This is a genomic window from Flavobacterium akiainvivens (assembly GCF_001278115.1).
GTDB classification, from domain to species: Bacteria; Bacteroidota; Bacteroidia; order Flavobacteriales; family Flavobacteriaceae; genus Flavobacterium; species Flavobacterium akiainvivens.
Genome location: NZ_LIYD01000005.1, coordinates 1,867,950 through 1,910,806, shown reverse-complemented (window position 1 = coordinate 1,910,806; position 42,857 = coordinate 1,867,950). Strand labels below are relative to the sequence as shown.

Sequence of the window (42,857 nt, the reverse complement as noted above, 5' to 3'; positions counted from 1 at the left end):
CTTTTGGCAGCCGTTTTTTTTATCTCCAGTCGTTGTCAGAACCGTGTTTGCCCAGATAAAGCGTCAGGCCAATAGAGGCGTTAAGTATGCCTCCGGTAAAGAAATTGGATCTGTCTACCATATCATGTGGATAGCCATCCATCCTGTAATGTTGCTTAATATTAAGCGTATAAGAAAGATCTGTATGTAGTGTAAGGTTTTTTATTATATAAATTTGGGGGGTAATGCCAATGGTAACATTCCCTATATTATCGTCATTAGGAAATATGTTAGATTTTGCATAGGTATAGCCTAATCCTGCATGTGCCAGCACGTTTACAAAACCACCTGTATAGCGGGGCAGGGATAGTGCACGGCCTACATTATAAACCGCCTGGGCAGATATTATTTTATAATCAACACCGGTTGCAGGAGTAGCATCTGTGCGGAATTTATCCTGTGAATAAAAGGCTTTTATACCCCAAAATTCATTAAACATATAGCGGCCGCCAATATTAAAATACTTGGTATCAGTAAGGTTAGGGGTAGAGGCAATGCTCAGTCCATAAGAGCCTTCTAATGAAAACTGGCCGTGGCTTTCCTGAGAAAAAGTTGATAATGAGATGATTAGCATTAAAAACGCTAAGATTGATTTTTTCATAAGTTGATTTTTTAAAAGGTTGGCAAAATTAGCTGTTTTGATTATTAAATTTACAATTTCATAATGTAAATATGTGAGCATATTGATGATTTAACAATTATATCGATGTATTGCAACTGGTTACAATTGTCAGATTTATTTACATAATAGAATGTTATATATTTTTAGATTAGTAGGTTTAGCTATATTTTTGCACCTTAATTCCTGCTTAAATGCTTGCTGTAAAGAACATATCGTTCGGGTATACCGAAAACACCATACTGCACAACATTTCGTTTAATGCCAAAACAGGCCGTAACATTGCCGTAATAGGCGAAAGCGGCTGTGGAAAGAGCACGTTGCTTAAGGTTATCTATGGCCTGTATGACGTTAATGCCGGGGAGATTACCTTTAAGGGTGAGCCTGTTACCGGCCCTAAGCACAACCTGATACCGGGTATGCCCTACATGAAGTACCTGGCGCAGGATTTTGACCTTATGCCTTATACTACAGCTGCCGAGAATGTTGGGGCTTACCTGAGTAATTTTTACCCCGAGGAGAAGCGCAAGCGTACTATGGAGCTGCTGGAAATTGTTGAAATGCAACAGTTTGCCGATGTTAAGGCACAATACCTTAGCGGCGGCCAGCAACAGCGCATTGCCCTTGCTAAGGTGCTTGCCCTTGAGCCTGAAGTGCTTTTACTTGACGAACCCTTTAGCCATATTGATAACTTCCGTAAAAATGCGCTGCGCCGTAATCTCTTTGCCTACCTGAAAGCCAAGGGAATAACCGTTATTGTGGCCACGCACGACAGTACAGATGCCCTTTCGTTTGCCGATGAAACTATAGTGCTGAGGGGTGGAAAAATAATTGATATGGCTGCCAGTAAGGATATTTACTACAACCCGGCCGATAAGTACACGGCATCGTTATTTGGCGAGGTAAATGAGATAAAACTGGAGTTGCTAACCCTTACACAAAACCCTGAAGAAAAGGTGCTTATATACCCCCACCAGCTTATTGTAGCCGAAGGTGGACCACTAAGGGTGGTGGTAAAACAATGCTATTTTAAAGGAAACCGCTACCTTGTGAAAGCAGCGCTCGATAAGCAGGTTATTTTCTTCGAAAGCCAAAAAAAACTACCTGTAAATCTTGAGGTTAGCCTTGCGGTAGACCGAAACGCCTTTGGTTAATCCTTAAAACCGGTTATGATTATTGGGTATAGGTAGCCTGTTCTTGTGGCCTCGTTGCCTTTAGAACCCGGTATCCAGGCAGGGCATTTTTCAAGCACATCTATAATCCTTTTATCGGTTTCTTCGTTTACGCTGTCAACTATCTGTATGTTAGATAGTTTTCCGTTTGTTTCTACCACAAATTTTACAAAAATCTTACAGTTTTTTGTAAACTTCAGGTTGCTTTCCACATACTTTGTAAACGCCGTCATACCACCCGGAAACTGTGGCGAAACCGACCATGTTTCCGCTTCCTGCGTTGCAACTGTTTTGTTTTCAGTAGTTTGGGCAGTTGCTAAAACCGATACTGAAAACAGCGCTATAAGTGTGGGTATCAACCTGGGCATACTACTTTTTTTGCCAAATATAACAACTTAATCAGCAGTTTTATTGCCCAATATCCCAAAAATTGACTATATTTAAGCTTATAATTTGCAGATTGACTAATTTTGCCCTCTAAAATTCTCTAAAACAGCAACTATGTACCATTCCAGGATATCAGGATTAGGCCATTACGTGCCCGATAATATTGTTACTAATGATGACCTTTCCAAGCTTATGGATACCAACGATGCCTGGATTCAGGAGCGTACCGGTATACAGGAGCGCCGCCATGTGGTTAAGGGTCAGGATACTACAACCACAATGGGCGTTAAGGCAGCACAGGTAGCTATTGATCGTGCCGGTATCAGTAAGGATGATATAGACTTCATTGTCTTTGCTACCCTTAGCCCTGATTACTATTTTCCGGGGCCGGGTGTGCTGGTACAGAGGGATTTAGGCCTGAGCCGAACCATTGGCGCCCTTGATGTGCGCAATCAGTGCTCAGGGTTTATTTATGCCCTTTCGGTGGCCGACCAGTTTATCAAAACCGGTATGTATAAAAATATCTTAGTTATTGGTAGTGAGGTGCATAGCACAGGGTTAGACATGACTACCCGTGGCCGTTCCGTATCGGTTATCTTTGGTGATGGAGCAGGGGCAGCCGTGCTTACCCGCGAGGAAGATACAACCAAAGGCATACTTTCTACACACCTGCATAGCGAAGGTCAACATGCTGAGGAACTGAGTCTTATAGCGCCGGGTATGGGTAAAAGGTGGGTAACCGACATCATTGCCGATGCCGACCCTAACGACGAAAGCTACTACCCCTACATGAATGGCCAGTTTGTGTTTAAAAATGCAGTGCAACGTTTCAGTGAAGTAATAGTTGAAGGTTTGAAAGCCAATGACTTACAGGTGTCTGACATTGATATGCTCATTCCCCACCAGGCCAACCTGCGCATCAGCCAGTTTATACAACAAAAGTTTCAGTTGTCTGATAACCAGGTTTATAACAACATCATGAAGTACGGCAATACCACTGCTGCATCGGTGCCAATTGCCCTGACCGAAGCCTGGGAACAAGGTAAAATCAAGGAGGGTGATACTGTCGTTTTGGCAGCTTTTGGTAGCGGGTTTACCTGGGGAAGTGCCATCATAAAGTGGTAACTCGATAAAGTAATTTCTTACATTTTAACAAGAAATTAACGCTAATATTTCACTTTCGGAATTCATTTTCCATCAAATAGCCCAGCAAATACGTTGGGCTATTTTTTTGCTCCTGATTTTTGATTTTACACCTAAAACCGGATTAAAAATTTTCACGCTTTTTCAGAATGAAAATTCAGGTTTACCAAATGGCAAAAAAATTATCTTTACAGGTATGAAACCTAAAACCGTAATATCGCTCATTAGCCTTGCCGCCATAGGCGCCATTACGGCCTATTATTTTTATCCCGGCAAAAAGCTGCCTGCCGGTACGGTTATAGACCGTCTTGTGGTGTATAAGTCTAAACGGACCATGGAGGCCTGGGCTAATGGCCGCCTTATAAAAACCTATACCATAGCCCTGGGTGGCAATCCCACCGGCCACAAAGAGTATGAGGGCGATATGCGTACCCCCGAAGGCACCTATACCATCAACGCCCGTAACCCCAACAGCGCCTACCACAAAAACCTGGGCGTGTCCTACCCTAATAGTGCCGACCGTGCCCATGCAGCCTCAAGAGGTAAATCACCCGGCGGCGACATCAAAATACATGGCCTGCGCAACGGCCGTGGCTACATAGGCAAATTTCACCGCTTTAAAGACTGGACCCACGGCTGCATTGCCGTTACCAATCCTGAGATTGATGAGCTCTACGCCGCCGTTAAAGATGGTGCGGTGATTGAAATCTTACCTTAGTTGGGGGTTGCGGGTTGGGAGTTGTTTTAAAGTTCAGGATAAACTTAGTAGCCAGATATCAAGGGAATAGCAGTTTTCATGTTCCGTAATGCTTGGTCTTACGAAGCATGAGCTTATAAAACGCCTGTTAAGCAATCCGACCCTGTAAGGGTCAGATCTTCCATAGCCCCGGGCATCGCCCGGGGGATTCTTTGTTACCCTGAACTTTAAAACCAACCCTCAACTCCCAACCCCTAACCAAAAAAGCAAGCCCCGCACATTGCTGTAGCGGGGCTTACCAACCTAAACCTATTTTCCCTGTTGGGAGTTGCGGGTTTTGAGTTGTTTTACGGTTGTTTATCCAACTGTACACTTTGTGGTACTGAACTTTAAAGCCAACTCTAAACCCTCAACTCCCAACCCTAAAAGCCTGCGGCTTTTAGAACATTCCGCCTTGTTGCGAAGTATTGTCATCACGCTGTTTGCGCTGCATAGCCCTGTTTTTGCCTGAACCAAACATATAGTTTAGGCCAAAGTATACCGTGCGGCTCTCCCACCTGAACTCACCGCTTTGCGGGAACGGGTTAAGCCCGCTAAAGCCGTAGCGCATGGTTTTAAACATATCGCTAAAGCGAAGGCTCAGCGTCATTTTATTGTCCAGAAGGGTGTAGCGTGCACCGCTGTCTATCTTATACATTTCTTTGCTGTCACCCTGCACACCGCTTACCGGCCCACGGTAAAAGCCAAACAGGTTAAGGCTAAGCCTTTTGTTTACTTTAAAGTTGCTGTTTAGCCTGGCATTAAAGGCGTTAACGTCTACCTTGCGGTTAACAAACTCATATTCGGTATCGCTGCCCGGCTCCAGTACGCTTACCATACCCTGCTGGCTGATGCTGCTAAAGTCTACCGCCGGCTGTATATCCCACCACTTGTTTATTTTGTAGTTGGCCGAAACCTCAAAACCATACGATTTGTTGTTGTTAAAGTTATCAAAGCTCATAATCTGGTCCTGGGTGTTGTCAGTAGTTTCATCCGGGTAGAAAATGCGGTTGATTTCGTTATCTATAAGCCTGTAAAAAATACCACCGGTAATGCTTGAGCCCTGGCCAAACATACGGGTATAGTTAAACTCAACCGAGTTAGTAAACTGCGGCTCAAGCTCAGGGTTACCTAATGATGTAAGCTGTGGCGTGCTAAATTCGCGTATAGGCTTGGTCTGGTCAAGGCTTGGCCTGTCTACACGGCGGCTGTAGCTCATCTGGAACATATCTTTTTCGCTTGCAGTATACGTTAGGTATGCCGAAGGATATACGGTAAAATAGTCGTCTTCAAAAGTGCTTTCGCCACGGTTAAAGTTGGCCTTGGCCTTGTAGCTCTCAAAGCGTGCACCCAGCTGGTAGCTCCATTTATCAAAACGCTGTCCCCATGTGGCATAGGCGCTGTAAATGTACATATCGTAGGTATAAACCGAGTTTTGCAGTGCCGGGTTGGGCAGCGGGCGTGTAGTGTTGTAGCTGTTATCGCTGCCTATAAGCCTTGCTTCGGCGCCAAGCTCCATTGTGCTTTTGTCATCTATAGGGTTAACATAGTCAAGGTTGGCCGTAAAGTTTTCGCGTTTGTCTACCACATCATCCGTATAATAAGTAGGGGCGGCGCTGCCGGTTGTAGTATCATAATCTACAAACTGGGTTTCCTTGCTGTCGTTATAGTTCGATTCAAAATCAAGCGTATGGCCTTCTTTCTCAAACTTATGCTTAAAGGCAAGGTTGTAGCTGTTGTTGTGGTTATCGCTGTCTAACGAGCTGTTTTGGAAAATGTTTTCAAGTGGGCTGCCTTCGGGGTAGGTAATACCGTTGCCTATGGTTGCCGTGCCCTTGCCGTAGTTTTGGTTGGTATAAACCGATAGCGTGTTGAAATCGTTAATGTAGTAGTCCATACCTATTTTACCCAGTATGCCCTGGTTGTCGTTAACCACATCAATATCGTTGCGCGAGTTTACGTCATGGCGGCTTACCACACCACCGTTAAAGTATTCGCCAAAGTTACTGCCCACATTGGCAAAAAAGTTAACCTTGCCGGTGCGGTAGTTCATATCGAGCGAGTTGTTGAATTTAGGCGTTTCACCAAAGGTAATACCCGCATTAAAGCTGCCGTTAAAACCGTCGTTAGCGTTTTTGTGCAGTACAATGTTAATAATACCGCTCATACCCTCGGGGTTGTACTTGGCGCTGGGGTTGGTAATAAGCTCAATTTTTTTGATGGATGTGCTGGGGATTTGCTTTAGCAATGTAGCCGCATCAATATTGGTAGGGCGGCCGTCTACAAGCACACGCACGTTAGCGTTACCGCGAAGCGATATATTACCGTCCTGGTCTACGTTAACCGATGGAATGTTGTTCATGATTTCGCTGGCAGTAGCGCCTGCGGTGGTAAGGTCACGCCCCACATTAATAACCTTACGGTCTATTTTTTGCTCTATGGTGGTAAGCTCTTTTACAATTTCAACCTCCTCAAGCTGTGTGGCCGATTCGCCCAGGGCAATAACGCCCAGTGCAGCCGATTTAGAGGCATCAGTCAGTGTTGCGCTCATTACTTTAGTTTCATAACCCATGTAGGTTACTTCTACGGTATAGCTTTTAAGCGGAAGGTTTTTTATGGTAAAATCGCCCGTTTCGGTACTTACGTCACTTGCGGCAACGGTAGCGCCGTCTTTAACCACAATGCTTACATAAGGCAGGGGTTCTTTGGTAGTGCCATCGGTAATTTTACCTGATATGCTACCTGGATTTTGGGCAAAAAGAGTTGTGATGCTGCCAATAAGCAGCACAAACAGCATGTGTAACTTCATTGTTCGTTAATTAATTGTTAGCCTTAAAAAAGCGGCGGGTGGTTAGCCCGCCGCCGGGCCTGATTGATGATATGCTCATAAGACTAACGACGAAATATTTTGTTACACGATTTTGTTACAATTTTATTATTTAGAATCTTTTTAAGATGTAAGTTATTTTAATTTAGGGAATTATGGGTGTTTGATTTTGTTTTAAGAAATTAATTTTTTGTAGTGAAGAATGCTTTTCAGATATCTTACTGCCTGTAAAAATCGTTAAACGGTAGTATGCGGGGCTGTTTCCCGTAGGGAAAAAATTTCGGTAGCAACGGTTTGAATGGGTTGGCTTTTTGCCGTAGGCAATCCATTTCGGTAAATAAAAATCCCCTGTAGTATTCTATGCTATAGGGGATTAAAGGTTTAAACACAAAGACACAAAGAGCACAAAGTAAAATTTCAAGTTGCTTATTTTCAAAACTTTGTGATCTTAGTGTCTTTGTGTTTGATAAAAATAAACATATCTTCAACAATTATGTTTTTTTAACCACAACGAACACAAAGGTTTGCACAAAGGCCACAAAGAAGTTGCTTCAAACTTTTATATTTTCCTTTGTGATCTTAGTGTCTTTGTGTTTGATAAAAATAAACACATCTTCAACAATGATGTTTTTTAACCACAACGAACACAAAGATTTACACAAAGGTCACAAATCAGACTATCTTTATAAAGACCATAAAGCTTTGTGGTCTTTAAGAGTAAAAAACCTGGTGTTCTTGGTGTAAATCTTTGTGGCCTTTGTGTCAAAAAAATTAGACTTTACTTGTGTCTACGAGATAGTTGTGGGAGGGGAATAGCTTCACTCACACCCGCTTACTCCTATGTCAACTGCAAACTGCAAACTGCCACCTGCTATCTGATTATGGCATAACCGCCTCAAGTATCCCCGGATACAGCACCTCGCCCGTATTGCGGTTAAAGAGCGCCATGGTATGGTTGCCTATAAAGCCGTTATCCCAATACACAGGCACAAGGCCGTGGCTGCGCGCCGATGTGCTTACATAGTTAATATAATGCTCGCGGTAGGTTTCGCTGCCTGCCACATCAGTGCGCACAATGGCGCCAAACTCGCCCAGTATAACACCCACGCCCTGGTCTATAAAGTTGGTTTTCATACTTTGGAACTGTGCATCAACATAGCTTTCATTAGCCCAGGTTTCGGTAAGGGCAGGGTCGGTGGCAATGCTGCCCCATTGTGTAATGGTACTGTTTTCGTTAAGCGTAAAGTTATACGGGTCGTAATAATGCACCTCCATAAGCAGGCGGTTAGGGGTAACATCCTCCGGAATTTCGGCAAACGCCACCGTGTGGTTTATGTTGGTATTAAAGCCCTGTACAGTAAGGTAGCGGTAGGCATTGCGCCCTCCGGTTGCGCGTACCGCCGTAACAAACGTTTGGTTAAAGCTGTTCTGTACCGTATAGTATTCGGTAGTAGGGGTGTTGTAATTATCGGTTACCATAATTTCGTTGGTGCCCGCAAAAATCAGGTGGTAGTCATAATCACGAAAGTGTGTTGCAATCTGTTTCCACATAGCAGCCAGGCGGTTGTTTACATACTCCTGTTGTGCATAAGTAGGCTGCTGCCAGCCGCCATCCCAGTGTTCGTTCATAATTACATACATATTGTTGCTCAGGGCATAGTTAACCACCTCTTCCACACGGGCCAGCCAGGTAGGGTTTATGGTATAATCGGTTTGGTTGCTAAATACGCTCCATGACACCGGAATGCGTATGGTGGTAAACCCGGCGGCCTTTACGGCATCAATAAGCGACTGCGTGGTGGCGAGGTTGCCCCAGGCCGTTTCGCCGCCTATGGCTTCCAGAGAGTTGCCCAGGTTCCATCCGGTACCCATTTGTGCGGCGAGCTCCACACTGGTAAGCGTACCCATATTACTGGGGTCGGGTTCAATATCGTATGTAAAAACAGGTTCAGGTTCGCTGCCTGCCTGTGTAATAGCCACCTGGCGTGTTTCGCCGTCAGAGGTTACAGCAATGGTGGTTTGGCGTGCTTCGGTGCTTTCATTGGCGGCCACGGCCATGCTAATGTGGCTTATGCCGTTGCCCGAATTACGCTCTACCGTAATCCAATCTGCGGTGTTGCTTAGCGTCCAGTCCTTTGCGCTGTCAAGGTGGATGTTAATAATACTGTTACCGCCGTTTGCCGGAAAGGCAATGGTTTCGGGTGTAATGCTAAAAGCCAGCGGGTCTTTTGCGGTTGAACCCTCGTCATCACTGCACGATGTGGCTATGGCCACACACCACAGGGCAAGCATCATTTTTACTAAAGTTGTTCTCATAAATCTGGAGTTTGGTTATGGCGGCAATTTACGAAAACGATTTAATTGATGGTATTTGTGACCATAAGATGTGTTAACGCATTTTGTCAAAACACAATACGATTTTGTCATACAGGCTGTAAAACAGCGGGTTGTTTTAACAAATTATTTAGTGGCCGCAGTTTCTGTAACTTGGCAAAATAGTATTATCTTTGCACGCTTTAAAAAACGAGTAACTAATGGCATTATCGCAAATCATTACCACCCACATTCAGGCGGCTGTACAGGCCCTTTTCAACATAGAGTTAGACAAGGCAGAACTACAGGCCACCAGGCGCGATTTTGAGGGCGATATTACGCTGGTTATCTTTCCGTTGCTAAAAGTTATTAAGGGCAGCAACCCGGTAGAACTGGGCAACAAAATAGGCGCCTACCTTGTAGAAAATACTAATGTTGTAGACCGTTTCAACGTAGTGGCGGGCTTCCTTAACATTGTAATCTCAGATGCCTATTACATCAATTACTTTAACGAAATTAAAGGTGACGATGCATTTGGTACCCGCCAGCCCGATGCCGATGGCAAAGCCGTAATGGTAGAGTATGCATCGCCCAATACCAACAAGCCCCTGCACCTGGGCCACGTGCGCAACGTGCTTTTGGGCTATTCTGTAGCACAAATTTTACAGGCGGCAGGCAAAAAGGTGTATAAAACACAGGTGGTTAACGACCGCGGTATACACATTTGCAAAAGCATGATTGCGTGGGAGAGGTTCGGCAATGGCGAAACCCCCGAAACCAGTGGCCTTAAAGGCGATAAACTGGTAGGCAAGTATTATGTGGAATTTGACAAGGCGTATAAGAACGAAATTAACGGACTTGTAGCCGCAGGTTCAACCGAAGATGAGGCTAAAAAACAGGCCCCGATTATGCTGGAAGCCCAGGAAATGCTCCGCAAGTGGGAAGCCGGCGATGCAGCCGTTGTAGCCCTTTGGGAAAAAATGAACGGCTGGGTATACAAAGGTTTCGATGCTACGTTTGAAGCCATAGGCGTTGATTTTGATAAAAACTATTACGAAAGCAATACCTACCTTTTAGGTAAGGATGTTGTAGAAGAAGGCCTTGCCAAGGGCGTGTTTGAAAAAGATCCTGATGGCTCAGTTTGGATAGACCTTACGCCGGACGGCCTTGACCGTAAAATCGTACTGCGTTCAGACGGTACTTCGGTATACATAACGCAGGATATAGGTACTGCCATACAGCGTGTTAAAGATTTTCCTGATGTGGGCGGCATGGTGTATACCGTGGGCAACGAGCAGGATTATCACTTTAAGGTGCTGTTCCTTATCCTTAAAAAACTGGGGTATGACTGGGCAGAACACCTGTACCACCTGTCTTACGGCATGGTAGACCTGCCAAGCGGTAAAATGAAAAGCCGCGAAGGCACCGTGGTAGATGCTGACGACCTTATGGACGAAATGACCGCCACCGCGCAGTCTATATCGGAAGAATTAGGCAAGCTCGATGGCTATACCGATGAAGAAAAAGCACGTTTATATAACATTATAGGCCTGGGTGCGTTAAAATACTACATCCTAAAGGTTGACCCTAAAAAACGCATATTGTTCGACCCGAAAGAGTCGGTTGATTTTGCAGGAAACACAGGCCCGTTCATTCAATACACTTACGCACGCATACAAAGCCTGCTGCGTCGTGCTGATTTTAACAGGTCGGTTACGCTGCCGGTTGCTGAGGTACAGCTTCACGAAAAGGAAAAAGCGCTTATAAAGAGCATAGCCCAGTTTCCTGATGTGGTGCAAAGCGCGGCAAACAGCTACAGCCCGGCCCTTGTGGCAAACTATACCTATGATTTGGTTAAGGAGTACAACTCGTTCTACCAAAGCGTACCGGTATTAGGCGCTGAGCAGGAAACCGAAAAAGTATTCCGCACACAGCTGAGTGAAAAAGTGGGCGAAACCATTAAGGCTGCTTTTGCGCTGCTGGGCATTAACGTGCCGGAGCGTATGTAATTCTCCCTAAAACTATTAAGACACCGTGAGCCAGGACAAATCATATTTTTCCCAGTCATATATTATAGTGGTGCTTGCCGTGGCTGCCTTCCTGGGCTTTCAGGAGGTGCTGCCCGAAAAGATATTTACCGAAACCACCGGCAATACCAAAAACGTGGTGGTAGACAGCCTTATGCTTGAGGCGGTTAACGATACTATAGATGATTCTGCCGGAGATACCCTTGCCAAATCATCGCCCATTCACCTTGCGGCGGTAAACGGCATTAAATTCCCCACCGAGGATTTTGAAAACTACAAGGGCAACCAAAACCTGGTGGAGTTTTATGAAAAGCTGTTGCAGCTTGAAACCACAGGCCAGGGCAATGTGCGCATAGCCTATTTTGGCGACTCAATGACCGATGGCGACCTGATTGTAAAAGACCTGCGCGAAGAGCTTCAAAGCCGTTTTGGCGGAGAGGGCGTGGGCTTTGTAAACATTACATCAGAAAGCGCACCATCGCGCAGTACGCTAACCCACCAGTATTCTAACAACTGGAAAACCGTAAGCTACCTTAAGGTAAAGAACCCTCCGAAGCCGTTTGGCATTACCGGCCACGTGTTTTTTGCAAAGCACGATACCGTTAACCCGGTGTGGATTAAATTTAAGGCGGTTAACAAGCCACATATCAGTTCGCTTAACAACCCTACGCTGTTTTACGGGCGCAGCGGTAATACTAAGGCCAGCCTTAATGTGATTATAGGCAACGATACCCTTACCAAGAAGCTAAACCCAACCGGCCTGCTCAACACCATGAGGCTTGCTGATAACGTAAAAGGTTTTAAAGCCGACTTTATAAAGGCTGATACCATACCTGTTTACGGCTTTAATTTTGACGATGGCAAGGGCGTACACGTAGATAACTTTGGCACACGAGGCAACTCTGGCCTGCCAAACGGCACGCTTAACACCGCCCTTATGAAGTCGTTTAACGATAAGCTGGGGTATGACCTGGTAATACTGCATTACGGTACAAACGTGCTTAACTACGGCAAACTTAACTACAGCTGGTATGAAAAACGCATGGCTACCGTGGTAAATCACCTGCGCGAATGCTTCCCTGGTGTAACTATACTCGTGGTTTCAACTGCCGATAAGTCAACCAAGTACGATACCGAGATGAAAACCGACTCGGCCGTGGTGCCGCTTGCCCTGGCGCAAAAGCGCTATGCGGTGCAAACGCAGTCGGCTTACGTAAACCTGTACACCCTTATGGGCGGCGATGGCTCTATGGTTAAATGGGTAGAGCAGGAAGTTCCGGCCCTTGCCAATAAAGACTATACGCACTTTAATATGCGCGGTGCCAAAAAGGTATCGGGGCTTATTTACAGCCAGATAAACGACGGTTATGAAACCTACAAGCGCCTGCGCGGAAAAAAAGGCCCGGAGAAGCCCAAACCTGCACCGCAGCCTGATTCAGTTAAGCCGGAAACCAAAACGCCTGTACAGCCCGTGCAGCCGGTACAACACCCCAAGCCGGTAAGAACGGCGCCAAGGCCGGATTCTGTAACCCGAAGGATAGACACTACCACTACAAATGCTGAATAAACTGCTGTACATACTATGCCTGTTGTGTACCTGTACCGTTATGGCACAGGTAGACTCGCTTGAGGTAGAAACAGACAGCATTGCCATTGCCGATGTAGATGAGGTGGCTATGGACAGCCTTGTTACCACGCTTATAGACAGCATAGAGGTGGCTGGCCCCAACAATATTACCAATACATCATCGCTTAGCCTGTTTTTTGAAAAGCTGTACTACATGCAGGAGCAGGGCAAAGGGCATGTAAACATTGTGCACATTGGCGACAGCCACATACAGGCCGATTTGTTTACCAACTGTATACGCAAAGGCCTGCAGGAGCAGTATGGCAACGGTGGGGCCGGGTTTAGCTTTCCGCACCAGCTTGCAAAAACTAACGGCACCTACAATACCCGCTACAAAAGCAACGCCTCATGGAACAGCCGCCGCGTGATTTATGCCGCCGAACCTGATATGGAGGTGGGTCTTAGCGGTATAGCCCTTGAAACCCATGAAAATTTTGCCGTAGAGCTTAACGTTAAAGATAGCGCTTATAACTTCAACACCATAAAGGTTATTACCCCGGGCAATGAGGAGGCGTTTGACATGGCTACCAGCAGCAAAACCATTATTATGGAAAGCACGGTGCCCAAGGTAATCCACCACAAAATAAAAAGCGGCGAGGTGCTGGGTAGCATAGCCCGAAAGTATGGCGTTACCATAACCGAGCTAAAACGTGCCAACGGGCTTAAAAACAACAACATCCGTGCAGGTAAAACGCTTAAGATACCCACCAGCCAAAAAGAAAAGAAAGAAATAAAGCGCTCAGAATTTATACCGCTGGCGCTACAGGCCGATTCGCTTTCGCACTATTACCATAGTGATGCTGCCATAGATAAAATATACCTGCTGCCCCACGGCGAGCGTAAAGAATACAGCCTTAGCGGCCTGGTGCTGGAAAATGATGCCCCGGGCATTGTATACCACACCATAGGTGTAAACGGTGCCAAGGCCAGCGATTACAACCGTTTCCCTCTGTTTTTTGAGCAGCTGCCGGCCCTGAAGCCTGATTTGGTGGTTATTTCGCTGGGCACTAACGAGTCGTTCGACAAAATGGGCGCCGATGCCTTTTTACAGCAGCTTAACCAGTTTGTGGCTAATGTAAGGGCGCAGTGCCCGGATGCCGCCATACTAATAACCACACCGCCGCCATCGCTCTTTAAACGCAAATACCCCAATACATTTGCTGCGGCCTATGCCAAGGGTATAGCCATGCAGGAAGCAGAGAAAAACCTTGCAACCTGGGATATGTACAGCGAAATGGGTGGCCTGTACAGTGTGCCCCGCAATGCCAAAAAAGGGTTTATCAGTACCGATAGGGTGCACTATACCAAAGATGGCTACGAAAAGCAGGGCAAACTATTTATTGAAGCATTTATTAAAGCATACGACAATTTTAAAACAAACAGGAAGTAATGTGGCTTGATCATTTATTGCAGAAATTCACATGGGATAAGGTGGTGCAGTGGTTTGTGTATGACCCTGATAAACCTATGCTTTTCAGCACCGATAAGTTTTTGGCGCTGTTCCTGCTGTTTTATGCGGTATATATTGCCGTGCACAATACTTTTAAGCTGCGGCTGATAATCACTGCGGCGTTCTCGCTGTATTTTTACTACCTGTGCAGCGAGTGGTATTTCCTGTTGTTGGTAATGTCATCGGTGGTAGATTACACCCTCAGTTTTTTCCTTTACAGGGAAGAACGCCCCGTGCAGCGCAGGCTCTACCTGTGGTTTAGCGTAATAGTTAACCTTACGTTCCTGGGCTACTTTAAGTATACCAATTTTATATTAGAGAGCAGCAGTGCCCTTATGGGATGGAATTACACGTTCCATAAAATCATACTGCCGGTGGGTATCTCGTTCTACACCTTCCAGAGTATATCATACATTATAGAGGTGTACCGAAAGGAAATCACCCCGGCAAAAGACTATATAGACTACCTGTTTTTTGTGTCGTTCTTCCCGCAGCTGGTGGCAGGGCCCATTGTTCGTGCAAAGGACTTTATCCCGCAGATATACGCCAAACTACAGCTTACCAAAGACGACGTTAACCGTGCGCTGTTCCTCATCATTGGCGGCCTTATCAAGAAAACGGTAATATCTGATTATATCTCCATAAACTTTGTAGACCGCGTGTTTGACCTGCCCAGCGCCTACACCCCGTTTGAAAACCTTATGGCGGCCTACGGCTATACCATACAGATATACTGCGACTTTAGCGGCTATAGCGATATGGCTATAGGTATAGCGCTGCTTTTGGGCTTTAAGTTGCCTACCAACTTCCGTACGCCATACAAATCAGCCAGCATAACCGAATTTTGGCGCAGGTGGCACATATCGCTATCTACCTGGCTAAAAGATTTTCTTTACATATCAGTAGGGGGCAACCGACACGGCAGCTTTGGGGGCTTTTTATTTCCGGCGTTGTTTTTCTTCGGGCTTATAGTGTTTGGCATTAATTTTTCGCGCACCAGCAACATACCGCTTATATTAGGTGTTTCAGCTCTTGCAGTATTTACACTAACCTTCGTGCTGAGCAAAACCCGCGAAAAAACCATGTTTACCAATGTAAACCTGCTTACCACCATGCTGCTTGGCGGCTTGTGGCACGGTGCCAGCCTGCGTTTTATTATATGGGGTGCGCTGCACGGCATAGCCCTTGCTGTACACAAAATATGGGCAGAGTTTTTCCCTTCAAAAAGCGATAAGAAAACCTTTGGCGGCAGTATCTGGAACTTTTTCAGCGTGTTGCTCACGTTCCACTTTGTGGCATTCTGCTGGATATTCTTCCGCGCCAAAGACTTCACCAATGCCCTGGAGCTTATCCATAACATAGGCGATATTACGTTTGCTCCTGAACAGTGGGAAACCATAATACTGGGATACAAAAACGTATTTATACTTATGGCTATTGGTTATGCCTGGCATTTCCTGCCGGAGGGCATTACACGTGCCATGCGCACCGCTTTCGACAAAACGCCACTTGTTGCTAAAGCCGTGCTTTTGGGGCTTACCTGCTGGCTGGTGTATGCCGCGGCATCGGCAGGGCCGCAACCGTTTATTTATTTCCAGTTTTAAATATAACATTTATAGCTCAATTCGTGTTTTAGTGTGTTAAAATGAAGCATTTGCCGGGATAATGTGAAGATTTTATTAAAAAATACTTAAATTGCCCCCTTAAACTTACTAACTCGAATGAAAAAAACATTACTCGCACTTTCTTTTGCGGCGTTTTTTGGTTTTGGGGCTAATGCCCAGGAATCTACTTCGCTGCAGGTTTTTGATAACGCTGTATTTTATAATATGTATGGCGGACTTGTTGAAAATGAACCCGTACCTGAGGGTGCCATACGCCTACGCAATACAACTGTTGCAAAACCGCTTACTGACGAGCAGATAGCTGCTTTTGGCAACACACTTACGCTAAACGTTACCGCTGCATCTTTGTGTGATAACTATGACAGGATAGGTAACGTAAACCTTGCATTTGTTCCGGCAGGCCAAACAACTTACGAGTTCGGCGCAGTTACCGAAAGGATTGAGCTTGGCCGTTTTATTACCCCGTTTATGGTGCCAGATGGCGATGTAGAAGTGCCTTACACCTGGGATATTAGCCATGTGCTTAATATTTTACACCATCCGGTTCTTGCAGAACAGTATGATTTTTGGATAGAATTTGAAATCGCGGGTTACCAGGGTGGCCCCGGCCAGGGTGGTGCAGCTGTAGAATATCCTACAATATGCGCTAACAGGCAGGATGTATACCGTGGCTCTCTTGAGCTGGTTTCAAGTGGAACCTATGAAGAACAGCTTGTGGTGTTTGATGCGCTTTCGCACAAATTTGAACTTAAAAACTATACCCTTGACGGTACAGATGTTTTAGGCCAAACCGAGAAAACATTTACATTTTACTTAAACCAGCCGGTAGAAAACGCTAAGTTTTACTTTATCAATTCTAACCACGGTTCTAACTCTGGCGGTGAGGAATATGTCAGGAGGTGGCATTATGTTTATCTTGATAATGCTCAGAAACTGTCTTACAGGCCGGGCGGTTTGTCTTGCGTGCCTTTCTTTGATTACAACACCCAGTCAAACTGTATTTATTACCTGTGCGACGGTACTAACAACACAAGGCCAGATACTAACTCAGCCTGGAGCTGGAACAACTGGTGCCCGGGCGATAAAGTACCTACAAGGGTTGTAGAACTTGGTAACCTTGAGGCTGGTGAGCACAGTTTTAAAATGAGGGTTCCTGCCGCACAGTTTACAGGTGCTCAGGGATATTTCCCGCTGTCGGCTTACTTTACAGGTGAGGTAGATGTATTAAATACCGAAACTTTTGCAGCAGCTGCATTTACCATATCTCCAAACCCTGTTAATGATGTAGCCACTATTACAGCAAACGGCCAGGAAATTAAAGCCGTTTCGGTTACCAATACACTGGGCCAGGTAGTGCTTACAGGTGCTACAGACAGGCTTGACCTTTCTGCACTTCAAAATGGTATTTATGTAGTAAGGGTAGATTTTGCCAACGGTACTACAGGCGTACAAAAAATTGTTAAGAATTAATTGTTTCGTTCATCTTTATAAGTGGTCCGCCCTGCTGTAGCAGGGCGGATTTTTTTTATATTAGAAGTATGAAAAAGTGTTTGATAATAGTGATTGTTTTTGCAATAGGCTGCAGCACGGTAAAAATTCCTGTGGGAGAACAAACCGTTATTGTAAAATCTCACATACCCGAAAAGCATAGGCTGGTTCCGGATAAACCCATAACTTTTATGGAATCGCCTGGAGCACAATCAACACAGGAATTCTGGCCGGATATAGTGTTTACTGAACCCGGGCTTAAAAATGCAGGTTTTGATTTTAATGTTGAAACTACCAATATTAACTGGGCCATTTCCGATCCCGGATTAGGGGCTTATGATAAAATTGAAGCTATCGATAGTATAAACACATCAGCATATAGTGCTATGGTATGGAAGGTTGGATCTTCGCATCCGGCATTTGCAGAATATGAGCATGAATTTAAATTTATTTCGGTTCGGCTAAAGCAGGGTGATTTTTATATTACTGCCGAAAATATATCTAACTTTAAAGACAGTATAACCCCGCAGTTTGTTGCCCAAAAGCTTAGCGAACTGGAGTTTACTGTAAAACCTAAAAACTAATTTTTATCATGGCATTTGGGGTGCGTTGCAAGGCATAGGTATTAACCATTTCTATACCGCCGTTGGTGTTGTTAATACGGTAGTAGCGGTTAATAATATTACGCCTGTCAAGCACATTTATAAGCGATAGGCCCACCTGCATATGCGCTTTTTCAGATAGCTGAAGTGTGTATAGCGCCGAAAAATCGACCTCAAGAAAGTTACCCAGGTTTTCAGAATTAGGGTAGTCATAAGCAATAACAGGCTGCCCGTTATTATCGGTGGTAGGTATGCTCAGCAGGGGTGGGGTGTAAGGCCTGCCGGTAAACCACTTGCCGCCCAGCGACAGTTTAAGGTTGTTAAACTCATAAGATACCGCACCCTTTACCAAATGGCTTATTTCAAAACTGCTGGGGAAATGCTTTGGCTCTACACCCTTAAAACGATAATTGTTGTTGGTAAAGGTATAGCTAAGCCATGTGTTGAAACCGTAAAACTGTTTCTGGACTAAAAACTCACTGCCTATAACCGTATAATTGCCTGTGGCCTGCACCTGCTCCAGCTGGTCCTGGAATGCCTGCCCAAGGGTGGTAATGCCGCGCACACGTTTATAAAAATTATCAAGGGTAAACAGCCATCCGTGCTGCTTAAAAGTAATGCCGGCACTTAGCTGGTTGCTGCGCTGTAGTGGAATATCATTATCGTTAGCTAATATCCAGCGGCGTTTTTCAATACCTAAAAAGTCGCCCTGAAGCTCTACCACCTGGCTGGCGCTCTGGCTTTTTTGTTCGCCCATAACCTCAAGTTTCCATCCCGGGGCAAAGGCATACCCCACCTGAAAGCGCGGTTCGGCATACAGCCTGCCCAGCTGTTCAATATAATTGCCACGAATGCCCGCACGCCCATACAGAAGGCTGTTTTCGGGCTTGTATTCGGCTTCGGCTATCAGGGCATGGCTGCGCAGTACTTCCTTAACCTCGCGGCTGTACTGCGGCTGGTTTACCCTGTCGGTATTCTCTATACCTATCTCGTTAAACTGGTAGCCGCCGTGCAGGGTTAGCTCAGGCATAAAATTATAATGGTGCGATAGCTTAACACCGGCATCAAGTATGTTGTTTTCCTGTTCGGTAACCTGCTCATATTCTATAGAAGCATTGCGGCCGTCTACTTTATAATATGAGCCGTACACATTTACATCGCTGCTGTGCCTGTCATTCCACACCGTGCGCCATGATATGCTGCCGCCCAGCGTGTGCTGGTCAAGGTTGCTGTTTTGTGTAACCACGTTGCTTGATGTAATGGTACCCTGGGTAAAATCGAGCGAATTGTTAATGCCTATCACATCGGCATACAGGTCGTGGCGTTTGCCAATTTTCTGGTGATAGCCTACGGTAAAATCATAAAAATAAAACTCCTTATCACTTTTATAATTTACATCGCCATTGCCTTCAAGGGCGGTAACCACCGTGTTCTGGAAAATACGTTTAGAATAGTTGGTATAGGTAGGAAAATCAAGCACATCAGTAAACGAACGCCGGGCCGTAACTTCAAACCCGGCTTTTTCATTGATTTTAAACTTGGCATAAGCATCGGCACCAATCATGTTAGATGATACACTGCCGCTGTTTTCGCCTATATCATTAAGCCTGCTGGAAATATCTATAGCGCTCGAAACGCTTTCGCCATAAAAGGCCGGTGTACCGTTTTTTACAATGCGTATATTATGAGCCAGGTTGGGGTTTAAGGCAGATATAAGCCCAAAGAAATGCCCCGTCTGGAACAGGCGTATGCCATTCCACATAAACAGGTTCTGGTCGTGTGTGCCGCCGCGCACGTTTATGTTGCTCACCGTTTCGTCTACGCTGGTAATGCCCGGCAGCTGCTGCATGGCCTGTAGTACATCAGGCTCAATAAGCCCGGGCAGTATGCCAAATTTTTTAGGTTGTATAGTATAGCTGCCGTCAGCCTTTTTAGAAATACCTGTGGCAATAAAACGCTCAGTTACCAGCTCTTCCATTTGCACGGGTTCCAGCACAAGGGTAATCTTCTGGCAGTCGCCATCGGGGTTTTGGGCGGCCACAAAAGTTTGTATGTAACCATCATGGGCCACATAAATATCCTTGTAATTATCAGGAGGGAGCTCAAAATAACCGTCGGCGCCGGTGGCCAGTTTTTTGCCGTTATACTGCACAATGGCGTTGTTTATGGGCATGCCCATTTCATCAGTCACATAGCCGCACAGGGGTGCTATAACCGGCTTTTGGGGCCTGTACACCACTATATACTTCTTTATACGCATAAAGCCCAGTAGCGTGCGGTTTTGTATGTAAACCAGCTTAGCGCTAAGGGGCATATTTTCGGGCGGGGGGAAAATGTGGTGTGCAGAAATTTCGCCTTCGTTATAGCTAAAGCGCACATGGTGCTGCTTTTCTAAATTTTGAAGTATAACCTTTAGCTCAACACTATTCTGTTCGATCTGCCCGTAGCTGCGGGCGCCGAAAAAAAAAACAAATAGTATGCTAAAGTGCCTTATGGCGGCGGTCATTATTTTGCCGATAATGTGATGTTATTGCCTGCATTTGCAGCATTAAGTGTCCAGTGGGCTTTTATAATGCCCAGGGCAGTTTCAATATCGTTAGTAGGCAGTGCACCGGTATAAGGCCTTGCCGTTTGGGCATCAACCTTAATTTTAATGTTATACTGGCGTTCTATTTCGGCGGCTACCTGCTCAAGGCTTTCGTTTTCAAAAGCTACCTCATTGCCGCCTATCCACACCGGTTTCTGGTGCTTGTCGTTAGCTATATCCAGGTTTTTACCGTTGGCATAAGCTACGCTTTTGCCGGGTGTAAGCAGTATTTCCTGCCCGTTGCTTACTACTTTTACCTTACCCTCATAGCAGGTAACATCAAGGCGGCCGTTTCGGGCTTTAACGTTAAACTGAGTACCTACTACGGTAACGGTGCCTTCGGGGGTAACCACATCAAACTTCTGGCCTTTGGCTACTTTAAAGTAAGCCTCGCCTTTAAGCTCTATGTGGCGGTTGTTGCTCCAGTCCCATTCCTTAAACTCAGCCGCAGAGCCTGCGTTAAGCACTACCTCAGAGTTATCGGGCAGTAAAAAGGTATCCCTTTTACCGTTATCGGCAAGGTGGTTGCTGGTTTGGCCGGTATATAAAAAGTATCCGGCGCCAAAGGCAAGCAGCAGTATGGCAGCCACGCGGGGCAGCCATGCAGTAAGCCTGCGCACTTTGGGTTCATTATTACGTGTCCTGTGTTTGTTTTGCTGGATTTTGTTGTAAAGAGAATCCATATCCATCTGCGGCGCTGTTAGCTGCGCCGAGAATTCCTTTATCTTGCTGTAAGTGGCATATTCCGGCGTTTGCATAAACTCCTCCAGCTCCTTCCCGCTCATCTCTCCGCTTAGCCACTTTGCTAACTTAACATCTTCTTCCATCTTGAATGCCATTGTTTTATAGCTCTATAACAGGCAGGTATTAAAAAACCCTACCTAAAGTTATCAATTTCTTTTCTAAGTTCCAAAAGTGCACCGCTTATGCGCTTTTCTACCGCCTTGGTGCTTATACCCAGTTCTTCGGCAATTTCGTGGTATTTTTTGCCGTCTATGCGGTTCATTAAAAAGGCCGTACGCTGGGCCTCGCTCAGTTTGTTTATGGCGCGCTGCAATTTGGTTTTAAACTGCTCTTCTTCCAGTATATAGTCAGGTGCCTGGTTGTCTGTGCTTCTGTCTGGTGCTTTTTTTGCATACTCAAGCACCACCTTTTGGTGGGCAATCTGGTTTAGCGTGGTGTTATTGGCCACGGTATAAATAAATGATTTTGCTTTTTCGGGCGGCACATTGGCACAGTTTTCCCAAAGCTTAATAAAAGCTTCCTGGGTAACGTCTTCGGCCTGCTCTTCGTTGCCAAATTTGTAGTACAGGTAATTGCGCAGCGCTTTTGCCTGGCTCTTAAAGAAGGCGGCAAAGGTGAGTTCTTCGCAAATGCCCGGTTGGTTTTCCTTTTTCATAGCGCTAAAAATGGGCTGTTAAATTAGAAAAAAAATAACACTACAGGTGGTGGGTGCAAATTTTTATTTTAGGCTTCGCTAAAGGTTTATAACTAATTATGGTGGTATCTTTTGCTAATTCAGTAACTTAGCGTGTATGAAAAAACTTCTCATTTTCCTTTCAATTGCTGTTGCCGGGTGCGCTTCGGTTGAAACCGATACCATAACCGTTACCGGGGTGGTAGGCAATAGCAAGGCCGGGCACGTTATAAATAATGAAAACGGCGAATACATACTTGAAGGTGTTAACCTCGATAGTAGTTACCTTAATAAAAAAATAACCGTTACCGGCAGGCTTGCCTATATTCCAAACCCCGAGCCTGAAGATAAATCCATTTTAGTACAACGCAGGTCCGGTACCGGAGATTACCGCGTGATTAAAAATACCAAAGTAATTTTGGTTGAAACCCCATAACTGTTTTCGTTTTCTAAATCGTCTGCTGCAAATCCTAAACCATGAACTGTAAATACCTGTTTTGTAACAATTTCATTTGCTAATAGCTGTTACTTTGTGGTAGATAAAACACAATTAACACTATGAAACGCAACATTTTTTTACTGGCAGGCATTGCGCTGGTTTCGCTTGCCTCATGTTCTGATGACGGCAGCACCCCTGCAAACAACAACGCCGGCAACGTGGCCGATGTGGTAAACACCGTAAGCCAGGGTACATGGCACATTACCTCTTACATTGACAGTGGTAATAATGAAACCAACCACTTTGCCGGCTACAACTTTACTTTTGGCAATAGTAATGTGTTAACGGCTGCAAACGGAACCAACACCTACACCGGTACCTGGAGTGTTACTAACAGCAGCAACAGTAATGATGATGACAGCCCGGGCAATGATATAGATTTTAATATTGGCTTTTCGGCGCCGGCCGCATTTGTAAACTTTACAGATGACTGGGATATACAGGAACGCACCGCAAATAAAATCAGCTTAATTGATGTGAGTGGTGGCAATGGCGGCACTGATATATTAGTTTTCGAAAAAAATTAAATTTTCAGGTAGGGTATTTCAGCTTAAGGCTGTTTACTATGCTACTACTATGAAAAAGAAAAAAATCGCGTCTTAATTTTTTCCTTAATAACCGGCTTTGCATAAGGGCCGGTTATTTTTTTGCCAATTGAGATTGCCAATCGGTTAAATCTTAAGACTTTTGCAGTAAATTTCTGATTACAAACATGAATTATACGTTTAGGAAGGCAGCCCTGCATGAGTTGCCGCAAATATGGGATATACTGCAACAGGCCATTGCCCGCCGAAAAAAAGACGGCAGCAACCAGTGGCAGGACGGTTACCCAAACCCGGATGTTATTACAAATGATATTGAAAAAGGCGCAGGCTATGTGCTGTTAGATGGCGAGGAAATACTGGGCTATGCCGCGCTTTTAATTAATGATGAGCCCGCTTATGCCGGTATTGATGGCAAATGGCTTAGTAATGGCGATTTTGTGGTGTTTCACCGTGTAGCTATTGCTGAAGGGTACTTAGGTAAAGGCCTGGCAGCAGAAATGTTCAGGCAGATAGAGCAGTTTGCGCTAAGCAATGGCATTAACAGTGTAAAGGCCGATACCAATTTTGATAACCCGGCCATGCTGTACCTGTTTGAAAAAATGGGGTATACATATTGCGGCGAAGTGTTCTTTCGCGGAAGCGCCCGGAAGGCGTTTGAAAAAATAATTAATAACTAAATAAAAAATATTCTATTTAGCAGGTAGGGTATTGTGTAACATAATTGTTTATACCAAAACCAATAGGGATAAATGAAGGTGACAGTAAAATGGTTTTTAGCATTAATTGTGGCTACTGTTATGGTAAGCTGCCAGGAAGAGTTGTCTTTTGAAGATAACTCAGAGGCGCTTAGCCCAACAAGCGAGGTTACTACCCTGCTTGATGTAGCAGCAAACCAGCCTGCCGGTTGTATGGCAATAAATTTTCCGGTAACGGTATATGCTTACAACAGTAGTTTTCAGGTTCAAAATACTTATGCTATAGCCAGCAACCAAAGCCTTAAGGGGTTTTTGCAGGGGCTGGGGCCTAACGAATATTATGCCATGGGCTACCCAATGTCTTTAACGGCTAACGGGCAACAGTTAACGGCAAATACTAACCTTGAGCTTAAAGGCGCATTATACACCGCTTTTGATGCCTGTAATGTAAATGTGCCTGGCGGGTGTAACAACCCAGGCATATTGCTGGACGACCTTATACTGTATATGACGTTTAGCAACAGCATAGAAGATTTGGCCGGCAGTACGGTAACATCAACTGGTAACCCGGCTTATGTGGCAGACAGGAGTGGCAATGCGCAATGTGCAATATCATTTACGGGCAGCCAGCAGCTACAGGTAGCTACAAGCCAGCAAAACGCCCTTATACAGGGTAATGTGTTTAGTATAAGCCTGTGGTTCAGGATGCAGAATACAAACCCGTCTGACTATGAGCACCTGTTCCGTAAGGGGCAGCAGGGAGGGTTTAACCTTTCGGTTTATGATGGTAACACGCCGCTTTTTGGAACGCCATCTGCCCAGGTATGGGATAACAATTGGAATGCTGACCAAACCCTTTGGCAGGATACCGAAAACTGGCACCACCTGGTTATAACTTTTGATGTAAACAATACCGCAAGGCTGTATCGCGACGGGGTGTTGCAAAACAGTGAAACATTTAGTGCCGATATAGGCATCAGCGCCCTGGACTATTATATAGGGCAAAATTATACAGGCTTTTTAGACGACCTGAGGGTCTACAAAAAAGTGCTTACGCAAGCTGAGGTGCAAACCCTTTTTGAGCTTGAAGGCGACTGTAATACATGTATGGAATAGTTGTGTTTTTTTAAATATTCAAGTTTTTTTCCAACTCAAAAACCGGTCATTTCCCAGACCGGTTTTTTTATTGTCATAATTGTTAAAATGCCTTATTTTACTTAGGGTTTAGGCTTGTTTACCTGTTGTATGTGTAAATAAAAACCTATAATATATTATGAAAAAGAAAATCAGATTTGTAGTGCTTAGTGCCGCGTTTGCCGGTGCTGTTTTTGTGTCGTGTAGCGATGATGATTCGGCTCCCGTTCAGCAGTCTTCATGTATCCCTACGGCGCTTCAGGATGGCCTTGTAACGGCCTATACTTTTGGTAGTGGAAACCTTTTAGATGCCGCCGGTTCGGCTAACCTTACCCTTGCCGGGGGTGTACAGCCCGGTGCCGACAGGGATGGTAACCCCCAGTGTGCCTTTGTGTTTGATGGTACCGATACGTCTTTCCTTTCCACGCAAAGTGTAGCGGCATTAGATGGCCTTACCGAGTTATCGGTTTCACTTTGGTACAAGCCTGATGCTGTATCGGGTGGTGCATACCAGTCACTTATAGCTACAAATGGAGGTATAGGCTATCCGTATCAGTCGGGGTTTTGGTCGGTTAATACCTATGATTGTCTAAGAGCTACATTTTCTACGGGCAATAACGGTGCGTGGGACGAGATGCAGTCAGAAAACTTTGACTGTGATGCAGAAGTGCAGGCGCGTGCCGGTGTATGGCATTATTTAACCGCTACGTACAGTCAGGCTGATGGCGAAATTGCTATTTATAGAAATGGTGTACTACAGGAAACAAGCAATTTAGGCACAGTTGCACCAGCCGCAGTAACATCATTATTTATAGGTAAAGGTTTTAAAGGCACTATAGATGATGTAGCTATTTACAATAAAGTACTTACACAGGCCGAAATTACTGGGCTTTTTGAACTTGATGCCTGCTGTGAGTAAAAAAAATAAAAATATTTTTTAAACCAAACGCAACCTTTTTAAAACCGTAAAGACTATAGAATATAAACAGCGCACAAGTTGTTTACCTTATTTAGATATAGTTGTGTTTTTTTTAAATATTCAAGTTTTTTCCGAAAAAAGACCGGTCTGCCAACCGGTTTTTTTCATTTATAAAGTTTTCGTTTTTAGCTGATAAAATATAAAAACAGAATAATAAATCACAACCCGTTAATGCTCGGCAGGAGCCTGCAAATACTAAATGATGTGTTACTGCTAATTACAGGCTCAGTATATTTATTTCAGTATTGGAGGCATACCTCTAAATATGTTAAATATAACAATCTTATAAAAATAAAAGCTTGCATAATAAGGTGTAAAATAGTGTGTTTTTTAAGCTTTTATTACAATACCGGCCCTACAAAGCCGGTATTTTTATTTTATGGTTATTTTTATAAAACCTTATGTTAAAATGTTATGATAATAGGGGGGTAAATACTAAATTGCCTGTTATATTTATAGGTGGGGGTCATTTCAATACTTTGGTATTTAAACTCCCCATTTCATAGTATATATTTAGGTAGGGAAAATCAGCCGTAAAAGGCTGATTTTTTTGTCAAAGGCATACTGTACCTTCAAAATCAAATTCTTAAATTTGCACCTTCTGTAAACTATTCTAAAAAGATGTTTGATAATTTAAGCGATAAATTAGACAAAGCGTTTCATATACTGAAAGGCCACGGCAAGATTACTGATGTTAACGTGGCTGATACCCTTAAAGAGGTGCGCCGTGCGTTACTTGATGCCGACGTTAACTTTAAGATTGCCAAAGACTTTACCACCCGTGTGCGCGATAAGGCTATAGGTGAAAACGTACTTACAACCCTGCAGCCGGGCCAGCTTATGGTTAAGCTTGTTAAAGACGAACTTACCGAGCTTATGGGAGGCGATGCTACAGGTGTAAACCTTAGCGGCAACCCAAGCGTTATATTGATGAGCGGCCTTCAGGGTAGTGGTAAAACTACCTTCTCAGGCAAGCTTGCTAACTTCCTTAAAACAAAAAAGAACAAAAAGCCGCTACTTGTAGCGTGTGATATATACCGCCCTGCGGCCATTAACCAGCTGCACGTGGTGGGTGAGCAGATAGGCGTTGAAGTATACAGCGAAGAAGGCAACCGCAACCCTGTGGAAATTGCCCAAAACGCTATTAAGCACGCCAAAGCAAACGGTTTTAATGTGGTAATTGTAGATACCGCCGGCCGCCTTGCGGTTGACGAAGAAATGATGGACGAGATTGCACGCGTGCACCAGGCCATACAGCCACAGGAAACGCTGTTTGTAGTAGATGCTATGACCGGCCAGGATGCTGTTAATACCGCTAAGGCGTTTAACGACAGGCTAAACTTTGACGGTGTTATCCTTACCAAACTTGATGGCGATACCCGCGGTGGTGCGGCTATTTCTATCAAGTCGGTTGTAGATAAGCCAATTAAGTTTATTGGTACGGGCGAAAAGATGGAAGCGATAGATGTATTTTATCCGTCTCGTATGGCTGAGCGTATTCTTGGTATGGGCGACGTGGTATCGCTTGTTGAGCGTGCCCAGGAGCAGTATGATGAAGAAGAGGCACGTAAGCTACAAAAGAAAATTGCCAAGAACGAATTTGGTTTTGACGATTTCCTTGCGCAGATACAGCAGGTTAAAAAAATGGGTAACATGAAAGACCTTATAGGCATGATACCCGGAGCTGGCAAAGCCCTTAAAGATGTAGAAATTGAAGATGATGCCTTTAAGCACATCGAAGCCATAATATTCAGCATGACACCGGTAGAGCGCAGCAAGCCTTCGCTTATTGACGTTAAACGCAAAAACAGGATTGCAAAAGGTAGCGGAACCAGCATACAGCAGGTAAACCAACTGCTTAAGCAATTTGACCAGATGAGCAAAATGATGAAGATGATGCAGGGTGGCGGAGCCAAGAACATGATGCGTATGATGGGCGGCATGAAGGGGATGAAACCATAGCAGCGAAGCTGATAAATTTGTTTCAGGTTTCAAGTTTCAGGTTTCAAGTTGCTTACTCGAACCGATACTGACTGAAGCATATAAAAAACAACAATACTTAACTACATTAGTTTTAGGATAAGAGTGGCAAAACTTGAAACCTGAAACTTGAAACTTGAAACAAACAACAATGCAACTATTAGATGGTAAAAAAGTCTCTGAAGACATTAAAGTTGAAATAGCCGAGGCCGTGGCTAAAATGAAGGCCAATGGCGAAAAGGTGCCGCACCTGGCTGCTGTACTTGTAGGTAACGACGGCGCAAGCCTTACCTATGTGGGCAGCAAGGTAAAATCGTGCGAAAAGGTGGGCTTTGAAAGCACCCTTATAAAACTGCCTGCTACTATTAGCGAACTGGAGCTGCTTCAAAAAATTGAAGAGCTAAACCAGGATGATAATATAGACGGTTTTATCGTGCAGCTTCCGCTACCGAAACAGATAGACGACCAAAAGGTGCTTATGGCCATAGACCCAAGCAAGGACGTTGACGGTTTCCACCCGGAGAACTTTGGTAAAATGGCGCTTGATATGACTACGTTTATTCCGGCAACGCCGTTTGGTATACTTGAGCTTTTGGAGCGTTATAATGTAGAAACCGCAGGTAAGCATACCGTGGTTATAGGCCGCAGCCACATTGTGGGCCGCCCCATGAGCATACTTATGGGCCGTAAGGGCTGGCCGGGTAACAGTACAGTTACCCTTACGCACAGCCATACTAAAAACATTGCACAGATAACCACACAGGCCGATATTATCATTACCGCGCTGGGTGTACCTAACTATCTTAAAGCCGAAATGGTAAAAGACGATGCCGTGATTGTAGACGTGGGCATTACCCGTGTTCCGGATGAGGCCAACGAAAAAGGTTATGTAATCCGTGGGGATGTTGATTTTGAAAACGTGAGCAAAAAAGCCAGCTTTATAACCCCGGTTCCGGGTGGTGTAGGGCCCATGACCATTGCCATGCTGCTTAAAAACACACTCCTTGCAAGGGAACTTAAAAGACAGAAATAATATATGAACCCCGGTTTAGGCCGGGGTTTTGTTTTTTTATGGAACGCGGATTAAACGGATTTACGCGGATTCTTATGCGGTCCTTTTTTCAGGTTCTGTCATTCTGAGCGAAGCGCAGCGGAGTCGAAGAATCTCTAAATTTGAGATTTCTCCACTACGCTGCGCTTCGGTCGAAATGACAAACCGCAACGTTAACGCAGTAGCGAAAACACTAAAAACAGTATAATAACCCCAAGCAGTATAATGCCCCGTACTGTAAACGCCCTGCCGTTTCGGTTGGTAGCCCACAAACGCCTGCGGCTATCAAGTATAGAAATAACAAGGGTAACGAATACCAGTATAAGGAATATTTGTAAGAGTTTAAAGGGCATTTTTATTTAAGGTTCTGCTGCGCCAAATTTACGGGCCTTTTTTGTTTTGATGCAATAAAAGCATAAAAAAGGGGACTTATAAATGGCAGCAGTAGTAAGCAAATAAGCCACATCCATTTATTGTGGTTTTCAATGAATTCGCTTTTAAGCAAGTCAAACAGGCTTACAAACCACAGTACAACAGTTACATAAAACAGCAATATTGAAAAAGCTACACATATAGTACCGCCTATAACTCCAAGATAATATTGATTGTAATCTGTTTCATAATAAGAAGAACCGGTGCTAATGGTGCCAAATTTTTCCATTATCAGGTCTTTAAAAACACTGGCCTGCTCATAGCTTTTAAATTCGTGTGCATACCTTTTACCGGAATCGAGGTCCATTACAAAAGTGTTGTCGTATTCTGCAAAGCTTGATATGTGGTTTTCAATCGCTTTATCTATAAATTCTTTTTCAGTAAGTTGTGTGGGCTTGTCGTTTAAAAATAGCAGCACTATGCAGCCAATTACTATTGCCACCCCGGCAGTAATGGGCAGTATTTTGAATAATTTAAAGAGGATTTTTTTATAAAGTTCCATGAGGATTGGTTTGTTACTAAGGTAAATGTAGGGAATATTTTATGAATTTTAGTATCGTGCTTGCATACGTTATACTACTATCCCGACAAAAAAGTAAGGCTTAGGTTTACTGCCTGCAAGCAGCACATTCATGGTGTTCGTTAAGGTAGGCAATAGTAATTTTGCAGATTTTTTCGAGCACATCAATATTAATATCCGACAGCTTTTTAACGTAAATGCACGCCTTGCCCATCTTGAATTTACCCAGGCTGTCTAACAGTTGCTCGCTACCGGCAACCGGCGAATATACATAGAGTGAAAACTCAGCCTTGCGTGGCGAAAACCCAAGCATAGGTGCATCGCCCTCATGGCCGCTGGCATATTTGTAGTGGTAGCTGCCAAAGCCAATAATGGTTGGCCCCCACATTTTAGGTTCAAATCCTGTCCAACTTTGCATCAACTCAATGAGTTTAAAGCTGTCGGCCTTTTTAAGGTCGTTGTCAACGTATGAGTTAATGAAGTCGGTAACGTTTATTTCGGTTTCGGTGGTTTTGTTTTTTGCCATGGGGTGGGGTGTTAGTCATAACAAAAATACAGGAAATTACGAATAATACTTGGTTTGGTATCCCTTGTATTATTAGTTGATTTTAAACAACCGATGAGATTATTTGCGAAACATTGAAATAGTCTTTGATTTAGAGTTCTAACTTTTTTCCTTTTCTTGTAAGTCTGTAGAATTCTTTACCATACCATCTCGTAGGATTAACAACATTATTCTCAATGAATGATTGAATTATAGGCTTAATTTTTTCTTCAGAAAGTTTGGTGCCTCTGATTAATCCATTGATACTTCTATCTTTAAATTTTGAATCCTGCATATTTTTCAAAACTTTTTTCAAGTCGGCTTCATCGATATTATTGTGGCCATTTATCAATGGAGTAGAATTTTTTATAGTCTCAAGTGTTATTTGTTCTTTCTGGTCGTCGTCGTCGTCGTCGGCTTCTTCTGCTAGTTCAAGTTCGATAAAATTAGCAACTTGTGTAGAAGCTTCTTGTGCTTGTGTAGATGCTTCTTTTGCAGCCACTGATACCTCTTTCGCCTGTTCAGCAGATTTTTTGACTTCTTCTACCTCCTGTTTAGTTTTATTTATTTTATCATATAAATCGTCTAAAAAACGTTTTGAGTATACGGCTGCTATGATGCAAAATCCTGCTAAAATGAAATAGTTTTTTATAGGGTATTTTTGATTTGTACCTGTTGTAATTTCCTCAGTAGGAATGTCTAATAAATTATTGGATAATACTTGAAGAAATAATGGAACTGCGCATGAGGCGCAAATTCCTAGCAATATAGACTTAATTAAATTTCTTTGAGATTCTTTTTTAGACTTAAATTCATTAATAGTGTAGAAATTTGTGAGTCCACCCAAAATTCCCGAAAGTGAGATTATAAGTATTATTATAACTGAAGGAGACATAATGTTTTTTTTGTTAAAATTATATAAGAATTACTTTTGTGTAAATCCCTATTATTAGGTATTTTAACAAAACAAAAACGCCCCCATTCCTAGAGGCGTCTTTCATCTATTATCTTTCGTCTTAAAGTCGAACTGTCGAATAATCGAACAATCTAAAAATTCAACTATCGGTTCTCAATCCACTTACGAGCATTTACAAACGCTTCGTGCCAAGGCGTAACTTCGTCGGTACGGTCTTCAGGGTAGTAAGCCCAGTTCCACTGGAACATAGAGCGCTCAATGTGCGGCATCATAACCAGGTGGCGGCCGTCGTTGCTGCTCATCATGGCAATGTCAAAGTGAGAGCCGTTAGGGTTAGCCGGGTAGCCGTTGTAAGCATACTTGGCCACAACGCTGTATTTATCTTCGGTGTACGGAAGCTCAAACTTACCCTCGCCGTGGCTAATCCATACACCCAGGATGCTGCCCGCAAGCGTATTTAGCATAACCGAGTTGTTTTCCTGCACGGTAACCGATGTAAAGGCACTCTCGTGCTTGTGGCTGTCGTTGTGCAGCATACGCGGCTTCACTTCGTGGTCAGGGTTTATAAGGCCAAGTTCTATAAAAAGCTGGCAGCCGTTACAAATACCTACCGATAGCGTATCCTCGCGCTTAAAGAAGTTCTCAAGCGCCGTTTTAGCCTTTTCGTTGTAAAGGAACGCACCCGCCCATCCTTTGGCAGAACCCAGTACATCTGAGTTTGAGAAACCACCCACAGCCCCAATAAACTGAATGTCTTCAAGGGTTTCACGGCCACTGATAAGGTCGGTCATGTGTACGTCCTTAACATCAAAACCGGCAAGGAACATGGCGTTTGCCATTTCGCGTTCCGAGTTAGACCCTTTCTCACGTATGATGGCGGCTTTTGGCCTTGGCTTGCTGCTGTCAATAACGACTTTCTTACCATCAAAATGGGTAGGGAAGCTGTATACCAGCGGCTGTGATTTATAGTTTACATAACGCTCTTTAGCTTTCTGCTCGCCGCTTTGTTTGCGATCAAGCAGGTAAGAGGTTTTGTACCATGTGTCGCGTGTTTCGGCAACATCAAAAGTTAACTCAGTAGCGCCGTTTTTAACGGTTATTACGCCGCCTTCCTTAGGTTGGCCTATTTTGGTAAAGTTTACACCGTTAGCGGCAAGCTGAGCCTCTACAGATGCATCGGCCTGTATAACAAGGGCAATGTTTTCTGCGAAAAGCGCCTTAACCGTATCGGCCTCGTTAAGGTTGGTCAGGTCATACTCAGCGCCCAGGTTAACCTCGGCAAAGCTCATTTCAAGCAGGGTGGTAATAAGGCCACCGCTGCCTATATCGTGACCGGCTGCAATTTTGCCGTCTTTTATAAGGTCTTGTATTGTGTTGAACGCCGACTTAAAGTTGGCTGCATCGGTAATATCAGGAACATCGTTACCTACTTTGTTCAATACCTGTGCAAAGCTTGAACCACCCAACTTAAAGCTGTCGTTGCTCAGGTTAATGTAGTAAATGTTACCGCCGTTGCGTTTCAGTACCGGCTCTACCACTTTGGTAATGTCGTTACAGTTACCGGCAGCAGAAATGATTACCGTACCAGGGGCAATTACATCGCCGGTAGGGTATTTTTGCTTCATACTAAGCGAGTCTTTACCCGTTGGGATGTTGATGCCCAGTTCGATTGCAAAGTCTGAACACGCTTCAACCGCTTCATAAAGCCTTGCGTCTTCACCTTCGTTTTTACAAGCCCACATCCAGTTGGCTGAAAGCGATACGCTCTTCAAACCATCCTTAAGAGGGGCGAAAACAATGTTTGACAACGATTCGGCAATGGCAGTACGGCTACCGGCAGCAGGGTTAACCAGCGCAGCAACAGGCGAGTGGCCTATGGTGGTGGCAATACCTTCCTTACCGGCAAAATCAAGCGCCATAACGCCAACGTTGTTCAGCGGAAGCTGTATAGGGCCTGCACATTGCTGCTTTGCAACGCGGCCGCCCACACAACGGTCTACTTTATTGGTAAGCCAGTCTTTACAGGCAACAGCTTCAAGCTGTAGCACCTGATTCAGGTAGCTGTGTATGTTTTCCTGAGAATACGCAACATCGCTGTAATTAGCCGCAACCGTTTTATCGGTCATTACCGTTTTAGGCGATGAACCAAACATATCTTCAAGCGCAAAATCCATAGGTTTTGCACCTGTAGTGGCACTTTCAAACGTAAAGCGGTGGTTGTTGGTAACCTCGCCCACTGTGTACATTGGCGAGCGCTCACGGTCGGCAATGCGTTGCAGGGTATCAATATCTTTCTGGCCAATAACAAGGCCCATACGCTCCTGGCTTTCGTTGCCAATGATTTCCTTGGCCGAAAGGGTAGGGTCGCCCACAGGCAGTTTGTCAAGGTCTATAAGCCCGCCGGTTTCTTCTACAAGTTCGCTAAGGCAGTTTAAGTGCCCGCCCGCACCGTGGTCGTGAATAGAAACTATAGGGTTGTTGTCGCTCTCTACCAGGCCACGAACGGCGTTGGCAGCGCGTTTTTGCATTTCTGGGTTACTACGCTGTACGGCGTTAAGCTCAATACCCGAGGCAAACTCGCCCGTATCAGCACTTGATACGGCAGCGCCGCCCATACCAATGCGGTAGTTTTCGCCACCCAATATCACTACTTTATCGCCTTCCTGCGGTTTTTGTTTTTTGCTCTGGCTTTCTTTACCATAGCCAATACCACCGGCAAGCATAATTACTTTATCAAAGCCCAGTTTACGTGGGTTTTGTTCTCCCCCTTGGGGGGAGTTAGAGGGGGCCTCTTCATGTTCGAAAGTCAGTACCGAACCTGAAATTAGCGGTTGCCCGAATTTGTTACCAAAGTCAGATGCACCGTTAGATGCTTTTATCAGGATGTCCATTGGGGTTTGGTACAGCCACTTGCGCTCGTCCATACCGTTTTCCCATGGGCGGTTTTCTTCAAGGCGCGAGTAAGCCGTCATATAAACAGCCGTACCTGCCAACGGAAGCGAACCCTGGCCACCTGCAAGCCTGTCGCGGATTTCGCCGCCACTGCCCGTTGCAGCACCGTTAAACGGCTCTACCGTGGTAGGGAAATTGTGGGTTTCGGCCTTTACCGAGATAACCGAGTCAAACTCTTTTACTTCATAAAAGTCAGGCTTATCGGCGCTTTTAGGTGCAAACTGCTGTACGCGTGGGCCTTTAATAAACGCCACGTTGTCTTTATAGGCAGAAACAATATCGTTAGGGTTTTCCTGAGATGTTTTTTTGATAAGCTTAAACAGCGATGACGGTTTTTCTTCGCCATCAATAACAAACGTACCGTTGAAAATCTTGTGGCGGCAGTGTTCTGAGTTTACCTGGCTAAAGCCGAAAACCTCGCTATCGGTTAATTTCCTGCCCAGTTTTTTGGCAAGGTTGTTAAGGTATTCCACTTCGTCTGCACTAAGCGAAAGGCCTTCTTTTTCGTTATAAGCCGCAATGTCGTCTATCTCAAGGATAGGCTCCGGCTGTATGTTTATGGTGTAAATGTCCTGGCCCAACCCGTTGTATTTTTGCGAAAGCATGGGGTCAAATTTGGCGTCGGCCTCGTCAACCTTAAAGAACTCCTCAATGCGCAGAATGCCTTCTATTCCCATGTTCTGGGTAATTTCTACGGCATTGGTGCTCCAAGGTGTAATCATGGTGGCGCGCGGCCCAACAAAAAAATCCGCAAGGGCGGATTTCTCTATCTTATGTGCGTTGCCAAAAAGCCAGTTTAGTTTTGAAATATCCTCTGCCGAAAGTTCGTTTTGCGCCTGTACCGCAAAAACCGTATTGGTCTGGTTTCCGAAGAAATGGATCATTGTTTTGTGCTGTTGTGTTTAAGGCGCAAAATTAATGATTTATTTGTGATTATGAAAGGTTTTTTAATGGAACGCGGATGACACGGATTGAGCGGATTTGCACGGATTTTTTTTGAGTATGGGTGTAGCTGTTCCCCTCTTGAGAGGGGGTTAGGGGTGTGTTCTTTCAATTAATGTTGTATAATAACTTTGGCTATATTTGGATATGGAAAATTATGATGGCATCTGGCTTGAAGTTAAAGAACCCTCCGATTACGGCAGCCCTACTTTCATTACATTTGAGGAAGGCATAATTGCCTGCCACAAATTAGACGAAGAAGACGGCTATGTAAAGAGGCTTATCAGGCAGGATTATGTTAAGCAGCAGCCTATATCTTTAGATTTTGTAGCTGATGACAGGTTAAGGATTACTGAGGTTGGTAAACACGTTACTTTTTTGAAAGATAGTTACACTACAAAAGACGTTACTGTTAGGAAAGACTATCTTAAACTTTTACCTACAAAGACAGACCTTACAGATAGTGATATTGGAAGCCTGAAATATACTATTGTGTGGAATGGACACAAAATTAATGTAGTATTTAATATTATCCTTGAAGAAAAACCTTATATACAGGAGGTAAACAACAGGTTAGGCCATAAAGGGCGCGAAATAAAATTATTTAGGCTGAATGAAACGCTCTTGCTTTGTTTTTTTGATAACGATTATCTTGATAATATATTCCCAATTGTTGAAATAGATGAAGAAGCTATTTCTATTTGCGGTTTTCCTGCTGAACCATTTTCTGCAAGTGGTATAGTGATTTAAGTAAAAAAATCCCGCACAGGGCGGGATTTCAATATTTTAAAAGCGTAAAATTATTTACGCTTCATTACAATTTCCATGCTTTTAAATTCCTTGCCGTTCTTAGTGTCAAACATTTCCATTTTGCGGGTGTTGGCATCTACAATGGTGTATACTTCACGAAAAGGGGTGGGCTTGCCATCAACCGGGTTAACCATGGTGCCGGTAAAGTTAAGCACCTTGGCATCTTTGCCCGGCTTGGCTTTCATAACCATCATGCCGGTTCCCATGTTGTCTATCCATATTGATGTAAATTCTTTGGCAGCGTTATCAAAAGATATCAGGCTCTTGCCTTCAAACGGCAGACCCATAACATTGCCTTTGTAGTTACCTTCCTGGTATTTTCCGTCAAAAAGCATTTTTACATCGGCGGTAGTAGTAGCTTTTTGGGGCTGTGCGCCGGGCTCGTGCCAAAAGGTCATTTCGGCAGTCCAACTGCCGGTTTCCTCAGCCAGCATTTTGTGTTCTTTACCGGGAGTCATGTAGGCTTCCCAGGCTTTCATTTCGGCCTCGGTTTGTGCGGTTGCCATTGCGGGAGCCAGGCATGCTGCCAGCAGGGCCATTGCTAAAAGTTTTTTCATAATAAAATAGGTTAATTGTTTGTTGTACCTAAAGTTATGAAAAAAGGCAATACACCCGTATTAAATTATTACTCAGGGGCTTCTATGCTTTCATAAGCGCCAATATCAGCCGTGGTATCAGGAGCTAACGGACGCAGGTTATTGGCAAGGTCGGGGCCTACCTGCTGCGCTATAGTATTGTCGGCGGCATTTTCAGGGCCGGTAGAAGTACCTGTTGGTTTAAACAGGCGCAGCTTGTTTTGCTGCGGGTTTTCAAACTCAGGCCTGTTTTGGGTAGTGGTTTCGGCTAAAACGCAGCTGTTGTAATTCACAATTTGCGTAGCAGCATACGGATACAGCTCGTTATTATCAAGAATATTACTGTAGTCTACCAGTTTTATAAGGCTGTGGTTAAACGTAACGTTGTAGTCCTGTGCGGCATTTCTTCCCTGAGACAACGCTATATTGCCCGAACCGTATAAAATACAGTTATCAAAACGGGCATTAAGGTGGCTTGCCAGTATTATACCCTGATTTGGATTTGAACTATCAACGCTTTCCACAAAATTGGTAAGCATTACCGGCACCTGCTGGTAATTGTTAGAATAGTTGGTAAAGGTACAGTGCTTAAAGTTATACGTGCCGCCCAATACTAGCGATGCCGCTGCCTCACCGGCATTGTTTATTACTACATTGCTGCCGTTTATGTTTGCCGTAACGGCACGCAGGCCATAGTTAGAGCAGTTGTATATCTGGCAGTTTTTAAGTTCGGCGCGCGGGGTAGTGTTTACATTGCCCTGTGTGCGTTGCAGCCAGAGGCCGTATACCGCATTTTTAATGGTAAGGTTGTTCAGTACGTTTTGGCTACCCGATGGCAGCCACACGCCAAACCACTGCCCGGTAATACCGGCAAACTGCGGTTCGAGCCTGTCGCCCTCAAAAATTACCTCGTTTTCTAAAATATCCGGGTCGGTAGATGGGCTTCCGTTTATTAAAAGCGTACCCGTGTCGTCTACAATCAGCCCGCTTTCTGCATGAAAATGTACCCGCGCACCGGCATCTATGGTCAGCGTGCGGCCGTTTGGCACAAAGGCATAGCCATACACCACATAAGGCTTGTCGTTCGTCCAGTGCAACTCATCAGGGGTTGTAAGCTCATGGCCTATAATGCTGTCGTTAATGCCGCTTATGGTTAGCGTTTCTTTAATGTTAGAAGGCAGTTCGCGGTTGGGCTTTATAAAAATCGCATCCTGCACAAGGGTTACCAGATCTACATCCTGGTAGTTGGCGCCGCTGTCAAATTCAATTTTATCGGTATATAAAAAGGTGGTGGTATTATTGGCATACTCGCTGTAGTCTATAGTAGTTTCTATAAAAATAAACAGGCTGTCTTTAGCCAGCAGCTCTACATTGTTAAATATTTTGCCCGGTGTGCCGCCCTGCCCGTAGCCGTCTCCGTCTACCATAAGGCGGTACTTGCTTGCTTCGCCCTGTGCCAGCTTAATGGTGGGTATGGTAATATCTTTATCGCTGCGGTTGTATACTTTTAGGGTATAAGTGCTTGAGCCTATATTGGTAAACACTGTGTCAAGATACACGGTATCTCTTGAGAATTCGAGCCCGCCGGTGCTGGGTTCAAATTCAAAATCATCACGGCAAGAAGTAAAGGTTATGGCAAGAACACTAAGCAGCAATAGTAAATAATGGCGCATGGGCGTTGGTATCAATTTTTTGTAAAAGTAACTATTATTTCCTGAAACGGAAAAACCGCGTTTTTAGTTTATAGCCGGGGTTTGTTATTTGAGATTTGTTATTTGAGATTTGTTATTTGGAATTTGTGGTTTTACTTTTACAAAAAACAACTACTATGTCTTTTGATAAAGAAAAAGCGCTGAAAATGGTAAACGATTTTTGCCGCAATACGCTTATGGATACCCTTGAAATTGTATATACCGATGTCGGCGAAGGCTTTCTGGAGGCTAAAATGCCGGTTAACCCGCGCGTGCACCAGCCTATGGGCCTATTGCATGGCGGCGCTACCGTGGCGCTGGCCGAAAGCGTGGGCAGTGCGGCATCGTTACTGTTTGTAAACCCGGAAGTTACCGAAGTGCGCGGTATTGAAATAAGTGCCAACCACCTGCGCGCCAAAAAAGAAGGTGTGGTAACCGGCACTGCACGCATTATACACCAGGGGCGCAGCCTTCACCTGTGGGAAATAAGAGTTACCGATGAAGAAGGCAGGCTTATATCATTGTGTAAGCTTACTAATATGGTAATGCCGAGGAGAGCCCCCCAAGCCCCCAAAGGGGGAGAATGAACTCCATCCTCGTTTGAGTGAAGCTACTCCCTCTCCATTTGGAGAGGGTTGGGGAGAGGCCTATTCTTCATAAAACTCCAGCGGCAGGCCGTCCGGGTCGGCAAAAAAGGTAAAGCGCTTGCCGGTAAGTGTGTCTGTGCGTATGGGTTCGCAGGCTACATTGTGCTGCTCCATCCACGCAATAGATGCTTCAAGGTTGGCTACGGCAAAGGCCAGGTGGCGCAGGCCTGCTGCTTCGGGCTGCGATGTGCGTGCCGGCGGGTTTGGAAAAGAAAACAACTCTATTACATACTGCCCATTTAGCGCAAGGTCTAACTTGTAAGAATCGCGGGCTTCCCGGTAGGTTTCTAAAACAACCGTAAAACCCATTACGCGCGTGTAAAAATGTTTTGAAACCTCATAATCACTACAAATTATGGCTATGTGGTGAATGTTTGAAATATTTAGCATAAAAAATTATTCGCCCTGGGTTATCCACCACAGGTTGTTAAACGGATCGGCAAAACCGGCGCTATAGCCATAGTCCTGCTGTGTTGGTTTTTGTAAAGATGTGCCACCCTGCTCAATAGCTGCGTTATACACGCGGTCTACATTATCTACATATATAAAGGTGCTGCAGGTGGCGGGTTTCCACTGCTCGTTGCCACCTGCAAACATTATAACGGCATCGTGTATTTTAATTTCGCCGTGCATAATGGCACGCTCCCCCTCTCCGGGAACTATCATTTGTTGTGTAGCGCCAAACACCTTAGTGGCATATTCTAAAAAACCGGCCGGGTCGGCCACAATAATGTAAGGCATTGCCGGCAGGTACTGGTCAGGAATTTTCATGGGCTGTTGTTTTGGTTGTGCACCAATAAAAATACGGCTTTAAAATTAAAGCCGTATCTCATGTATTGTTATTTTGTTAATAAAGTGAGATTACTTTTTTGCGCCGTAACTGTAAACGGTGTATGGGTATATTTTTTTGGCTGTATTCATGGCAATAAAGCTTGTTACAGCAAGTGGAATAAACAATACATAGCTATTGGTTAACCCGCATACTAAAAACAGTGCTGTGAGGGGCGCGTGTATGCTGGCGCTAAGCACAGCGGCCATGCCCACTATCATAAAATTAAGCGGAATAACGCCTGCATTAAAAAATGTATTGAGCACTACAGCAAGAAATAATCCTAAAAAAGCACCCAGGAAAATGCCCGGGGCAAACACGCCGCCATCGCCACCGGCCGAAAGGGTTATAGATGTTATTATGGGTTTTAAAATGAGTAGTGCCAGTATAGTGACTGTAAAATATACTGATAGTTTAGTAGTGTTAGCTTCCATAATACTGTGTTTAATGGCATGGTAACCCTCGCCATACAGCTGTGGCAGTAATAGCAGTATACAACTTATTACAAGCCCTCCGGTTATTATTTTATAATATGGGTTGCTGAATTTTAAAAACTGTTTTTTAAAGAACAGTACACTTTTAGTAAGATAAACCGATTGCAACCCACCCAGTATGCCTAACAGTATAAACCACGGCAGGGCACGCAGGTGCCATTGGGTTATAGCAGCGTTAAACACGGGCGCCTCATCTAAAACTATAGTAAAGCCAAAAGCCACAGCAGCAGCCGTAACGGTGCTAAGGGCAAACAGGCGGTTGAATTTTTTATAGATAACCTCATACGTAAACAATATACCTGCCAGGGGGGCATTAAACAAGGCGGTAATACCCGCAGCCACACCGGCACACAATAAATACCTGCGGTATTTTTTTAGGAAACTTTCTTTTTGCGATGCCAGCGAACCCACGGCTGCCGTAGCCACAACCGTGCTTACCTCTATGCCGGTGCTTCCGCCAAAGGCTACTGTTATAAGCCCGTTTATAAAGTGCGATGGTATTTTATAAGATGGTAGCGGCTTGCCCGATGTGTTGCTTTCAAAAACCTCCTTAATGCCTTTGTTTTCTTTTTTCTTAAACAGGTAATGGCGCAGTATGTATATAAGCGCCAGCCCCGTTACCGGAAAAACCACTATCCAGAAACGGTTACCGGTAGCACGGCGAAACAGCAATGCTTCATAATGTTCTGTAATGTGTTTAAGCCCAATGCCCAGCAGTGCGGCCATTATGCCTACAATGGCTGAGGCTAAAATAAGTTGGAAGATATTTTTTTGGTTTGTAACAGCTTTAATAAAAGGTAATTGCATTTTTTATAGGTGTAAACCACAAAGATAGGGCACACAAAAAGGCAATCAAACCTTTATTTAAGATATTTAGGATTTACCTGCCAAAAACCTTTATAACCCCGTTTGCATCAGCTTCAGAGTTAATAACCAGGTTAGCATCGGTATAGGCAAAAATACCCTGGTCTATACCTTCTACATAAAGGGTTTTATTACCGTTATCATTATTAATATAAAAGGTGTAAGAGCCTGATGGTAAGCCTGAAAAAATATTTTCGGGCCCGGCAGTCATAATGTTGTTTTGAACGGTAAGGCGCTGGTTATCCTGGCTAAACGTCCAGCTAACTTCGCCATCGGTATACTGAATATTGGCACCTTCGGGCACAGTGGCATTTTTTAGTTTCCAGGTGCCTTCAAGCGTTTCCATAGCATCATCTGAACTGCATGAAGCCAGTAGAAATGTTAAAATAAATACGATGTAAAATTTTATTTTTGTCATAAAATTTTTGTTATTAATCTGATTAAAAGCAGATTAAGAGTTTTTTCCTGTCGCAAACTTAATAAAAATAATGTTAAAACAAACGATTTCGCCGTTAAAAGTGCTTTTTGGCCTTTTACAATTCATACCATTAAATATGCAACTGGGTAACCTTTTTTATAAAGTATGAAACAGCCTGCGCATCTTTGCCCTGTAAAAAACCACCAACACCATGAAAACACTTTTAGCCCTTATTGCCCTGATAACCTTTGGCACTGCCGGTGCCCAAACCACCATAAGCGGTAAAGTAACTAACGATAAAGGTGCACCGCTTGCCGCAGCCAACGTATATATAGACGGCACTTATGATGGTGCTACCACTGCCGAAGACGGTACCTTTAGTTTTGAAACTACCGAAACCGGAATGCGTACGCTAATCATAACCTTCCTTTCTCACGAAGATTTCAGCCAGGCAGTAACCATAGAAGAATACAAGCCCCAAACGTTTGTAATGCGCGAAAATGTAAATACGCTCGATACGGTTGTAATATCGGCAGGTACATTCAGCGCCGGAGATAACAGTAAGGTAAGCGCCCTTAAGCCGCTTGATATTGTTACCACGGCGGGTTCGGCAGGCGATATTGTGGCGGCGCTGCAAACACTGCCCGGTGTAAATACAGTGGGGGAGAGCGGCCGCCTGTTTGTGCGCGGTGGCGAGGCCGATGAAACCCAAACGTTTGTAGACGGTATACGTGTGGCACAACCTTATAATGCCACAGCAAACAACATCCCAACCAGGGGCAGGTTTTCGCCATTCCTGTTTAAAGGTATGACGTTTAGTACCGGTGGCTACAGTGCCGAATATGGCGAGGCGCTATCGAGCGTGCTGCTTATGAATACTGTTGAAGAACCCGATATGGAGCAGACAGATATTGCCCTGATGACAGTAGGCCTTGGCATAGGCAACACCCAGAAGTGGGACAAAAGCTCGCTTAGCTTTAATGCTGCTTATACCGACCTGAAGCCGTACCAGCTGGCAATACCCCAAAATGTAAAATGGCACAGGCCGTACCGTTCTTTTGCAGGCGAAACCGTATACCGCTATAAGCTTAACAGTGGCATGATAAAACTGTATGCTGCCTTTGACCACGCCGACCTGAGCCTTGACCAGGATGATGTTAACCTGCAGGCACCGGTTTTGGTAGACATGAAAAACGATAACTTTTACATAAACAGTTCATACAAAGGTAGTGTGGGTAACTTCCTTACGCTGCAAACCGGGGTGGCTTATGGCTATAGCGC

37 protein-coding genes (1 of these 37 only partly in view) are annotated in these 42,857 nt (G+C 44.5%); 19 read left to right on the top strand and 18 right to left on the bottom strand.

What is annotated here, in order from left to right:
- Nucleotides 1-19: 19 nt before the first annotated feature.
- Complete coding sequence (locus AM279_RS08460; protein ID WP_160316437.1) at nucleotides 20-640, bottom strand: outer membrane beta-barrel protein; 621 nt, start codon at nucleotides 638-640, stop codon at nucleotides 20-22.
- 212 nt (nucleotides 641-852) lie between these two features.
- Between AM279_RS08460 and AM279_RS08455 the strand changes: the two genes are divergently transcribed.
- Nucleotides 853-1,812 (top strand): ABC transporter ATP-binding protein, encoded by a 960-nt coding sequence (locus AM279_RS08455; RefSeq protein ID WP_054407548.1) that lies wholly within the window; start codon nucleotides 853-855, stop codon nucleotides 1,810-1,812.
- Here AM279_RS08455 and AM279_RS08450 read toward each other — a convergent pair.
- The gene (locus tag AM279_RS08450; protein WP_054407547.1) at nucleotides 1,809-2,198 is read right to left on the bottom strand and encodes an energy transducer TonB; all 390 of its coding nucleotides are present in this window, start codon (nucleotides 2,196-2,198) and stop codon (nucleotides 1,809-1,811) included. The genes AM279_RS08455 and AM279_RS08450 overlap by 4 nt on opposite strands.
- A gap of 133 nt (nucleotides 2,199-2,331) precedes the next feature.
- Here AM279_RS08450 and AM279_RS08445 point away from each other — a divergent pair, with 133 nt between their 5' ends.
- Together AM279_RS08445 and AM279_RS08440 are read left to right on the top strand one after the other, a co-directional pair.
- On the top strand, nucleotides 2,332-3,342 hold the full coding sequence (locus AM279_RS08445) for a 3-oxoacyl-ACP synthase III family protein (protein WP_054407546.1): 1,011 nt from the start codon (nucleotides 2,332-2,334) through the stop codon (nucleotides 3,340-3,342).
- 214 nt (nucleotides 3,343-3,556) lie between these two features.
- A complete protein-coding gene (locus AM279_RS08440; RefSeq protein WP_054410208.1) occupies nucleotides 3,557-4,078 on the top strand; it encodes a L,D-transpeptidase family protein in 522 nt (173 codons plus the stop codon).
- A gap of 418 nt (nucleotides 4,079-4,496) precedes the next feature.
- Here AM279_RS08440 and AM279_RS08435 read toward each other — a convergent pair whose 3' ends face one another.
- Both AM279_RS08435 and AM279_RS08430 read right to left on the bottom strand, forming a co-directional pair.
- Nucleotides 4,497-6,905 carry a TonB-dependent receptor domain-containing protein gene (locus AM279_RS08435; RefSeq protein ID WP_054407545.1) on the bottom strand — a complete coding sequence of 803 codons (2,409 nt, stop codon included), beginning with the start codon at nucleotides 6,903-6,905 and terminating at the stop codon, nucleotides 4,497-4,499.
- An 897-nt stretch (nucleotides 6,906-7,802) separates the two neighbouring features.
- A complete protein-coding gene (locus AM279_RS08430; protein WP_054407544.1) occupies nucleotides 7,803-9,239 on the bottom strand; it encodes a cellulase family glycosylhydrolase in 1,437 nt (478 codons plus the stop codon).
- 218 nt (nucleotides 9,240-9,457) lie between these two features.
- On the opposite strand from AM279_RS08430, the gene argS reads away from it, so the two are divergent.
- From argS to AM279_RS08400, 6 genes are all read left to right on the top strand, one after another.
- Nucleotides 9,458-11,245: an arginine--tRNA ligase gene (argS, locus tag AM279_RS08425; protein WP_054407543.1), complete on the top strand. Its 1,788-nt coding sequence runs from the start codon at nucleotides 9,458-9,460 to the stop codon at nucleotides 11,243-11,245.
- Nucleotides 11,246-11,270: 25 nt separating this feature from the next.
- Nucleotides 11,271-12,830, top strand: coding sequence for a GDSL-type esterase/lipase family protein (locus tag AM279_RS08420; RefSeq protein ID WP_236688510.1), 1,560 nt, complete (start codon nucleotides 11,271-11,273; stop codon nucleotides 12,828-12,830).
- Nucleotides 12,820-14,280, top strand: a complete 1,461-nt coding sequence (locus tag AM279_RS08415) for a GDSL-type esterase/lipase family protein (protein ID WP_054407542.1) — start codon at nucleotides 12,820-12,822, stop codon at nucleotides 14,278-14,280. The genes AM279_RS08420 and AM279_RS08415 overlap by 11 nt, the downstream gene beginning before the upstream one ends.
- Entirely contained in the window at nucleotides 14,280-15,944 is a 1,665-nt protein-coding gene (locus tag AM279_RS08410; protein WP_054407541.1) for an MBOAT family O-acyltransferase, read from the top strand. Before AM279_RS08415 ends, AM279_RS08410 begins: the two co-directional genes overlap by 1 nt.
- 117 nt (nucleotides 15,945-16,061) lie before the next feature.
- On the top strand, nucleotides 16,062-17,435 hold the full coding sequence (locus tag AM279_RS08405) for a peptide-N-glycosidase F-related protein (RefSeq protein WP_054407540.1): 1,374 nt from the start codon (nucleotides 16,062-16,064) through the stop codon (nucleotides 17,433-17,435).
- A 68-nt stretch (nucleotides 17,436-17,503) separates the two neighbouring features.
- Nucleotides 17,504-18,037 (top strand): hypothetical protein, encoded by a 534-nt coding sequence (locus tag AM279_RS08400; RefSeq protein WP_054407539.1) that lies wholly within the window; start codon nucleotides 17,504-17,506, stop codon nucleotides 18,035-18,037.
- Here AM279_RS08400 and AM279_RS08395 read toward each other — a convergent pair.
- From AM279_RS08395 to AM279_RS08385, 3 genes are read right to left on the bottom strand one after another with little or no spacing between them, the layout of a single operon-like run.
- Nucleotides 18,027-20,561, bottom strand: coding sequence for a TonB-dependent receptor (locus tag AM279_RS08395; protein WP_054407538.1), 2,535 nt, complete (start codon nucleotides 20,559-20,561; stop codon nucleotides 18,027-18,029). The genes AM279_RS08400 and AM279_RS08395 overlap by 11 nt on opposite strands.
- Complete coding sequence (locus AM279_RS08390; RefSeq protein WP_054407537.1) at nucleotides 20,561-21,481, bottom strand: FecR family protein; 921 nt, start codon at nucleotides 21,479-21,481, stop codon at nucleotides 20,561-20,563. Before AM279_RS08390 ends, AM279_RS08395 begins: the two co-directional genes overlap by 1 nt.
- A gap of 38 nt (nucleotides 21,482-21,519) precedes the next feature.
- Nucleotides 21,520-22,041 carry an RNA polymerase sigma factor gene (locus AM279_RS08385; protein WP_054407536.1) on the bottom strand — a complete coding sequence of 174 codons (522 nt, stop codon included), beginning with the start codon at nucleotides 22,039-22,041 and terminating at the stop codon, nucleotides 21,520-21,522.
- 136 nt (nucleotides 22,042-22,177) lie between these two features.
- Here AM279_RS08385 and AM279_RS08380 point away from each other — a divergent pair, with 136 nt between their 5' ends.
- The 7 genes from AM279_RS08380 (at nucleotide 22,178) to AM279_RS08345 (ending at nucleotide 28,924) form a co-directional block, all read left to right on the top strand.
- On the top strand, nucleotides 22,178-22,495 hold the full coding sequence (locus AM279_RS08380; protein WP_054407535.1) for a hypothetical protein: 318 nt from the start codon (nucleotides 22,178-22,180) through the stop codon (nucleotides 22,493-22,495).
- Between the two features lie 122 nt (nucleotides 22,496-22,617).
- The gene (locus tag AM279_RS08375; protein ID WP_054407534.1) at nucleotides 22,618-23,085 is read left to right on the top strand and encodes a hypothetical protein; all 468 of its coding nucleotides are present in this window, start codon (nucleotides 22,618-22,620) and stop codon (nucleotides 23,083-23,085) included.
- A 185-nt stretch (nucleotides 23,086-23,270) separates the two neighbouring features.
- Nucleotides 23,271-23,780, top strand: coding sequence for a GNAT family N-acetyltransferase (locus tag AM279_RS08370; RefSeq protein ID WP_054407533.1), 510 nt, complete (start codon nucleotides 23,271-23,273; stop codon nucleotides 23,778-23,780).
- 72 nt (nucleotides 23,781-23,852) lie between these two features.
- The gene (locus tag AM279_RS08365) at nucleotides 23,853-24,914 is read left to right on the top strand and encodes a LamG domain-containing protein (protein WP_054407532.1); all 1,062 of its coding nucleotides are present in this window, start codon (nucleotides 23,853-23,855) and stop codon (nucleotides 24,912-24,914) included.
- A gap of 157 nt (nucleotides 24,915-25,071) precedes the next feature.
- A complete protein-coding gene (locus AM279_RS08360; protein ID WP_054407531.1) occupies nucleotides 25,072-25,851 on the top strand; it encodes a LamG domain-containing protein in 780 nt (259 codons plus the stop codon).
- A gap of 681 nt (nucleotides 25,852-26,532) precedes the next feature.
- Nucleotides 26,533-27,873, top strand: a complete 1,341-nt coding sequence (gene ffh / locus AM279_RS08350; protein WP_054407529.1) for a signal recognition particle protein — start codon at nucleotides 26,533-26,535, stop codon at nucleotides 27,871-27,873.
- 169 nt (nucleotides 27,874-28,042) lie between these two features.
- Nucleotides 28,043-28,924, top strand: coding sequence for a bifunctional 5,10-methylenetetrahydrofolate dehydrogenase/5,10-methenyltetrahydrofolate cyclohydrolase (locus tag AM279_RS08345; protein ID WP_054407528.1), 882 nt, complete (start codon nucleotides 28,043-28,045; stop codon nucleotides 28,922-28,924).
- Nucleotides 28,925-29,115: 191 nt separating this feature from the next.
- Here the strand turns inward: AM279_RS08345 and AM279_RS08340 are convergent, their stop codons facing one another.
- The 5 genes from AM279_RS08340 to purL all read right to left on the bottom strand — a co-directional run bounded on the left by AM279_RS08340 (nucleotide 29,116) and on the right by purL (nucleotide 35,190).
- Nucleotides 29,116-29,295, bottom strand: a complete 180-nt coding sequence (locus AM279_RS08340) for a hypothetical protein (protein ID WP_054407527.1) — start codon at nucleotides 29,293-29,295, stop codon at nucleotides 29,116-29,118.
- 2 nt (nucleotides 29,296-29,297) lie between these two features.
- Entirely contained in the window at nucleotides 29,298-29,876 is a 579-nt protein-coding gene (locus AM279_RS08335) for a PLD nuclease N-terminal domain-containing protein (RefSeq protein WP_054407526.1), read from the bottom strand.
- Between the two features lie 106 nt (nucleotides 29,877-29,982).
- Entirely contained in the window at nucleotides 29,983-30,420 is a 438-nt protein-coding gene (locus tag AM279_RS08330; RefSeq protein WP_054407525.1) for a DUF1801 domain-containing protein, read from the bottom strand.
- A gap of 130 nt (nucleotides 30,421-30,550) precedes the next feature.
- The gene (locus AM279_RS08325; protein WP_054407524.1) at nucleotides 30,551-31,333 is read right to left on the bottom strand and encodes a YEATS-associated helix-containing protein; all 783 of its coding nucleotides are present in this window, start codon (nucleotides 31,331-31,333) and stop codon (nucleotides 30,551-30,553) included.
- A 164-nt stretch (nucleotides 31,334-31,497) separates the two neighbouring features.
- Nucleotides 31,498-35,190: a phosphoribosylformylglycinamidine synthase gene (gene purL, locus AM279_RS08320; RefSeq protein ID WP_054407523.1), complete on the bottom strand. Its 3,693-nt coding sequence runs from the start codon at nucleotides 35,188-35,190 to the stop codon at nucleotides 31,498-31,500.
- Nucleotides 35,191-35,395: 205 nt separating this feature from the next.
- On the opposite strand from purL, the gene AM279_RS08315 reads away from it, so the two are divergent.
- Nucleotides 35,396-35,998, top strand: a complete 603-nt coding sequence (locus AM279_RS08315; RefSeq protein ID WP_054407522.1) for a hypothetical protein — start codon at nucleotides 35,396-35,398, stop codon at nucleotides 35,996-35,998.
- A gap of 50 nt (nucleotides 35,999-36,048) precedes the next feature.
- Here AM279_RS08315 and AM279_RS08310 read toward each other — a convergent pair whose 3' ends face one another.
- Both AM279_RS08310 and AM279_RS08305 read right to left on the bottom strand, forming a co-directional pair.
- Nucleotides 36,049-36,615: a DUF1579 domain-containing protein gene (locus tag AM279_RS08310; RefSeq protein WP_054407521.1), complete on the bottom strand. Its 567-nt coding sequence runs from the start codon at nucleotides 36,613-36,615 to the stop codon at nucleotides 36,049-36,051.
- 68 nt (nucleotides 36,616-36,683) lie between these two features.
- Nucleotides 36,684-38,306, bottom strand: a complete 1,623-nt coding sequence (locus AM279_RS08305; RefSeq protein WP_054407520.1) for a hypothetical protein — start codon at nucleotides 38,304-38,306, stop codon at nucleotides 36,684-36,686.
- 155 nt (nucleotides 38,307-38,461) lie between these two features.
- Here AM279_RS08305 and AM279_RS08300 point away from each other — a divergent pair, with 155 nt between their 5' ends.
- Nucleotides 38,462-38,911, top strand: a complete 450-nt coding sequence (locus AM279_RS08300; protein ID WP_054407518.1) for a PaaI family thioesterase — start codon at nucleotides 38,462-38,464, stop codon at nucleotides 38,909-38,911.
- Nucleotides 38,912-38,971: 60 nt separating this feature from the next.
- Here the strand turns inward: AM279_RS08300 and AM279_RS08295 are convergent, their stop codons facing one another.
- The 4 genes from AM279_RS08295 to AM279_RS08280 form a co-directional block, all read right to left on the bottom strand.
- Nucleotides 38,972-39,361, bottom strand: a complete 390-nt coding sequence (locus tag AM279_RS08295; protein WP_054407516.1) for a VOC family protein — start codon at nucleotides 39,359-39,361, stop codon at nucleotides 38,972-38,974.
- A gap of 6 nt (nucleotides 39,362-39,367) precedes the next feature.
- On the bottom strand, nucleotides 39,368-39,742 hold the full coding sequence (locus AM279_RS08290) for a VOC family protein (RefSeq protein WP_054407514.1): 375 nt from the start codon (nucleotides 39,740-39,742) through the stop codon (nucleotides 39,368-39,370).
- Nucleotides 39,743-39,832: 90 nt separating this feature from the next.
- The gene (locus tag AM279_RS08285) at nucleotides 39,833-41,101 is read right to left on the bottom strand and encodes a chloride channel protein (RefSeq protein WP_054407512.1); all 1,269 of its coding nucleotides are present in this window, start codon (nucleotides 41,099-41,101) and stop codon (nucleotides 39,833-39,835) included.
- A gap of 73 nt (nucleotides 41,102-41,174) precedes the next feature.
- Nucleotides 41,175-41,576 (bottom strand): lipocalin family protein, encoded by a 402-nt coding sequence (locus AM279_RS08280; RefSeq protein WP_054407511.1) that lies wholly within the window; start codon nucleotides 41,574-41,576, stop codon nucleotides 41,175-41,177.
- A 211-nt stretch (nucleotides 41,577-41,787) separates the two neighbouring features.
- Here AM279_RS08280 and AM279_RS08275 point away from each other — a divergent pair, with 211 nt between their 5' ends.
- On the top strand, nucleotides 41,788-42,857 hold the 5' end (the start) of the coding sequence (locus AM279_RS08275) for a TonB-dependent receptor (protein ID WP_054407508.1). 1,084 nt of this gene lie beyond the right edge of the window; 1,070 of the gene's 2,154 nt are visible here — the first part of the coding sequence; it begins with the start codon at nucleotides 41,788-41,790; its stop codon lies off the right edge, out of view.

Bases quoted from the DNA above. Each gene is read 5' to 3' on its own strand.
- AM279_RS08460 (WP_160316437.1), bottom strand. From the start codon at position 640: ATGAAAAAATCAATCTTAGCGTTTTTAATGCTAATCATCTCATTATCA.
- AM279_RS08455 (WP_054407548.1), top strand. From the start codon at position 853: ATGCTTGCTGTAAAGAACATATCGTTCGGGTATACCGAAAACACCATA.
- AM279_RS08450 (WP_054407547.1), bottom strand. From the start codon at position 2,198: ATGCCCAGGTTGATACCCACACTTATAGCGCTGTTTTCAGTATCGGTT.
- AM279_RS08445 (WP_054407546.1), top strand. From the start codon at position 2,332: ATGTACCATTCCAGGATATCAGGATTAGGCCATTACGTGCCCGATAAT.
- AM279_RS08440 (WP_054410208.1), top strand. From the start codon at position 3,557: ATGAAACCTAAAACCGTAATATCGCTCATTAGCCTTGCCGCCATAGGC.
- AM279_RS08435 (WP_054407545.1), bottom strand. From the start codon at position 6,905: ATGAAGTTACACATGCTGTTTGTGCTGCTTATTGGCAGCATCACAACT.
- AM279_RS08430 (WP_054407544.1), bottom strand. From the start codon at position 9,239: ATGAGAACAACTTTAGTAAAAATGATGCTTGCCCTGTGGTGTGTGGCC.
- argS (WP_054407543.1), top strand. From the start codon at position 9,458: ATGGCATTATCGCAAATCATTACCACCCACATTCAGGCGGCTGTACAG.
- AM279_RS08415 (WP_054407542.1), top strand. From the start codon at position 12,820: ATGCTGAATAAACTGCTGTACATACTATGCCTGTTGTGTACCTGTACC.
- AM279_RS08410 (WP_054407541.1), top strand. From the start codon at position 14,280: ATGTGGCTTGATCATTTATTGCAGAAATTCACATGGGATAAGGTGGTG.
- AM279_RS08405 (WP_054407540.1), top strand. From the start codon at position 16,062: ATGAAAAAAACATTACTCGCACTTTCTTTTGCGGCGTTTTTTGGTTTT.
- AM279_RS08400 (WP_054407539.1), top strand. From the start codon at position 17,504: ATGAAAAAGTGTTTGATAATAGTGATTGTTTTTGCAATAGGCTGCAGC.
- AM279_RS08395 (WP_054407538.1), bottom strand. From the start codon at position 20,561: ATGACCGCCGCCATAAGGCACTTTAGCATACTATTTGTTTTTTTTTTC.
- AM279_RS08390 (WP_054407537.1), bottom strand. From the start codon at position 21,481: ATGGCATTCAAGATGGAAGAAGATGTTAAGTTAGCAAAGTGGCTAAGC.
- AM279_RS08385 (WP_054407536.1), bottom strand. From the start codon at position 22,041: ATGAAAAAGGAAAACCAACCGGGCATTTGCGAAGAACTCACCTTTGCC.
- AM279_RS08380 (WP_054407535.1), top strand. From the start codon at position 22,178: ATGAAAAAACTTCTCATTTTCCTTTCAATTGCTGTTGCCGGGTGCGCT.
- AM279_RS08375 (WP_054407534.1), top strand. From the start codon at position 22,618: ATGAAACGCAACATTTTTTTACTGGCAGGCATTGCGCTGGTTTCGCTT.
- AM279_RS08370 (WP_054407533.1), top strand. From the start codon at position 23,271: ATGAATTATACGTTTAGGAAGGCAGCCCTGCATGAGTTGCCGCAAATA.
- AM279_RS08365 (WP_054407532.1), top strand. From the start codon at position 23,853: ATGAAGGTGACAGTAAAATGGTTTTTAGCATTAATTGTGGCTACTGTT.
- AM279_RS08360 (WP_054407531.1), top strand. From the start codon at position 25,072: ATGAAAAAGAAAATCAGATTTGTAGTGCTTAGTGCCGCGTTTGCCGGT.
- ffh (WP_054407529.1), top strand. From the start codon at position 26,533: ATGTTTGATAATTTAAGCGATAAATTAGACAAAGCGTTTCATATACTG.
- AM279_RS08345 (WP_054407528.1), top strand. From the start codon at position 28,043: ATGCAACTATTAGATGGTAAAAAAGTCTCTGAAGACATTAAAGTTGAA.
- AM279_RS08340 (WP_054407527.1), bottom strand. From the start codon at position 29,295: ATGCCCTTTAAACTCTTACAAATATTCCTTATACTGGTATTCGTTACC.
- AM279_RS08335 (WP_054407526.1), bottom strand. From the start codon at position 29,876: ATGGAACTTTATAAAAAAATCCTCTTTAAATTATTCAAAATACTGCCC.
- AM279_RS08330 (WP_054407525.1), bottom strand. From the start codon at position 30,420: ATGGCAAAAAACAAAACCACCGAAACCGAAATAAACGTTACCGACTTC.
- AM279_RS08325 (WP_054407524.1), bottom strand. From the start codon at position 31,333: ATGTCTCCTTCAGTTATAATAATACTTATAATCTCACTTTCGGGAATT.
- purL (WP_054407523.1), bottom strand. From the start codon at position 35,190: ATGATCCATTTCTTCGGAAACCAGACCAATACGGTTTTTGCGGTACAG.
- AM279_RS08315 (WP_054407522.1), top strand. From the start codon at position 35,396: ATGGAAAATTATGATGGCATCTGGCTTGAAGTTAAAGAACCCTCCGAT.
- AM279_RS08310 (WP_054407521.1), bottom strand. From the start codon at position 36,615: ATGAAAAAACTTTTAGCAATGGCCCTGCTGGCAGCATGCCTGGCTCCC.
- AM279_RS08305 (WP_054407520.1), bottom strand. From the start codon at position 38,306: ATGCGCCATTATTTACTATTGCTGCTTAGTGTTCTTGCCATAACCTTT.
- AM279_RS08300 (WP_054407518.1), top strand. From the start codon at position 38,462: ATGTCTTTTGATAAAGAAAAAGCGCTGAAAATGGTAAACGATTTTTGC.
- AM279_RS08295 (WP_054407516.1), bottom strand. From the start codon at position 39,361: ATGCTAAATATTTCAAACATTCACCACATAGCCATAATTTGTAGTGAT.
- AM279_RS08290 (WP_054407514.1), bottom strand. From the start codon at position 39,742: ATGAAAATTCCTGACCAGTACCTGCCGGCAATGCCTTACATTATTGTG.
- AM279_RS08285 (WP_054407512.1), bottom strand. From the start codon at position 41,101: ATGCAATTACCTTTTATTAAAGCTGTTACAAACCAAAAAAATATCTTC.
- AM279_RS08280 (WP_054407511.1), bottom strand. From the start codon at position 41,576: ATGACAAAAATAAAATTTTACATCGTATTTATTTTAACATTTCTACTG.